The 57,671-nt window shown below is 36.8% G+C and carries 60 protein-coding genes (2 of these 60 only partly in view); 31 read left to right on the forward strand and 29 right to left on the reverse strand.

The annotated features are described in order from the left end of the window. Positions 1 to 197: the beginning of an alpha/beta fold hydrolase gene (locus I9192_RS10190; protein ID WP_174762504.1), read on the reverse strand. The gene continues 625 nt to the left of window position 1, outside the view; 197 of the gene's 822 nt are visible here — the first part of the coding sequence; it begins with the start codon at positions 195 to 197; the stop codon falls past the left edge of the window. Between the two features lie 4 nt (positions 198 to 201). Further along, complete coding sequence (locus I9192_RS10195) at positions 202 to 954, reverse strand: HD domain-containing protein (protein WP_200150372.1); 753 nt, start codon at positions 952 to 954, stop codon at positions 202 to 204. 450 nt (positions 955 to 1,404) lie between these two features. Here I9192_RS10195 and I9192_RS10200 point away from each other — a divergent pair, with 450 nt between their 5' ends. The 5 genes from I9192_RS10200 (at position 1,405) to clpA (ending at position 7,225) form a co-directional block, all read left to right on the forward strand. After that, complete coding sequence (locus I9192_RS10200) at positions 1,405 to 2,487, forward strand: GGDEF domain-containing protein (RefSeq protein ID WP_200150373.1); 1,083 nt, start codon at positions 1,405 to 1,407, stop codon at positions 2,485 to 2,487. A 140-nt stretch (positions 2,488 to 2,627) separates the two neighbouring features. Further along, complete coding sequence (gene argC, locus I9192_RS10205; protein ID WP_004830953.1) at positions 2,628 to 3,677, forward strand: N-acetyl-gamma-glutamyl-phosphate reductase; 1,050 nt, start codon at positions 2,628 to 2,630, stop codon at positions 3,675 to 3,677. Positions 3,678 to 3,757: 80 nt separating this feature from the next. Then, a complete protein-coding gene (locus tag I9192_RS10210; RefSeq protein ID WP_004830952.1) occupies positions 3,758 to 4,501 on the forward strand; it encodes a DUF6776 family protein in 744 nt (247 codons plus the stop codon). Positions 4,502 to 4,522: 21 nt separating this feature from the next. Beyond that, positions 4,523 to 4,939, forward strand: a complete 417-nt coding sequence (gene clpS, locus I9192_RS10215) for an ATP-dependent Clp protease adapter ClpS (RefSeq protein WP_004830950.1) — start codon at positions 4,523 to 4,525, stop codon at positions 4,937 to 4,939. Positions 4,940 to 4,948: 9 nt separating this feature from the next. Next, on the forward strand, positions 4,949 to 7,225 hold the full coding sequence (gene clpA, locus I9192_RS10220) for an ATP-dependent Clp protease ATP-binding subunit ClpA (RefSeq protein WP_004830949.1): 2,277 nt from the start codon (positions 4,949 to 4,951) through the stop codon (positions 7,223 to 7,225). Between the two features lie 55 nt (positions 7,226 to 7,280). On the opposite strand, the gene I9192_RS10225 is transcribed toward clpA, so the two are convergent. After that, positions 7,281 to 8,207, reverse strand: a complete 927-nt coding sequence (locus I9192_RS10225) for an alpha/beta hydrolase (protein ID WP_005029204.1) — start codon at positions 8,205 to 8,207, stop codon at positions 7,281 to 7,283. 217 nt (positions 8,208 to 8,424) lie between these two features. Between I9192_RS10225 and I9192_RS10230 the strand changes: the two genes are divergently transcribed. After that, on the forward strand, positions 8,425 to 8,778 hold the full coding sequence (locus tag I9192_RS10230; protein WP_005029202.1) for a YnfA family protein: 354 nt from the start codon (positions 8,425 to 8,427) through the stop codon (positions 8,776 to 8,778). 41 nt (positions 8,779 to 8,819) lie between these two features. Here the strand turns inward: I9192_RS10230 and I9192_RS10235 are convergent, their stop codons facing one another. The 5 genes from I9192_RS10235 to I9192_RS10255 all read right to left on the reverse strand — a co-directional run bounded on the left by I9192_RS10235 (position 8,820) and on the right by I9192_RS10255 (position 13,135). Next, on the reverse strand, positions 8,820 to 9,881 hold the full coding sequence (locus tag I9192_RS10235) for a tetratricopeptide repeat protein (RefSeq protein WP_005029199.1): 1,062 nt from the start codon (positions 9,879 to 9,881) through the stop codon (positions 8,820 to 8,822). A gap of 127 nt (positions 9,882 to 10,008) precedes the next feature. Then, positions 10,009 to 10,239: a hypothetical protein gene (locus I9192_RS10240; RefSeq protein WP_004830945.1), complete on the reverse strand. Its 231-nt coding sequence runs from the start codon at positions 10,237 to 10,239 to the stop codon at positions 10,009 to 10,011. A 243-nt stretch (positions 10,240 to 10,482) separates the two neighbouring features. After that, positions 10,483 to 11,565: a tRNA (uridine(54)-C5)-methyltransferase TrmA gene (gene trmA / locus I9192_RS10245; RefSeq protein ID WP_005029196.1), complete on the reverse strand. Its 1,083-nt coding sequence runs from the start codon at positions 11,563 to 11,565 to the stop codon at positions 10,483 to 10,485. A gap of 154 nt (positions 11,566 to 11,719) precedes the next feature. Next, on the reverse strand, positions 11,720 to 12,619 hold the full coding sequence (locus I9192_RS10250; RefSeq protein ID WP_004830943.1) for a LysR family transcriptional regulator: 900 nt from the start codon (positions 12,617 to 12,619) through the stop codon (positions 11,720 to 11,722). Between the two features lie 87 nt (positions 12,620 to 12,706). Then, complete coding sequence (locus I9192_RS10255; RefSeq protein ID WP_004830942.1) at positions 12,707 to 13,135, reverse strand: HD domain-containing protein; 429 nt, start codon at positions 13,133 to 13,135, stop codon at positions 12,707 to 12,709. Between the two features lie 135 nt (positions 13,136 to 13,270). Between I9192_RS10255 and I9192_RS10260 the strand changes: the two genes are divergently transcribed. After that, entirely contained in the window at positions 13,271 to 13,606 is a 336-nt protein-coding gene (locus tag I9192_RS10260; protein WP_005029192.1) for a hypothetical protein, read from the forward strand. A 41-nt stretch (positions 13,607 to 13,647) separates the two neighbouring features. Here I9192_RS10260 and I9192_RS10265 read toward each other — a convergent pair whose 3' ends face one another. Continuing rightward, positions 13,648 to 14,601 (reverse strand): LysR substrate-binding domain-containing protein, encoded by a 954-nt coding sequence (locus tag I9192_RS10265; protein ID WP_005029191.1) that lies wholly within the window; start codon positions 14,599 to 14,601, stop codon positions 13,648 to 13,650. A 308-nt stretch (positions 14,602 to 14,909) separates the two neighbouring features. On the opposite strand from I9192_RS10265, the gene I9192_RS10270 reads away from it, so the two are divergent. The 3 genes from I9192_RS10270 (at position 14,910) to I9192_RS10280 (ending at position 19,055) form a co-directional block, all read left to right on the forward strand. Further along, a complete protein-coding gene (locus tag I9192_RS10270) occupies positions 14,910 to 16,133 on the forward strand; it encodes an acyl-CoA dehydrogenase (protein WP_199935898.1) in 1,224 nt (407 codons plus the stop codon). 253 nt (positions 16,134 to 16,386) lie between these two features. After that, on the forward strand, positions 16,387 to 17,703 hold the full coding sequence (locus tag I9192_RS10275; RefSeq protein WP_200150374.1) for an MFS transporter: 1,317 nt from the start codon (positions 16,387 to 16,389) through the stop codon (positions 17,701 to 17,703). A gap of 122 nt (positions 17,704 to 17,825) precedes the next feature. Beyond that, on the forward strand, positions 17,826 to 19,055 hold the full coding sequence (locus tag I9192_RS10280; protein WP_200150375.1) for a CaiB/BaiF CoA transferase family protein: 1,230 nt from the start codon (positions 17,826 to 17,828) through the stop codon (positions 19,053 to 19,055). A 146-nt stretch (positions 19,056 to 19,201) separates the two neighbouring features. Here I9192_RS10280 and ppk1 read toward each other — a convergent pair whose 3' ends face one another. The 7 genes from ppk1 to I9192_RS10315 all read right to left on the reverse strand — a co-directional run bounded on the left by ppk1 (position 19,202) and on the right by I9192_RS10315 (position 26,384). After that, positions 19,202 to 21,307 carry a polyphosphate kinase 1 gene (gene ppk1, locus I9192_RS10285; protein ID WP_370469244.1) on the reverse strand — a complete coding sequence of 702 codons (2,106 nt, stop codon included), beginning with the start codon at positions 21,305 to 21,307 and terminating at the stop codon, positions 19,202 to 19,204. A 201-nt stretch (positions 21,308 to 21,508) separates the two neighbouring features. Further along, on the reverse strand, positions 21,509 to 21,979 hold the full coding sequence (locus I9192_RS10290; protein WP_200150377.1) for a hypothetical protein: 471 nt from the start codon (positions 21,977 to 21,979) through the stop codon (positions 21,509 to 21,511). A 105-nt stretch (positions 21,980 to 22,084) separates the two neighbouring features. Then, positions 22,085 to 22,303, reverse strand: a complete 219-nt coding sequence (locus I9192_RS10295; RefSeq protein WP_200150378.1) for a hypothetical protein — start codon at positions 22,301 to 22,303, stop codon at positions 22,085 to 22,087. A 474-nt stretch (positions 22,304 to 22,777) separates the two neighbouring features. Beyond that, positions 22,778 to 23,910 (reverse strand): IS3 family transposase gene (locus I9192_RS10300; protein ID WP_223672967.1). Its coding sequence is split into 2 segments (ribosomal slippage): positions 22,778 to 23,658 and positions 23,658 to 23,910, totalling 1,134 coding nucleotides; the frame shifts between segments, so codons are not numbered across the junction. 53 nt (positions 23,911 to 23,963) lie between these two features. Further along, on the reverse strand, positions 23,964 to 24,458 hold the full coding sequence (locus I9192_RS10305; RefSeq protein WP_200150379.1) for a hypothetical protein: 495 nt from the start codon (positions 24,456 to 24,458) through the stop codon (positions 23,964 to 23,966). 227 nt (positions 24,459 to 24,685) lie between these two features. Continuing rightward, on the reverse strand, positions 24,686 to 25,606 hold the full coding sequence (gene argF / locus I9192_RS10310; protein WP_005029175.1) for an ornithine carbamoyltransferase: 921 nt from the start codon (positions 25,604 to 25,606) through the stop codon (positions 24,686 to 24,688). 124 nt (positions 25,607 to 25,730) lie between these two features. Next, on the reverse strand, positions 25,731 to 26,384 hold the full coding sequence (locus I9192_RS10315; protein ID WP_005029173.1) for a TetR/AcrR family transcriptional regulator: 654 nt from the start codon (positions 26,382 to 26,384) through the stop codon (positions 25,731 to 25,733). A 236-nt stretch (positions 26,385 to 26,620) separates the two neighbouring features. On the opposite strand from I9192_RS10315, the gene prpB reads away from it, so the two are divergent. Together prpB and prpC are read left to right on the forward strand one after the other, a co-directional pair. Next, positions 26,621 to 27,505 (forward strand): methylisocitrate lyase, encoded by an 885-nt coding sequence (prpB, locus tag I9192_RS10320; protein WP_004830929.1) that lies wholly within the window; start codon positions 26,621 to 26,623, stop codon positions 27,503 to 27,505. Between the two features lie 4 nt (positions 27,506 to 27,509). Further along, entirely contained in the window at positions 27,510 to 28,646 is a 1,137-nt protein-coding gene (gene prpC, locus I9192_RS10325) for a bifunctional 2-methylcitrate synthase/citrate synthase (protein WP_004830928.1), read from the forward strand. Between the two features lie 60 nt (positions 28,647 to 28,706). On the opposite strand, the gene I9192_RS10330 is transcribed toward prpC, so the two are convergent. From I9192_RS10330 to I9192_RS10340, 3 genes are all read right to left on the reverse strand, one after another. After that, on the reverse strand, positions 28,707 to 29,342 hold the full coding sequence (locus tag I9192_RS10330) for an isochorismatase family protein (RefSeq protein WP_004830927.1): 636 nt from the start codon (positions 29,340 to 29,342) through the stop codon (positions 28,707 to 28,709). 377 nt (positions 29,343 to 29,719) lie between these two features. Beyond that, positions 29,720 to 30,307, reverse strand: a complete 588-nt coding sequence (locus tag I9192_RS10335) for a hypothetical protein (protein WP_004830925.1) — start codon at positions 30,305 to 30,307, stop codon at positions 29,720 to 29,722. 10 nt (positions 30,308 to 30,317) lie between these two features. Further along, a complete protein-coding gene (locus I9192_RS10340; protein WP_034708864.1) occupies positions 30,318 to 30,941 on the reverse strand; it encodes a hypothetical protein in 624 nt (207 codons plus the stop codon). A gap of 434 nt (positions 30,942 to 31,375) precedes the next feature. Between I9192_RS10340 and I9192_RS10345 the strand changes: the two genes are divergently transcribed. Next, a complete protein-coding gene (locus I9192_RS10345; RefSeq protein WP_200150380.1) occupies positions 31,376 to 32,680 on the forward strand; it encodes a hypothetical protein in 1,305 nt (434 codons plus the stop codon). Between the two features lie 34 nt (positions 32,681 to 32,714). Here I9192_RS10345 and I9192_RS10350 read toward each other — a convergent pair whose 3' ends face one another. After that, positions 32,715 to 34,385 carry an FMN-binding glutamate synthase family protein gene (locus tag I9192_RS10350; RefSeq protein WP_004830921.1) on the reverse strand — a complete coding sequence of 557 codons (1,671 nt, stop codon included), beginning with the start codon at positions 34,383 to 34,385 and terminating at the stop codon, positions 32,715 to 32,717. A gap of 187 nt (positions 34,386 to 34,572) precedes the next feature. Here I9192_RS10350 and I9192_RS10355 point away from each other — a divergent pair, with 187 nt between their 5' ends. Both I9192_RS10355 and I9192_RS10360 read left to right on the forward strand, forming a co-directional pair. Beyond that, complete coding sequence (locus I9192_RS10355) at positions 34,573 to 34,788, forward strand: hypothetical protein (RefSeq protein ID WP_004830920.1); 216 nt, start codon at positions 34,573 to 34,575, stop codon at positions 34,786 to 34,788. Between the two features lie 98 nt (positions 34,789 to 34,886). Then, positions 34,887 to 35,342: a DUF6896 domain-containing protein gene (locus I9192_RS10360; protein WP_200150381.1), complete on the forward strand. Its 456-nt coding sequence runs from the start codon at positions 34,887 to 34,889 to the stop codon at positions 35,340 to 35,342. A 292-nt stretch (positions 35,343 to 35,634) separates the two neighbouring features. Here the strand turns inward: I9192_RS10360 and I9192_RS10365 are convergent, their stop codons facing one another. The 3 genes from I9192_RS10365 to I9192_RS10375 all read right to left on the reverse strand — a co-directional run bounded on the left by I9192_RS10365 (position 35,635) and on the right by I9192_RS10375 (position 38,225). Continuing rightward, positions 35,635 to 36,798 carry a ribosomal protein uL16 3-hydroxylase gene (locus I9192_RS10365; protein WP_200150382.1) on the reverse strand — a complete coding sequence of 388 codons (1,164 nt, stop codon included), beginning with the start codon at positions 36,796 to 36,798 and terminating at the stop codon, positions 35,635 to 35,637. A gap of 429 nt (positions 36,799 to 37,227) precedes the next feature. Beyond that, positions 37,228 to 37,821 (reverse strand): Maf family protein, encoded by a 594-nt coding sequence (locus I9192_RS10370; protein WP_200150383.1) that lies wholly within the window; start codon positions 37,819 to 37,821, stop codon positions 37,228 to 37,230. A 20-nt stretch (positions 37,822 to 37,841) separates the two neighbouring features. After that, on the reverse strand, positions 37,842 to 38,225 hold the full coding sequence (locus I9192_RS10375) for a DUF2237 family protein (RefSeq protein WP_004720680.1): 384 nt from the start codon (positions 38,223 to 38,225) through the stop codon (positions 37,842 to 37,844). Between the two features lie 139 nt (positions 38,226 to 38,364). On the opposite strand from I9192_RS10375, the gene I9192_RS10380 reads away from it, so the two are divergent. From I9192_RS10380 to I9192_RS10400, 5 genes are all read left to right on the forward strand, one after another. Continuing rightward, entirely contained in the window at positions 38,365 to 39,552 is a 1,188-nt protein-coding gene (locus tag I9192_RS10380) for a phosphoglycerate kinase (protein WP_200150384.1), read from the forward strand. 147 nt (positions 39,553 to 39,699) lie between these two features. Further along, positions 39,700 to 39,978, forward strand: coding sequence for a hypothetical protein (locus tag I9192_RS10385; protein WP_004830912.1), 279 nt, complete (start codon positions 39,700 to 39,702; stop codon positions 39,976 to 39,978). Between the two features lie 128 nt (positions 39,979 to 40,106). Continuing rightward, a complete protein-coding gene (fba, locus tag I9192_RS10390; protein ID WP_004830911.1) occupies positions 40,107 to 41,144 on the forward strand; it encodes a class II fructose-bisphosphate aldolase in 1,038 nt (345 codons plus the stop codon). Between the two features lie 134 nt (positions 41,145 to 41,278). Further along, positions 41,279 to 42,130, forward strand: coding sequence for an EamA family transporter (locus tag I9192_RS10395; RefSeq protein ID WP_005029143.1), 852 nt, complete (start codon positions 41,279 to 41,281; stop codon positions 42,128 to 42,130). Between the two features lie 195 nt (positions 42,131 to 42,325). Continuing rightward, entirely contained in the window at positions 42,326 to 42,925 is a 600-nt protein-coding gene (locus I9192_RS10400) for a GNAT family N-acetyltransferase (protein ID WP_005029141.1), read from the forward strand. A gap of 56 nt (positions 42,926 to 42,981) precedes the next feature. On the opposite strand, the gene I9192_RS10405 is transcribed toward I9192_RS10400, so the two are convergent. The 5 genes from I9192_RS10405 to I9192_RS10425 all read right to left on the reverse strand — a co-directional run bounded on the left by I9192_RS10405 (position 42,982) and on the right by I9192_RS10425 (position 46,844). Continuing rightward, positions 42,982 to 43,524 (reverse strand): CbrC family protein, encoded by a 543-nt coding sequence (locus I9192_RS10405; RefSeq protein ID WP_005029139.1) that lies wholly within the window; start codon positions 43,522 to 43,524, stop codon positions 42,982 to 42,984. Positions 43,525 to 43,562: 38 nt separating this feature from the next. Beyond that, a complete protein-coding gene (locus tag I9192_RS10410) occupies positions 43,563 to 44,603 on the reverse strand; it encodes an AlbA family DNA-binding domain-containing protein (RefSeq protein ID WP_005029137.1) in 1,041 nt (346 codons plus the stop codon). A gap of 199 nt (positions 44,604 to 44,802) precedes the next feature. Then, a complete protein-coding gene (locus I9192_RS10415) occupies positions 44,803 to 45,441 on the reverse strand; it encodes a DUF4304 domain-containing protein (RefSeq protein ID WP_005029136.1) in 639 nt (212 codons plus the stop codon). Positions 45,442 to 45,482: 41 nt separating this feature from the next. Next, positions 45,483 to 46,166 carry a hypothetical protein gene (locus I9192_RS10420; protein ID WP_005029133.1) on the reverse strand — a complete coding sequence of 228 codons (684 nt, stop codon included), beginning with the start codon at positions 46,164 to 46,166 and terminating at the stop codon, positions 45,483 to 45,485. Between the two features lie 27 nt (positions 46,167 to 46,193). Then, on the reverse strand, positions 46,194 to 46,844 hold the full coding sequence (locus tag I9192_RS10425; RefSeq protein WP_005029131.1) for an A1S_1983 family putative colistin resistance protein: 651 nt from the start codon (positions 46,842 to 46,844) through the stop codon (positions 46,194 to 46,196). Between the two features lie 102 nt (positions 46,845 to 46,946). On the opposite strand from I9192_RS10425, the gene ispF reads away from it, so the two are divergent. Then, on the forward strand, positions 46,947 to 47,441 hold the full coding sequence (gene ispF / locus I9192_RS10430) for a 2-C-methyl-D-erythritol 2,4-cyclodiphosphate synthase (protein ID WP_005029128.1): 495 nt from the start codon (positions 46,947 to 46,949) through the stop codon (positions 47,439 to 47,441). Positions 47,442 to 47,767: 326 nt separating this feature from the next. Here the strand turns inward: ispF and rpsT are convergent, their stop codons facing one another. After that, positions 47,768 to 48,034 (reverse strand): 30S ribosomal protein S20, encoded by a 267-nt coding sequence (gene rpsT / locus I9192_RS10435; protein WP_004720657.1) that lies wholly within the window; start codon positions 48,032 to 48,034, stop codon positions 47,768 to 47,770. A 213-nt stretch (positions 48,035 to 48,247) separates the two neighbouring features. Here rpsT and I9192_RS10440 point away from each other — a divergent pair, with 213 nt between their 5' ends. The 10 genes from I9192_RS10440 to I9192_RS10485 all read left to right on the forward strand — a co-directional run. Next, positions 48,248 to 48,910 (forward strand): Rossmann-fold NAD(P)-binding domain-containing protein, encoded by a 663-nt coding sequence (locus I9192_RS10440; RefSeq protein WP_005029124.1) that lies wholly within the window; start codon positions 48,248 to 48,250, stop codon positions 48,908 to 48,910. Positions 48,911 to 48,925: 15 nt separating this feature from the next. After that, positions 48,926 to 49,438, forward strand: a complete 513-nt coding sequence (gene rraA / locus I9192_RS10445; protein ID WP_004830901.1) for a ribonuclease E activity regulator RraA — start codon at positions 48,926 to 48,928, stop codon at positions 49,436 to 49,438. 43 nt (positions 49,439 to 49,481) lie between these two features. Then, on the forward strand, positions 49,482 to 50,276 hold the full coding sequence (locus I9192_RS10450; RefSeq protein ID WP_005029122.1) for a glutathione S-transferase N-terminal domain-containing protein: 795 nt from the start codon (positions 49,482 to 49,484) through the stop codon (positions 50,274 to 50,276). A gap of 42 nt (positions 50,277 to 50,318) precedes the next feature. Then, on the forward strand, positions 50,319 to 50,801 hold the full coding sequence (locus I9192_RS10455; RefSeq protein WP_005029120.1) for a DUF6678 family protein: 483 nt from the start codon (positions 50,319 to 50,321) through the stop codon (positions 50,799 to 50,801). 201 nt (positions 50,802 to 51,002) lie between these two features. Continuing rightward, complete coding sequence (locus I9192_RS10460; protein ID WP_004830898.1) at positions 51,003 to 51,944, forward strand: Dyp-type peroxidase; 942 nt, start codon at positions 51,003 to 51,005, stop codon at positions 51,942 to 51,944. Between the two features lie 111 nt (positions 51,945 to 52,055). Beyond that, the gene (locus tag I9192_RS10465) at positions 52,056 to 52,412 is read left to right on the forward strand and encodes a hypothetical protein (protein WP_005029118.1); all 357 of its coding nucleotides are present in this window, start codon (positions 52,056 to 52,058) and stop codon (positions 52,410 to 52,412) included. Between the two features lie 133 nt (positions 52,413 to 52,545). Continuing rightward, on the forward strand, positions 52,546 to 53,073 hold the full coding sequence (locus I9192_RS10470; protein ID WP_004830896.1) for a hypothetical protein: 528 nt from the start codon (positions 52,546 to 52,548) through the stop codon (positions 53,071 to 53,073). Positions 53,074 to 53,139: 66 nt separating this feature from the next. Continuing rightward, on the forward strand, positions 53,140 to 56,601 hold the full coding sequence (gene mfd, locus I9192_RS10475) for a transcription-repair coupling factor (protein WP_200150420.1): 3,462 nt from the start codon (positions 53,140 to 53,142) through the stop codon (positions 56,599 to 56,601). Positions 56,602 to 56,830: 229 nt separating this feature from the next. Continuing rightward, positions 56,831 to 57,265: an HIT domain-containing protein gene (locus I9192_RS10480; protein WP_004830893.1), complete on the forward strand. Its 435-nt coding sequence runs from the start codon at positions 56,831 to 56,833 to the stop codon at positions 57,263 to 57,265. A gap of 57 nt (positions 57,266 to 57,322) precedes the next feature. Beyond that, positions 57,323 to 57,671: the start of an adenylate/guanylate cyclase domain-containing protein gene (locus I9192_RS10485; protein WP_004830892.1), read on the forward strand. Its footprint extends 1,088 nt past the window's final position; the window shows 349 of its 1,437 coding nt (coding positions 1–349); its start codon is at positions 57,323 to 57,325; its stop codon lies off the right edge, out of view.

The following is a 57,671-nucleotide window of genomic DNA, read 5'->3' on the forward strand; positions in this document are numbered from 1 at the left end:
TATGGATAATCTGCAACAACGAGATTAAAACCATGATTTGTGAGTAAAGAAATTAACTTTTCGTATTTATTTATAGCCACCCCTAAAGCAGCCAATATAATAATGGTGTGTTTATTTTGTGGGTGAAAATAAAGCTCAACAAGGATAGGATGTTGTTGAAAATATATCGTTTTTTTGGTTAAGGTGTTATTCAACATTGGATTATTCCTTAAAAATATTGAGCTGAATCATATAGGGCAATCCTAATCTAGAAACCAAAGCTGTGCGGGATTGAGGATGATTAAGCGATTCCTTATATAAAAGTTTTTTGAAATGTGAATTAAATTGAGTTCGAGGATGTTGTATCAACACATCTTCAGCATATGTTTTTGAGAATCGTGCATAATCAGTGCCAATCACATCGCATGAAGTCGCTTGTTGTAGCAAGAGAGCCTCTATCGGTAAATCTTGATTAGATTCATCTAAATACCCATTCATATGTAGACAAATAGCTTCAGAAATAATCTTTGTTCTTGATGCATCATACTGATGTTTTAGACATAAACTTTCCGAACGTAAGGCGCTTTCATAAGTAAAGCAGTTACAAGAATATTGATCCAAATGCTCAACTAAACCTAAATCGTGCATTAAGCAAGCAATGACAAAACTCTCTTGGTCAAAATGCCAGTCTTTGCTATGTGCTATACCGACTCCCCAAAAAAAGCTACGCCAGGAATGGTGGAAAATTATTCGATCTTGTGTGTTTTCTAGCTCAGCCATTGCCTCTTTAACCATAGGTGTATCAGGGATTTGAACATCGTGTAATGCAAAATGAGTATGATTAACATGAGATTGTACAAAGGTTTTGGCGTACTTATACGTGGTTGGAAGTAAAGTCTGTTTGAGCAGGTTGATTTTTTCTTTAAAGCTTAGACTTCCTTGGTTGATTTCCATCCATTTTCGGGATCCGATCATAACAAGTTATTCCTATTGTTAATAATTAGAGTAATTACTCTAATTATTCTCTCTGAATTTATTGAGGAATACAAGAAGCTTTAAATCAATAGTGAGTGAAGCTTAGCATTGTTCCTTGAGTAGATAAGCAACTTCTTATGGTTTTTAATAGAGTTGGTGATATAAAATAGATGAGTTGTCTGATTAGAATAGGCTAGAATTGAATCAAAGGTGTGATAAAAAAGAGTATAAAATTTAGATTTTCATCGCATGGAGGAAATGAAACTCTTAAAAACAAATCAAATTACAAAATAATATGACTATTTTTAAGCATTAATTGGGCGTGTATAAAAAAATACTCTAAACTTGTCGACTTTCCGATATTTCCTATTTCTTATCATAAAGATATCAGACGTGAATTTTGCAGATACTCATTACTTTATTTTAATTGTGCCCATCTGCCTGATATTAATGGGTAGTTTACTTCTGATTTGTCACTTCTTTTTTAAAGCGCCTACATATTTATTTTGGTTGGGGATTGGTTATATTGTGCCGTCATTTTCTTTGGCTTCACAAAGCTTTATGACCAACCAACAGTTGACATTAACAGCACCACTTTTAGGCTGTTTCTATTTACTCGGAGCTTGGGCAAGTGCTTATGCCATGGCATTACGCAAAGATGGAAACGCTCACAATCTATTGGCATTTGCTTTAATTGCTTTAACACTGCCGTTCATGATTTACTTTTCATATGTTGATGAACAGCTTTGGATTAGAATGCTGATTTTAAATCTAGCCATTGCGACAATTGAGTCTTTGGTTTTGCCCTCACTTTTTAAAGATTATCAACATCGTGACTGGCTTAATAAATTAGTAGATTATTCCTATCTTTTCATTGTTTTATATACTTTTTCCCGTAGCGTTATTGTTTACTTCTGTCTGCAAAATATTCAATCGAATATGCTTGTAGATTCTGCTTGGTGGCTCATGATGTTAGCTGCAAGTATTCTGTTGAGCTTATGGTTTGCGATTATTGTTGTTGGAACACTGGTTCGGGATATCATTTTAAAATTGAATGATGATCGTTCAAGAGATCCACTGACACATTTGCTTAACCGCCGTGGGTTCTATGATGCTGCAAAAACAAGCTTAATTGACTTATCTCAAACACAATATTTTGTATTGATGTGTGATGTTGACCATTTTAAAAAAATTAATGACACTCATGGGCATTTGATTGGTGATCAAATTTTACAGAGAGTTAGTGATTTGGTCAGTCAAAATGTCGGAGAAGAAGACTTGGTCGGGCGTTTTGGAGGAGAAGAATTCATTGTTTTATTACAGGCTGCCGATGCTGAACTTGCTTATAAAATTGCTGAGAAAATACGTATAAGTATTGAAAACGAGGTTTTTTCTTCTAAAAGTATCTTATTAACAGCCAGTTTCGGGCTGGTTCAGTTACAGTATCGAAATTTAGCACTCGGTATAGAATCTGCAGATAAATGCTTATATGCCGCCAAACGTGCTGGTCGTAATTGTATTATCCAGGGCTAATGAATGCACGGATAGTTAGAAATTAAGATTTGCAATAATATTAAAAATGATAAAAACCAAGTAAAACAGTTTAGAAAGCATAAACTTCCTGTCATACTACTGTCCAACAGAATGGATACTTTTAAATCGAGGTAAAAAACGTGATTTCAGTGGGTATTGTCGGTGGAACGGGTTATACAGGCGTTGAATTGTTGCGTCTTTTACTGCGACATCCAAATGTTCAAGTGAATGTACTGACATCGCGTACTGAAGATGGTCGTCGAGTAGATGATATGTTTCCTAGTTTACGTGGACATACGACACTTCACTATTCAGATTTAAAAATTGATGAACTAAAAAAATGTGATGTAGTATTTTTCGCGACGCCGCATGGTGTTGCAATGCAACATGCCAAAGAGCTATTAGCATCAAACACCAAAGTTATTGATTTAGCAGCTGATTTTCGTTTGCAGAATTTAGCTCAATTTGAAAAATGGTACGGTATGCAGCATGCTTGCCCCGACATTTTAAAAGATTCAGTATACGGTTTGTCTGAGCTTAATCGTGAACAAATTAAACAAGCCAAAGTGGTTGGGAATCCGGGTTGTTATCCTACAACTGTACAACTGGGTTTAGCGCCTTTGTTCAAACAAGCTGCAACATTGGTTAAACCTGAAAGTATTATTATTGATGCAAAATCAGGTGTTTCTGGTGCGGGACGTAAAGCCAGTCTAGGCATGATCTATTCTGAAAATGCCGATAACTTCAAGGCTTATGGGGTTGCAGGGCATCGACATCATCCGGAGATTGTCGAAGCACTTGAAAATATTTCAGGTCAACAAGGTGTATTTGATCACATCCTCTTTGTACCTCATCTGGTGCCGATGATTCGTGGTATGCTCAGTACAATTTATATTGATCTGACTGATGAAGGTGAGCAGGCTGATTTACAAACACTTTATGAGCAGTTTTATGCTGATGAAGCCTTTGTCGATGTAATGCCAGCCAACAGTTCACCAGAAACACGTTCAGTACGTGGTGCAAACCAATTAAGAATTGCGTTGTACAAACCTCAACCGAAAAAGTTGATTGTATTATCGGTGCAAGATAATTTAGTTAAAGGGGCTGCAGGTCAGGCAGTACAGAATATGAACTTAATGTTTGGTTTTGCTGAAGATGCTGGTTTACAAGGTATCGGATTATTACCATAAAAAACGCTTTATAACTTCACACACATTTAACTTTGCGGTTAAATGTGTGTTTTGATGCGATCAATACTTTAGAGATGACGATGCAGAACACAGAAACAAATACCGCGTCACAACCAGCTCAAACACCAAAAAAACCTTTTCTAAAAGGCAATATGCCGTTGGTGATCGGGGGTGTCGTATTATGTGCGGGTAGTGTACTTTTAGGCTATACAGTTGGACACCGCCAAGGACTGACGGTTGTTGGTTTTGATGCAGACGCAGAACAATTGGTAGAAGTGGTTAAACAACAAAAAACGACACTGGCTACGTTAAATAAAAACTTAAATGCAACTGTACAAGAACGTGATGTGGCTGTTTCTAATGCCAATGATTTATTAGAAGCATTGAATAAAGCCAATGCAGAAAAATCACAAGTCGATGTGATGAGTGCAATTTACCGTGAAGTGTTAAAACAACGCGGTGGTTTAAGTTTAACGATTCAAAATCTCGCGGTTAAACCTTTGCCTGAAAATGCTTATGAATATCAACTTGATCTGATTCAAGTGAGTCCAAGACGTGCAACAGGTACAGTGGAAATTCGCTTAATTAGTGGTACAGAAGTGTTGACTGTGCCAATGAGTGATGCGAACTACAATTTTACGGATTATGAGCGTTTAACAGGTCGCTGGACGATGCCGAAAGGTTTCAACCCACAATTTATCGAAGTGCGTTTAAATGGTGCTACGCCAGTCATTAAGCGATTCAGTTGGTCACGCGGAAAGGCTGTGGACAGTGCAGCCGCATTTGCTGCTGAGGTACCTCAAGCAGAAGCTAATTCTCAATAAATCATAAGTATTTTGGAAAATATGCGAACTAATAAGCGTCAAATGAGTTTAAATGAAGTGAAATCATCGTTCCGTGATTCAGGATATGTAGATTGGCATTTGAATATTCGTGCAAGCCAATCTGAAGATCCTCATCACGAACAGGGGGATGTTGCTGTCCAAACAGCTCCCCCTGAAGTAAAAAGACCACCGATGTATTCAGTCATTTTACTAAACGATGACTATACGCCAATGGACTTTGTTATTGAAATTTTACAACAATACTTTGCTTTGAATCTTGACCAAGCCACTCAAGTAATGTTAACAGTACATTATGAAGGCAAAGGTGAAGCTGGCGTATATCCGAGAGATATTGCGGAAACAAAAGCCAACCAAGTAAATAACTACGCTCGATCTCAAGGTCATCCATTACTTTGTCAGATTGAGCCAAAAGAATAAGGGGGTTTCATGCTCAGTCGTCAATTAGAAGTTTCACTCCGTTTGGCTGTTAGCATGGCTCGTCAAAAGAGACATGAGTTTCTTACGGTTGAACATTTATTATTAGCTTTACTCGATAACGACTCAGCGGTAAATGCTTTAAAAGCATGTGGTGCTGAAATTATCAGTTTGCGTAAAGAATTAGAGGAGTATGTTGAGCAACATACGCCTAAACTCGGAGAAAACAACGACCAAGCCCCTCATCCAACTGAAAGTTTTGATCGTATATTGCAACGTGCAATTTTCCATGTTCAATCGAGTGGTGGTGATCGTACTGTAGAAGGTGCGGATGTTTTGGTTGCAATGTACTCTGAACGTGACTCTTTTGCTGTGTATTTGCTCAAACGTCATCAAATCAATCGTTTAACGCTGACTCAATATTTATCGCATGGTGCGCGTAAAGAAGAGATTCAGGTTGAAGAAGAATCTGATGATCTTGAAGGTGAATCAAGCGCTTCAGCAAATGCAGGTCCACTTGAGCTATATACCTTAAATTTGAATATTGAAGCGCAAAAAGGCAAAACTGATCCTTTGATTGGTCGTGAGAAAGAAATTGAGCGCGCTGCTCAAATTCTCTGCCGTCGTCGAAAAAATAACCCTTTATTGGTGGGTGACCCTGGTGTGGGTAAAACTTCAATTGCTGAAGGTCTTGCTTGGTTAATCGTGAATGGTAAAGCGCCTAAACCACTTGCCAATGCTGAAGTGTTTAGTCTAGACATAGGGGCTTTAGTTGCAGGTACTAAATATCGTGGTGACTTTGAGAAACGTTTAAAACAACTACTGAACGCTTTGAAAAAGAAACCAGATGCGATTTTGTTTATTGACGAAATACATATGATTATTGGCGCTGGCTCAAGTATGGGCAGCACGATGGATGCATCCAATTTGATCAAACCTGCATTGGCAAATGGGACTTTACGTTGCATTGGTTCAACGACTTTCCAAGAATATCGTCAAGTTTTTGAAAAAGATCATGCTTTATCACGTCGTTTCCAAAAAATTGATGTAAATGAGCCATCTATCTCAGAGACAATCGATATTTTACGTGGGTTGAAAAGCAAATTTGAAGATTTTCATCATGTCAAATATGAAGATTCAGCTTTAGTGTCAGCGGTTGAGCTTTCTGCTAAATTTATCAATGATCGTTTCTTACCTGACAAAGCAATTGATGTGATTGATGAAGCAGGTGCGCAACGCCGTTTGAAAGCAGAACAAGATGATACATTGATCACGGTTGAAAATATCGAAGATATTATTTCTAAGATTGCACGTATCCCGCCTAAAACTGTTTCTAAAGATGATAAATCTGTATTGGAATATTTGGAGCGTGATCTTAAGCGTGTTGTATTTGGTCAAGATGAAGCGATTAGTGCATTAGCATCTGCGATTAAATTGTCACGTGCTGGTTTAAAAGCACCAGATAAACCAGTCGGTAGTTTTGTGTTTGCTGGTCCTACAGGTGTGGGTAAAACCGAAGTCACCAAACAATTGGCAAAATTACTGGGTGTTGAACTTGTGCGTTTCGACATGTCTGAATATATGGAACGTCATGCGGTATCTCGATTGATCGGTGCGCCTCCTGGTTATGTGGGTTATGATCAAGGTGGTTTGCTGACGGATGCCATCCATAAAAATCCGCATTGCGTATTGTTATTGGATGAAATTGAAAAAGCGCATCCAGATGTATTCAATTTGTTATTACAAGTCATGGATCATGGGGCGTTAACTGATAATAATGGGCGTAAGTCTGATTTCCGCAATGTGATTATTGTGCTTACCACCAATATTGGAGCTGAAAGTATTTCTCGTACCAGTATTGGATTTACAGAGCAAGACAACAGTAATGACAATCAGGAAGCAATGAAGCGTGCATTTGCTCCAGAATTCCGTAATCGTTTAGATGGCGTGATTCAGTTTAAAGCTTTACCTACAACCGTGATTGAATCTGTGGTAGATAAGTTCTTAACTGAGCTTCAAGCACAGCTTGATGACAAGAAAGTTGTACTTGAAGTTGATCAGTCTGCACGTGATTGGATGGCTGAAAATGGTTATGATCGCTTGATGGGCGCACGTCCAATGCAACGTTTAATCCAAGAGCATCTGAAGAAACCGCTTGCTGAAATGATCCTCTTCGGTGAGCTAGCAGATCATGGCGGTAATGTTGCAGTGTCTGTGAAAAAAGAGAATGGCAAAGCTGTTGGCTTAACACTTGAGGTTTTTGAGGACCAAACTGCTGAACCAGCATAATGATGGACGATGCTTAGCCTTAGTGATTTAGAAAATAACCCGCATTGATTGCGGGTTATTTTTTATTTGAATAATCTGTTTCTACAATCTTCATATTTTGCAGCCATGTTAAGAATAATGTTGGCCATTGCGTTGTTTCTGTATTTGCCTTTCCTAAACCCCAGCCATGTCCACCATTTTTAAATAAATGTAATTCATAAGGGATTTTGTTTTTATCTAAAGCGATTTGCATATCTAAACTATGTTGAACAGGTGCAATGCGATCATCAAGCGCATGTGCTAAAAATATTGGAGGAGTATGTTGATTCACCTGTAAATTGACTGAAAAAAATGCTTGTTTCACTGAATCATGATTTTTCCCCATTAAACTTTTATAAGCATGCGTATGATCTAAGGGGGCTTGCATACTAATCACAGGATAAAGTAAAGCGACAAAGTTTGGTTGAGCTGAGACTTGATCGATTGAATCATGAAGTGTTGAAAATTGATGTGACCATTGGGTAGCAAGCATACCTGCTAAATGTCCGCCAGCAGAAAATCCCAATACACCAATTTTTTCTGGATCAATATTAAATCGTTCTGCTTGAGCCCGAATGATGCGTATGGCTCTTTGTCCATCTTGAAAGGGCGCAAGAGTATCATTAGCATCCTGATTGGGCAATCGATAAACCAATTCAAAAACAGTAAAACCGTGTTGTTGTAGAAACTCTGATGTAGGTGTACTTTCTTTGGCAAGTTCTTCTCGGGCATATCCACCACCGCTGATCGTCATAACTGCAACATGGTTATTATATTTTGGTGTATATACGTTGAGATAGGGGGAGTTAATGTGGCTGACTGCACCATGTTTAATAACTGTATTTGGATTTTGTGTTGTGATGGATGTGTTTGTCCAAAGCGGAAGCGTAAATGTTGCTGCTTTTGTTTGTTGGCTGAAAAACAAGATCAGTAAGAAACCACATAAGGTATAGTGGATGTTCATTTAAGACGCCAAGATTTTAGAGATTATTATTTTATCGTATTTGTTTGCGTATAAAATAATCGATGGATGCTTTAATGTAGGATTTTCTTTTTTTAGTTCAACATAGGCAATAGTTGAATACTAAAAATTGAATCAGTCATCAAGGAAATTAAATTTATTGCTGATATTCTATGAAAATCACCTATACTTTTACAATATCAATTACGCTTGAGTAGAAATGGATATTGCATTTAATAAACTGTTCACCACGATTTTATTATTTTTAGTCACGGCAGTTACTGAAATTCTAGGTTGTTATTTTCCTTATCTCATTTTAAATCAAAACAAAAGCCATTGGTTATGGATACCTACTGCCTTAAGCTTAGCCGTATTTGTTTGGCTTTTAACTTTACACCCAGCAGCATCTGGGCGGATTTATGCAGCATATGGCGGAATCTATATTTTTTCGGCCTTAATGTGGCTGAGATTTGTTGATCAAGTTAGTCTCAGCCGTTGGGATTTACTTGGAGGATGTATCGTCATCATCGGAGCTTTGGTGATTATTTTACAGCCACAAGGGTTGATTCGCTAAAGACGTCCCGAATAGTTTGAATTTAAGATTTAGATTTTAGGTTAATGCGATCCCAATATTTCTAACTGAGTTATTTTACAAACTTCAGGTATTGCTTTCCGGTATTCTTGATAATCTTGAGTATATTTTTTAAACCATTTTTGATATTCAGGGTTCAATCTTAAATTTGCTAGATTGGGCTCATCTTCAAAAGAAGAAGGTTCAGTGCTGTTCTCATCTGAAAATTCTAATTGCTTTAAATACGAGAGTGCTTTTGCGGGTTGATTCAATAAGGCATAAAATTCAGCTAAAAATTCATTTTCACGCTGAGTATGCTTACGATTTTTATTGACCACTGTTTCAATTTTTTGTTGATTATCCCTTAACCATTTTTCAGCTGCTTTGGGGTTCTCTCTATTCAAGCCTTGGTAGTATTGCTGCGCAAGAATGATAAAGTTTCCAGAGTCAAAGGCTTGTTCAGGATTGGATAGATACTCAAATAAAGGCTTTTTGAGGATGTCCATTAAACGTTTCTGTTCTTCTATATCTCGATGATACTTGTATAGCAACATTAATTTATCACTTAATACAGCATAATAGTTCCTTTGATATTCTTCATCGTCAGGTTCAATTTGAATCAAGGTTTCAAACAATTGCTCCGCTTTAAGTAAATAAGTTAAACGAGGAGTTGGATCACTATTTTTTCGGTAATAAACAGACATTTGTGCATAGAAAAGTCCAAAATTATTCAATGCAATGGTATCTTTCGGGTCACGTTTCTTTAATGCAAGATAGGCTTGTTCTGTGAGTTCTTGAATAGGATGAGACTGCTCTGTGCAATGTTGATCAAGTAAATATTCAGCATAGCCAGAAGTAATGATCGCATAATTGTGTAAATAAACTGAATCGTTATAATCAATCTCTTCAGCTTTGAATAATTGTTGCACAGTGGGCTGTGATTTTTTGATTTGAGCTTTGATCTGAGGTTCTAGTTTGGCTAGTTTTTTATTTCCCAAAACCTGATCACTTAAATTTTCAATGGTTTCAATATCATTGTCACTGATCTCAGCGTAGGCGATTGTGCAACTCAATGATAATAATAATAAGAGATTTTTTATTTTCAAGATGAATTCTTCACATTTATATTATTACAAATAATTGTATAGAAGCTCAGTTAAAACAGCAAAATTTGTTGTATTTGAATTAAAAAAGCATCCAGTAAACTGAATGCTTTTTATCGGTCATCCATGACTATTGAATAGGTGGATGCTGTAATTGGTTTAACTCTTTTTTACTGAAACCTCTTGAGATCAGTACTTTCTTAATTCCAGTAATCACATCTTGATCTGTAGTGTTCATCAACGCGGATAAGAGTTGATCATTGGATTTACAAGAGCAATCATTTTCAACACATGCAATCTGATTTTTATGTTCATTTTGCACAGTATCTTTAGCCATAAACAGCTTTTGCCAAAAACTCATAGAGCCTTCATACGCAACCTAACATAGTTCGAAATATAGACGTTTTTTTATAAAATTCAAGATGGCTGCTAAGGTAAATGGTCGAGTTATAGACTAAATTTGCCAACCATTGAAAATTTTCTAAGTTGCTTTTTTGACTTTAAATATAAGAAAATACGATATGTTGTTGATATAAGTAAATATTATTAAGAAATAAAAATGCCATGAAATCTGTCATGGCATGTCATGGTTGTAATAAATTGTTTAAATCTTTTTAAGCAAAACCCCAGATTCAACATGATGGGTGTAGGGGAATTGATCAAACATTGCAAATTTAACAATTTTATGAGTCTTTGTGAGGGTTTCCAGATTGCTGTAAAGTGTATCTGGATTACATGAGATATAAAGAATCGTCTCGAAACCTTGCAATAATTTTAGCGTATCGTCATCAATCCCTGCACGAGGCGGATCGACAAAAACCGTATCAAATTGATAGCTTTGCACATCAATTTCTGCTTCTTGCAAACGACGGAATTCACGTTCACCATTATAAGCTTGGGTAAATTCTTCAGCAGATAGTCGTGCTACTTGAATATTATCAATCTTGTTTTGCTCAATATTCCATTGCGCTGCATAAACAGAAGACTTTGCTAACTCAGTTGCCAAAACACGATTAAAATTTAATGACAATGGAAGGGTGAAGTTACCATTACCACAATAGAGTTCAAGCAAGTCTTGATTGTCGCCATTCACTGCTTGGCAAGCCCACTGCAACATTTTCTGGCAAACTTGCGCATTAGGTTGAGTAAAACTACTTTCGATTTGTTTATACTGAAATTTTCTTTCAAATACCTGTAATTCTTCAACAACAAACTCATCGCTCAATACTAATTTTTGACCGCGGCTACGTCCAATAATTTTAATATTGAGTTTCTCAGCCAATTGTTTTGCTAAAATTTCCCATTCTTCACTCAAAGGTGCACGATAAATTAATGAGACCAGCATTTCGCCTTTCAGTGTTGCAAGAAAGTGCACTTCAAAAAGACGTTTGGATAAGATCGGATTGGCTTTTAGTTCAGCCAATAAAATTGGCATAAGTTGATTGATACTAAGATCTGCTATAGGAAATTCATCAATACGTGCAACTGTTTTTTGTTGATTTTCATCCCGTTCAAACATGGCATAGAACATATCGTCTTCTGTATGCCAAATACGGAATTCTGCACGCATACGAAAGTTTTGTTCTGGTGAAGCAAAAACTTCAAGTGATGGTGGATTAAATTCAGCAAACTGCGTTTGAATACGTTCAATTTTGGCATCAAGTTGTTGTTGATAAGATGAAGTCATATAAATCAGAAAAACGTTGGAATTAAGCAGTGATGATGGTATCAAAAATAGCTATAGATGGACACCAAATAACAGCCCATCTTACTTAATTTATTCTGCCTATTAGATCAGACCCCGTGGATCATTTATTTTCAACACAGGAGTGAAATGCGAACTAACGATTGCTAAGATGTTCAACCAAATAGTCAATAAACACCCTTACAGCAGGGAGTAAACCACGGCGTGAAGGATAAACTGCGTGAAAAATACCATGAGGTGCTTTCCAATCTGGCAATACACGGACCAATTCACCTGATGCAACAAAATCATTGGCAATCGTATCTGGAAGAAGTGCAATCCCACAGTTTTGACTGGCTAATTTTGCCAGCATCATCAAATCTGAGCCCATAAGAACAGGATTGACTTTAATTTTTTTCTGTTGGTTCTGACCATCATGCAAAATCATTTGCTGATCCAAATGTTCATCGACCATACTTAAAATACGATGTTCAGTTAAATCTTCTGGTTTTTTTAGCATCCCAAATTCATTTAAGTAGGCTTGGCTTGCAAGAAGATGTTGCTCAATATTACCAAATTTTCTTAATACTAAACTTGGGTCATCATCTAAATTTGCACGTACGCGCAAAGCAAGATCAAAGCCTTCATTGATAATATCGACGCGGCGGTTACTGACCAACAGTTGAACTTTAATTTCAGGGTAGGCTTTTAAGAAAGCAGGTAAAATTTTGGATAATTCACTTTGGGCAACAGTAACGGGTACACTGACTTTAATCAGTCCTCGTGGTTGTTCGCTGAGATGATCGACCAAATCATGTGCAGATTGAGCTGCATTCATCATGACTTGAGCGTGTCGATATATGTTCATACCAATATCAGTCACAGCAAAATGACGAGAACTACGCTGAATCAGACGAACGCCTAATTTTTCTTCAAGATTATAGACTCGACGACTCAGCTTAGACTTTGGAATATCGGTCGCACGTTCAGCAGCACTAAATCCGCCATGTTCAACCACCAAACCAAAACAGTAAAAATCATCCAAATCAGTCAGCATGAGCCATTCCATTAATGCAACAATCTGGCATTTTTAACCTTAATTGTTGCATTGAGTCAATTGTGAAATTGTGAAAAAACAAAGAGTTTAAGCCGTACCCGCCATCAGAATAAATTGAACCTGTTTATATTCTTCCAATCTTAAAAGATCTTTGGTCGTTGGATGCGGAATACGAGAAAGATCCATATTGTCTGCCACATCAGCTAATTTGACAATTCTTGCAATTGGATTTTTTACAGCACGATAAGCCGCTTCGATACGTGATTCATTTTCTTTTTTGGTCAAGGCAAGGATGGCATCAACAATTTCTTGACTAAAACCAAGGGAAATTAAATCGACTACAGTTGTATCAGTGTCTTCTAAAATATCATGCAATACAGCCACAATCTGCTGTTCAGAAGTTTTAACTTTAAACATTAATCTCAATGGATGGAAAATGTAGGGTTGTTGTCCTTTATCTTTTTGACCTGCGTGTTTACGAGCTGCTAAAGCAATCGCTTTTTCAATCGTTGACATAGTATCCTTATCTATCTTTTCTGTATTTATAAAAGGTTTTAACCCGTAATTTTGAACCTGCGATAGCATCGTCTAAATTCAGTGTTTAATTTTGCTAACTGGTTTAAAATACAATTTTATTTTGTTCTAAAGCGTATGCCATTTCAACTGATCACTCTAGAAAATTCTCAAGAAAATGTTACATGCCCCCATTGCAGACATCCAGTTATTGATTGGAATGAAGAGCAATATCTTCAACCTTGTGAACATACTTTGTTTATTGCGATGGATTTAGGTTTTGAATATATCTCAGATGCGTTTGAACAGACAATGCAACGCAGTGTGGATGAAATTCATCAACATGATGATCAAGGGCTTAACATCTTCAATGAATTGAGTCAAAGTACCTATGCAGATTATATCATTTTCAAAACCAGCCTAGGTGCCGTCGGTGCTCAAGAAATTTATCGCTATATCGGCTTTAGTGCTTAAATCTAATTTAAAAATACTCGATATAGATCCATATGAGCTGATTATTTCATAAATGTATGTTGGGAGATTTCTACTTCATCAAGCAGCCACTCAACAAATTTCGCAATCAATGGCGATTGTTGTTGTTCTGCATAGACAAAGTAATAGGCACGTGAGCCTTTGAGTTTAATATCAGAGGCAATCACTAAATCACCTGAGCGTAGTTCTTTTTCCAGCAATTTCTGTGGAATAAGTGCAACACCCATATGATGTGTAGCTGCTACAGCAAGCATTGAAAACAATTCATGCCTTTGTCCCTCTAAGGCAAAGGGATGTTCATAGCCATTCACTTCAAACCATTCTTTCCAAATATAGGGGCGTGTGGTTTGTTGTAGTAAAGGTAAAGTTGCTATTTCTTCCGCAGTCAAGCTACGACTTAAATGTCCTGAAGGTGCTTTTAATTCGGGGAAATACTTAAAAATTAAATCAGCTGAACAGACAGGTACCACATCTTCATTCATTAAAAAATGAATTTTTGCACCAGGCCAATTTTCGATTTGTTCGGGTGTTCCCGTATAAATGGCGGCATCAAAAATATGTTCACTGAATAAAAAGGGTTTGGTGCTGGTTTCAAGGTGAATGGTGATTTCTGGATAGACTGCATTGAACTTATAAAGTCTGGGCAATAACCAACGTGTAGCAAATGTCGGAACCACACCAAGCTTTAATGTACCGCCTAAACCTTTATGACTGATTAAATCAAGCGTACTTTGTTCAATACCCAATAAATGAGATTTTATATTTTTATAATAGTGTTCACCTGCTTGGGTTAGTTCAACGCCATGTCGAGTTCGATTGAATAAATGTAGCCCCAAAAAATCTTCTAATTGCTGGACCTGACGAGAGATTGCGCTTTGTGTGAGATGCAATTCTTGTGCAGCAAAGGTATAACTCAAATGTTTCGCAGCAGCTTCAAAACAAATTAAAGATTGTAATGAGGGAATCATTCTACGCATATTCTTTCCTTGAATATCTTGGTTTATTTCGAAGTCACACTGAACATCTGCAGATGTCGTTTTAGCAAAAATAAATCATCAACAATAGTTCCATAATTTTTAATATTTCTAAAAAGCCTATAAAAATACAGCAAGATGAGCAGTTGTATGGATTATTTCAACAATAAAATATGATTTATCCTTAGATTTATAAGAACATAAGATATGCATAAATGGAATATCTGAATGAGAATTTATCGTTTGAAAGAATGATTTTTCACACATAACATCAAGGGCAAGAACACAAAATACATCAAGCAGAGGATGCGATGAATCAAATGGTCAATTCAGCAAAAAAACCACGTGTACAGTTTAATTGGCAAGATCCCTTTTTATTGGAACAGCAACTCACTGAAGAAGAACGTATGATCCGTGATGCTGCCTATGCCTATTCACAAGATAAATTGATGCCTAGAGTGCTTGAGCAGTTTCGCCATGAACAGACAGATATTTCAATTTTTCGTGAAATGGGGGAATTGGGTTTATTAGGACCTACAATTCCTGAGCAATATGGCGGTGCAGGGCTTAATTATGTGAGTTATGGTCTGATTGCCCGTGAAATCGAGCGTGTGGATTCGGGCTATCGTTCAATGGCGAGTGTACAAAGTTCATTGGTGATGGTGCCTATTAATGAATTTGGCTCAGAACAACAGAAGCAGAAATATTTACCAAAACTGGCATCTGGTGAGTTCATTGGCTGTTTTGGTTTAACCGAACCTGATCATGGATCTGACCCAGGAAGTATGATTACACGGGCAAAAAAAGTTGCAGGTGGTTATCGTCTGACGGGTGCGAAAATGTGGATTACCAATAGTCCAATTGCAGATGTATTTGTGGTTTGGGCAAAGGAAGTTTCAGCGGAAGGTCATGTCGGTGAGATTCGGGGCTTTATTTTAGAAAAAGGTTGGGAAGGACTTTCAGCACCTACAATTCATGGCAAGGTGGGTTTGCGTGCCTCGATTACTGGCGAAATTGTCATGGACAATGTTTTTGTTCCTGAAGAAAATGCATTTCCTGAAATTCGTGGTTTAAGAGGTCCTTTTACTTGCTTAAACAGCGCTCGTTATGGAATAGCATGGGGTGCAATGGGCGCTGCTGAGTTCTGTTGGCATACTGCTCATCAATATACAATGGATCGCAAACAGTTTGGTCGTCCTTTAGCAGCAAACCAATTGGTGCAAAAGAAGTTGGCAGATATGCAAACCGAAATTGCACTAGGTTTACAAATTGCTTTGCGCTTTGGACGTATGAAAGATGAGGGAATTGCTTCGGTGGAAGGAACTTCCTTAATTAAACGTAATAACTGCGGTAAAGCCTTAGATATTGCTCGTGTCGCTCGAGACATGATGGGCGGAAATGGCATCAGTGATGAATTTGGGGTTGCTCGCCATCTGGTCAATCTTGAAGTGGTTAATACCTATGAAGGTACACATGATGTCCACGCCTTGATTCTTGGACGCGCCCAAACGGGTATCGCTGCTTTTTCTAATTAATTTATAAGTTTTGAAACAGGGATGTTGAATCAGCATTCCTTGAGGCTTTTTTTACCTTAAATTTCACAAAAATAAGGTAAACATATAAACGATAGAAGGATTCATCGTGAAAATATCTCATTATCTTTAACTATTCTACTTAAATACCCTAACTTCACTCCTAGATGGTACTCAATAAAAATAATAAAGAAAGCAATAGAGTAAAGATGAAAGATAAGCGATGACTCATTTGGGAAAATGAGGTAAAGGAAAAATGAACAATGAGGTTCAATCTGTTGCAATTACAGCAAAAGGCACAATGCCTTCGAATATTGGGACTTATGAAAAAATAGGACCCAACACATGGAAATGGGCATTGTTATTTGCATATTTTGCCATGGTGGTTGATGGCGTAGATATTATGTTGTTGTCCTATAGTTTAACCAGTTTAAAGGGTGAGTTTGCATTATCTACTTTTCAAGCGGGTGCTCTAGGGAGTGCATCATTAGCAGGAATGGGGATTGGTGGAATCTTGGGAGGGTGGTCTTGTGATAAGTTTGGTCGGGTGCGCACCATTGCAAATTCGGTGACCTTCTTTTCTGTAGCAACATGTCTATTGGGTTTTACGCAAAGCTTTGAGCAATTTATGGCATTGCGTTTTATTGGTGCATTAGGAATCGGTGCGCTATATATGGCATGTAATACCTTAATGGCTGAGTATGTGCCTACCACTTATCGCACAACTGTATTGGGTACATTACAGACTGGGCAAACAGTAGGCTACATTGTAGCAACACTTTTGGCGGGTGCGATTATTCCAGAACATGGTTGGCGGGTATTATTTTTCATTACAGTCATTCCTGCGTTTATCAATATTTTCTTACAACGATTTGTTCCAGAACCAAAATCTTGGCAGTTGACCAAAATTGATCAAATGCAAACGAAAAAGACGCCTGAAGTTGTAATTCGAGAAAAACCAAAAAGTGGCAGCATCTACAAGCAGATTTTTGCCAACTTTAAACATCGTAAAATGTTTTTACTGTGGATGACGACGGCATTCTTTTTACAATTTGGTTATTACGGTATCAATAACTGGATGCCAAGCTATCTTGAAACTGAAGTGCATATGAATTTTAAAAATCTAACCAGCTATATGGTAGGTTCATATACAGCGATGATTCTAGGCAAAATATTGGCAGGTTATCTCGCAGATAAATTTAATCGTCGAGCAGTATTTATATTTGGTACGCTTGCCAGTGCGATTTTCCTTCCGGTCATTATTTTCTTTAATACACCAGACAACATTTTGTATTTATTGGTCACGTTTGGCTTCCTGTATGGAATTCCTTACGGTGTGAATGCAACCTATATGGCAGAATCATTCTCGACTGACGTTCGTGGTACAGCAATTGGTGGTGCATATAACATTGGACGTGTTGGTGCTGCAATTGCGCCAGCAACCATCGGATTTTTAGCCTCAGGAGGGACTTTTATGACTGCCTTTATTGTTATGGGGGCTGCATATTTTGTCGCAGGCGTACTTCCTGGATTATTTATTAAAGACCGTCAATATGATCCACAACAACAATAGTTATTGATCTAAACATATTAAGCGGCTTATGGCATATCGTAAATATAACGAATTGTTTGTAAGTCCGATTCAATCATGAGTTTGAGGGAGTGTTCATCACTCCTCGAATAGAGGCAAAATAAATGAGTGCATTAAAAGGAATTCGAGTTTTAGATCTCAGTAGAGTACTTGCAGGTCCGTGGTGTGGGCAAGTGTTGGCAGACTTAGGTGCAGAAGTCATTAAAATCGAACACCCTAAAGTGGGAGATGATACCCGGATGTGGGGACCACCTTGGATGCTTAATCAACATGGTCAAACTACTCGGGAGTCAGGTTATTACCAATCTGCAAATCGTAATAAATCTTCTGTTGCCATTGATATCGCAACTGTAGAAGGTCAAAAACTGGTACAACATATTGCTCAAACCGCGGATGTGGTCATCGAAAATTTTAAAGCCGGATCATTAAAAAAATATGGTTTGGATTACGCAACCTTGAGCCAGATTAATCCAAAGCTAATTTACTGCTCAATTACAGGCTTTGGTCAAGATGGACCACGTGCTGAAGAGCCAGGCTATGATTTTATCATCCAAGGCATGTCAGGATTGATGAGTATCACGGGAGAACAAGAAGGTGAGTTGGGCGCAAGTTCACAAAAAGTCGGTGTAGCGGTTGTGGATATTCAAACAGGTTTATATGCAACCATTGCGATTCAAGCTGCGATTATTGCTCGCCAGCAAACAGGAGTAGGTCAGTACATTGATTTATCACTACTCGATGTACAGGTTGCTGGTTTGGCGAATCAAGGAATGAATTATTTAAGTTCAGGTTGTACACCTAAACGGATGGGCAATAGTCATCCTAATATCGTGCCATATCAAACTTTTAAAGCGCGAGACAAAGAATTTATTATTGCCTGTGGAAATGACAAGCAATTTAAAGATTTGTGTATTGCGATAGGCAAACCTGAATTATTGGATAATTCAAATTACCTTCGTAATCAAGATCGGGTGAAATATCGGCATGAATTAATAGCGATTTTGTCTGAATATTTCTTGACGCATGATGCTAGACATTGGGTGGATGCCATTCATGCTGTCAAAGTGCCTGTAGGTGTGATTAATTCTGTTGCGGATGCTTTACAAGAGCCGCAAATCCAATCTCGTAACATGGTTGTCAATATTCCACATGTGGATAATACTGACTTTAAAATGATTGGTTCACCGATCAAAATGTCAGGAACACCGATTCAATATCGCAATGCTCCTCCACGTTTGGGAGAGCATACAAAAGAGATTCTAGGGCAACTCTATACTGATAATGAATTACAAGCATTTAAACAACAGGGCATTATTGATGGAATCGGTCTTTAAACACAGTTAAAAATACACAAATATTGAATGCACTTTGTGGTACATGATCAGCACTTCATCTGAGTTAATCAAAATAGCCTTTCTTCTAAAAGATAAAAGAAAGGCTGGAGAGTACATATGATTTTGCTAAGTGATGTAATTGTTGTTTAAGCTGTGGTTGGAAGCGTACGTTGTTGCATTAACACTTGTTGTGCAATATGTACTTCTTCTGTAGCTTTTGGGTTTATTGCATGCCATTGATCATTTGCATCTAATTCCCAAGCGCGAACATTGTCTTTTAGATAGCTGAGTAAACCATAGTCAATGATTTGCTTTTTAAGCTTTTTATCTTCGATTGGGAAACAGGTTTCAACACGTGAAAACAGATTTCTGCCCATCCAGTCAGCACTGGCACAATATAACTCATCCTGACCATCATTATAGAAATAATAAACTCGGGTGTGTTCCAGGTAGCGTCCTACAATCGAACGCACGCGAATATTTTCGGAAAGCCCTTGTATTTGCGGTCTTAAACAGCAGATTGAACGTATGATCAAATCAATTTTTACACCAGCTTGAGAGGCTGTATACAATGCTGAGATGAGTTTTGGTTCAGTTAAAGCATTTACTTTAATGATAATTCTGGCTTTTTTACCTGCTTTGGCATGTGCAGTTTCTTGTTCAATCAAATGTAAAAGCTGTGCATGTAAGGTGAAGGGTGCATGAAATAATTTTTTCAGCTTTAACAGTTTCCCCATACCAGTTAGTTCTTGGAAGATTTTATGAACGTCCTCACAGATTTCTTCATGTGTCGTGAGTAAACCGTAATCGGTGTACATACGCGCATTTCCAGCATGATAGTTTCCCGTGCCAAGATGAACATAACGTTTTAGTTTTCCAGCTTCTCGCCGTACAATTAAAATCATTTTGGCATGGGTTTTGTAGCCAACAATTCCATAAACCACAACTGCACCAGCTTCTTGCAAAATATTAGCCACTGTAATATTGGATTCTTCATCAAAGCGTGCACGCAATTCAATGATTGCCGTAACTTCTTTGCCATTGCGAGCAGCTTCTGCCAACACTTGTACAATTTCTGAATCAGGTCCACTACGATACAAGGTTTGCTTGATGGCAAGTACGTTTGGATCTTGTGCCGATTCACGCAATAAGTTAATGACGGGTTTAAATGAATCAAACGGATGGTGTAAAAGTACATCTTGCTTAGTCAGTACTTCAAAGATTTTATTCGAATTTCGAAGTGCTTTAGGAATAACAGCTTGATAAGGTTTAAAACGTAATTCAGGAATATCAAAGTTGGTGATTAATCGGGTCAAATTAACAGGACCATTCACTTGATATAGGTGTTGTGGATCAAGATCAAACTGTTCTAAAAGATAATGATTGATTGAACGAGGACAATTGTCAGCAATTTCTAATCGAACCGCACGACCAAAACGACGTGAGGATAACTCGTCTTTTAAAGCAACAGCGAGGTCATCAACATCTTCTGCGAGTGTCAAATCAGCATTTCGTGTCACGCGAAATTGGTAACAGCCCGTTGCAGTCATTCCTGGGAATAAATCGCTAATATGTTGTTGGATGATTGCAGACAACAAAATATAATGTTCTTCACCACCCGTCAGTTCATCAGGTAGACGCACCACACGTGGTAATGAACGTGGAGCAGGAACAATTGCCAATTCAATTTGTCGACCAAATGCGTCTTTTCCTTCTAAGGTGACAATAAAATTTAAGCTTTTATTGACCAGTCGAGGAAATGGATGTGCTGGATCCAAGCTGATAGGGGTAACGACAGGCTGAACTTGTTTAAAGAAGTAGTGCTTAATCCAATCCAGATGTTTTTCTAAGATATTGTGATATTGGATGAATTTAACGCCATAGTTTTCAAGTTCTGGTAACAGTATGTGGTTTAGAGTGTCATATTGCTCTTGAATCGCAAGGTGAGCACTTGCTGAGATTTGTTCAATGATCACTTCATTGGGAATACCATCAGGTGCACTAGTAATGGTGTTGAAGTCAATTTGCTTCATGAGTCCAGCTACACGAATTTCAAAAAATTCATCCAAATTACGTGAAAAAATAATTAAGAAATTTAAACGTTCAAGTAAGGGATGATTTTTATCTTTGGCTTGTGCCAATACGCGTTTATGAAATTCTAGCAATGAAATTTCACGATTGATGTAGCTACTTGAACTGTGTTGAAATTCAGTTGTGGATAAACTTTTTGAAGCGGGCATGATCTGCGTCATTTGAAACTGTCTTAACGACCTTGATGGGCATAGTAAGTATTCTACATGACAAAATTGTTACAGTTAGGTAAAATATTGAAAATTATTTCAATTTTAACATATTTGTAAATTATTTTTTAAAACATACATAAACAGGGTTTCTTGGGGATATCGCTTCAACATCTTGTTCTATCAAACTGTTGAAGCGTGGAAATGTCAATTTTAAAATTGACATTGATCATTTTTAAGTTTTAGCTCATATATTTTTTCTGCTGAACTTAGTTTCATTTTCACATAATAGGGATTTCGTCTTTGGAATTCATTTTCAAAAATTAAACCACAGTTTTCAAGCATACCTTGCATGAGAAATTGCTGAGTTTTTTCTTTACCCATGCTGTCAGAAAATTGTTTGAAATTTTCCGATGTAATGAGTCCTTCTAAATCAATATGATCATGATACAGACGTATTTTTTCGATCACAGTATTTTGGTCAATTTGAACGGGTAGTACACGTGAATCCTCATCACTTAAGGCATTTAAAACATCATCTAAATTTTTTGAATCCTTGATTTTGTAATTTTGTTCAATGAGTTGATTTTGAATTAAATAATCATCTAATTCAGTTGCATAACTCTGGATGGATAAGCTCAGTAAAAGGGTCGTTATTGATGAAGATATTATTTTGAAATTCATTTGAATAATACACTTATAAAGAATATGGATTTATTATACTCAATCAAACAATATGTACCAGTGTTGTGACTTACTTTTATCAAAAGCTTACATCATTCACCTATGTTAAGGTGTTGGGAAAAAAAGCAGAACTCGATTTGCTTCTTTTTCAAAATGCTTTAAAGCGTCTTGATCAGGTGGTTGTATATTGCACATACCTAAATTTGAGTTTTTTTCGACATCACAAGTGTATCTCCAATCACCACGATGAAATAAACTATAATTTGCCGTTTTATTTACCCTATAGTCATACACTTGGTTATGATCATCCCAAATCACAGTCATAGCATTGGTTTCACATTGATCCATATCAGCAAGTGTAGAATTATAATAAGTTAGTTTTTGATTGATAAAAAATAAATTGTATTGATAATCTCCAAAAAAATTTTCACATTTCGAATTATTTTTTTTCTTTGCTCTTATATTGATTGCGGTAAATTTATATCCATCTAGCTCAGCATCATATCGATTTGCACTATAAATTTTTTCTAAATTTTCTAATTCATCTGGGTAAGGGGATTTTAGTGTGTATGATTTGTAATTAGGAATTGATCTAATTTTTTGATTGTCAAAATAACCTCTATATTTGTGAGGTTTAAAAAAATGATAAGGTGGAGGTTGATCAGGATTTAAAGCACCTAGAACCTGATCTCCTATTGTAAAGCCTAATTGATTTAAGGTTAATGTACCATATACACAGAGGTGGTCCCACTTGTTTGAACAACTAAAAGCTTATTTATAAGTGATACTCTGCTCTAGTTAAGCTACCTTATTTTGTTGTGGTAGCTGGTCATAGTAAAACTCATCTGGAGTCATTTTGTCCAGACTCGAATGAGGTCGTTTCAAATTATAAAATTCAAAATATGCGTTTAATTGCTTCTTCGCATCCAAAACATTGCTGTAGGCTTTGAGATACACCTCTTCATATTTAACGCTCCGCCATAATCGTTCAACCATCACATTATCAACCCATCGACCTTTACCATCCATACTGATTTGAATGCCATTTGATTTCAATACATCAATAAATGCATCACTGGTAAACTGACTGCCTTGGTCTGTATTAAAGACTTCAGGTCGGCCATATTTTTCAATAGCTTCATTTAATGTTTCTATGCAAAATGTAACCTCCATACTAATCGATACTCTATGCGCAAGTACCTTGCGGCTATGCCAATCAATCACAGCACATAAATAAACAAAGCCTTTTGCCATAGGGATATACGTTATATCCGTAGACCACACTTGATTACTGCGCTGAATAGCCAATCCTTTGAGCAGATATGGATATTTACGGTGAGCTTGATTGGCCTGACTTAGATTTGGTTTACGATATAACGCATTAATGCCCATTTTCTTCATTAAAGTACGTGTATGACGTCGTCCTATATGATGTCCTTGACGATTCAATAAATCACGCATCATACGGCTACCTGCAAAAGGGTATTGCATATGTAACTCATCCATACAGCGCATCAGCTTCAGATCTGATTCACTCACAGGTTTTGGGCGATAGTAATAACAACCACGGGAGACTTTCAGCAGCTTAGCTTGCTTAGATACTGAAATCTGAAGTGAGTCATCGATTAACTTTTGTGGTTGAAGCGACCCAGTTTCTTCAACACACCTTCTAAAAAATCAATTTCTAATGCCTGCTCACCGATTTTTGCATGTAGTTTTTTTAGATCGATGGGTGGTTCTGTTGGAGCTTTTGATTGATCGAAAGCTTGCGAGGAAGCTGAAATCAGTTGATTTTTCCAGTCAATAATTTGGTTTTGATGAACATCAAATTCAGCACTCAATTCAGCAAGTGTTTTTTCTGCTTTAATCGCAGCAAGTGCTACCTTAGCTTTAAAGTCATTTGAATGATTTCTTCTTGGTCTACGTGTCATAAAATACTCCATATATTGATGTTTATAACATCATTTGGGGAGCAAAATATCACTTATAAGTGTTGTTCAAATTTCCTGATCCACCTCTCACCTTGATAACCATTGTTTATAGACACAGGCTGTACTAAACGGCTGTGTTCAGAGGCTGCTGTTCGAATTTGTAAACTACCTAAAGACCTTGTTTGGAATGGAAAACCAACATTAAAGTTTTTAAGTTTGTATATAGCAGCAATAGATAAAGGAACATCAAATGTTAAAGTGTTTGAGTTGTTCGTTTTGATTGCCGTAATTTTGAGTTGTTTATATTTTTTTTCGATACAGGGTAATCCTAGAAAACCACATTTTTTTACTGTTCCAGTTAGACCTAATACACTGTAATTAGGATGATAGACGGCATAACCTTCAATCGGTATGTTTAGCATTTCATTTTTTTGTTGCTGACTCAATGTGCCAGATGTGTCATATAGATCAAGTGTTATGATTAAGTTTTTTGCATGTTGAATTGATGTAACTGTGATTAAAAAGCAACTGAATATAAATTTTTTCATTGTTAATACCATATTTACACGAACTCGAATATTCAATGATTTTAATATGATTTAATTTTAATAAATAGTTATTGTAGATAAATGTAATAATTGATAAGCCCTAAATATTGAAACTACCCAAAAAAATATGATCAAGTCATGGAAGTATAAAAACAACCTTCAAATCAAAATAAGCACCATAATTGGTGCTTATTTTATGGATATGACTTGATCTTAACTTTAGAAAACTAATCTTTTTTTAAGTTTTCATTGATCAAGAATTCAACCAATGCTTTTTGTGCATGTAAGCGATTTTCTGCTTCATCCCACACCACTGCATTTTTATGATCCAACATATTTTCAGAAACTTCCTCACCACGATGTGCAGGAAGACAATGCATAAATAAACAATCAGGATGTGCTAAATCCATCAATTTTTCATTGACCTGATAAGCAGCGAAAGCTTTTTCACGAATTTTTTGTTCTTCCTCTTGTCCCATACTTGCCCAAACATCGGTGACTATGAGGTCTGCATTTACAGCAGCATCTTCAGCAGATTCAAACAGTTCAACACAATGGGCAAACTCAGAAAGAAATTCTGGTTTTGGTTCATAACCTTTTGGCGAAGCAATTTTTAATTTAAAACCCCACATATGTGCTGCTTCAATATAGGAGTTACACATATTATTGCCATCCCCAATCCAAGCCACTGTCTTTCCTTCAATTGAACCACGATGTTCAACATAGGTCTGTACATCAGCCAATAACTGGCATGGGTGATGGTCATCGGTCAATGCATTGATCACGGGCACAGAAGAATATTCAGCAAAACGTTCGACAATATCATGACCAAAAGTACGAATCATGACGATATCAAGCATACTAGAAATGACTCGAGCTGAATCTTCAATCGGCTCACCACGTCCAAGTTGTGTATCACGAGATGATAGAAAAATTGCACTGCCACCAAACTGGCTCATACCAGCTTCAAAGGAGACACGAGTACGGGTGCTCGACTTTTCAAAAATCATCCCCATGACTTTTCCAACAAAAGGTTGGAATACTTCGTTATTGTGCTGTTTTCGCTTTAACTCTATAGCGCGTTCGATGATGCGATTCAGTTCAGCAGTGGATAAGTCACGTAAAGTAAGAAAATGTCGTAGAGCCATGGTTACTCCACAATAATTGTCTAGTCAAAGCCAATAGCGAATTGACCAACAATTCATTGTTGGTTGATGAAAATAAAAAGGAGAATCATCTAATATACTATATGAATATGAAAACGCAAAAAAATTAGACCTTTTGATGCCCTTGTAGGAAGCGATCTACGCAATAACTGATGCAATCGAGTATTTCTTGATCAGAATCTTTAATTTCAATCCCCATCAAGATTCGCCATTCTAAATTTCTAAGGATGCCAAAATAGAATTGTGCTGAATAAAGTGGATTTTCACAGACCAGTTTTTGGTTTTCTGCATAACGTTCTAAAGCACTAGCAATCGAAAGTTGGACTTGTTTGGGACCCTTTTCATGAATATAGAGTGCCAATTGTGGATCTTTTTGTGAGCGTTCAAAGATCAGACGTATAAATGCAATGTTATCGGGCATGATCATATGCTTATAGAAGGTGATTAAGGTGGTAATTAGATAAGCACGAAGATCATTACATGATGGGTTGAACGGTCGGCAGATATCTTTAAAAAAAAGATCACGGCGATAATCGCAAATTGCGGTAAATAGACCTTCTTTATTGCCGAAATACTTATAAATCGACGCCTTTGAACCACCCGCATGATTGACAATGTCATCGAGTGATACCGCATCATAACCATGTTCCAAAAAAAGTTGATTTGCACTAATCAATAATGCCAAACGACGTTCATGACCACGTTTTGTTTGTGGAAAATCACATCCAGAGGCTTCAATATGTGCTAAATCTTGGTTCATAAATTGCGAATAAAAAGTACGTTGTAATTATTATAGCAAAAATGTCAATAAATTTCTTTGTCAGTATTGATTTGTCTTGTTTGGTTAGAAATTGTGCATTAAATTGAAAAAATGAATCAAAATTCATTTTTCTTTGACTAAAGTTTTAGAGTAATATGCCTAAATGGTCATATGCGATTTACAAATTATGGCTATACTCAAAACTCAATAAACAAGTGACCACTGTGGAAGGGAATATGACACAACAAACGTCTGCAGGCTTAAGATTTAGACAAGCGCTAGAAGTGGAAAAACCATTACAAATCATTGGTACAGTCAATGCCTATGCCGCAATGATGGCGAAACAAGTGGGTTATAAAGCAATCTATGTTTCAGGTGCTGGGGTAGCCAATTATTCATATGGTTTACCAGATTTAGGGATGACGAGCTTAGACAATGTATTGGAAGATGTTCGCCGTATTACAGAACGTGTAGACACACCATTATTGGTCGATATTGATACAGGTTGGGGCGGTGCCTTTAATATTGCACGTACAATAAAACAAATGATCAGTGCAGGTGCTGCTGCTGTTCATATCGAAGATCAAGTGGCGCAAAAGCGTTGCGGGCACCGTCCAAATAAAGAAATCGTTTCTCAGCAAGAAATGGTCGATCGTATTAAAGCAGCAGTCGATGCTAAAACCGATTCAAACTTTGTCGTAATGGCACGTACAGATGCCTTACAAAAAGAAGGATTGCAAGCGGTTATTGACCGTGCATGTGCCTGTGTTGAAGCGGGTGCTGACGCAATATTTGCTGAAGCCATGACGGACATCACTATGTATAAAACCGTATGTGATGCAGTAGGTGTACCTGTACTTGCCAACATTACCGAATTTGGTGATACCCCGTATTACACCACTGAAGAGTTAGGTGAGCAGGGTATTAGCATGGTGCTATATCCATTATCTGCAACACGTGCAATGCAAAAAGCTGCACTCGAAGTTTTTCGATCTATTCGTGAAAATGGTACTCAAGTCAATGTATTGGATACCATGCAACAACGTAAAGAGCTTTACGAATTCCTTGATTATCACACTTTTGAAAATACTCTAGACAAGCTGTTCACGCAGGAGAAATAATAAAATGGCTGAAGGAAAAGTACTCACAGGCGCAGGACTGCGCGGTCAAGTTGCTGGTAAAACAGCACTTTCTACTGTAGGTAAAAGTGGCGCAGGTTTAACCTATCGTGGTTACGATGTGCAAGACCTTGCAGAAAATTGCCAATTTGAAGAAGTTGCTTATCTGATTTTCTTTGGTGAATTACCGACTGCAGAACAATTGGCTACATATAAGGCAAAATTAAAATCTTTGCGTCAATTACCACAAGCGTTAAAAGAAGTCTTGGAACGTATTCCTGCTGATTCACACCCAATGGATGTGATGCGCACAGGCGTTTCAATGTTAGGTAATCTTGAAACAGAAAAGTCATTTGAACAACAGCAAGATGTTGCAGATCGTATTCTAGCGACTTTGCCTGCAATCATTTGTTATTGGTATCGTTTTAGCCATGATGGCGTGCGTATTGAAGAAAATACCGATGATGATTCAATTGGCGCTCAATTCCTGCATTTACTTCGTGGTGAGAAACCAAATGAATTGCATGAACAAGTGATGAATGTTTCGTTAATTCTTTATGCTGAACATGAGTTTAATGCATCTACATTCACTGCGCGTGTTTGTGCATCAACCTTGTCTGATATGCATTCATGTATTACAGGTGCAATTGGTTCACTCCGTGGTCCATTGCATGGTGGTGCAAATGAAGCGGCTATGGAAATGATTGAAAACTGGACCTCTCCTGAAGAAGCTGAGCGTGAAATGCTGGGTAAGCTTGAGCGTAAAGAAAAAATCATGGGCTTTGGTCATGCGATCTATAAAGACAATGATCCTCGTAACGGCATTATCAAAATTTGGTCTGAGCGTTTAGCAAAAGATGTAGGTGATACAGTACTTTATCCAGTATCTGTTCGTTGTGAAGAAGTCATGTGGCGTGAGAAGAAATTGTTCTGTAATGCAGACTTCTTCCATGCATCTGCTTATCACTTTATGGATATTGCGACTAAATTGTTTACTCCAATTTTTGTGATGTCTCGTGTTACTGGTTGGGCTGCACATGTCATGGAACAACGTGCAGACAATCGTATTATTCGTCCAAGTGCGGATTATACAGGACCAGAACTTCGTAAAGTTGTTCCAATCGCTGAACGTTCAGCTGCCTAATTTTCAATTATTCGCATGTTTATAGATAAAGCCTGAATTCAGGCTTTATCTATGTATTGTTCAACGAAAAAACGATAATCTTTTTATCACCTCATGTGTTGATGAAATTTCTGCAACACAGAGTGAAAGGCTTGTTAAAGTCGCTTTTTGAACCGCTTGTGCACTCATTGCTCCAGCACCCAGATCGGGATGATCCATAGTGGCTGTACCATCAGATACAAAAATCACTTTATAATTTCTAAAATGTGCATCACGTGCAGTCGATTCACAGCACATATTTGTTACCGTTCCTGTAATAATAAGCGTCTCAATTCCTAATTTTTTTAGATATTGATCTAAATCGGTGTTGTAGAAAGCACTGTAACGATTTTTTTTAATAACAATCTCATCTTTTTGCGGTGCAAGATCAGGGTAAATTTCAACACCTTCAGTGTCATCTACCAAAGCTGATTGTTGATCTATCGGAGACCAAAAATCTGACATCAGCCCCATATCGCTTCGGTCTTTTTGATGTACATGAGTTGTATAGATTATTGTTAACCCTTTTTCTCTGCTTATCGTAACTAAACTTTTTATATTGGGAACAATTTCTGTTGCCATTGGTACCCACATAGATGCATCAGGTTTAACAAAATCGTTTTCCATGTCTATGATCAACAGTGCAGTTTTTTTAGGATTGTCGATTTCAAATTTCATTACTTTTCCTTAATTTATAAAGTGATTACGTTTTTACATCATTGGATTGATAACAGATAAAAAGCATATAAAACGTTTATTTTTTATTTAAACTTAATTATTAGATCATGATTTTTAGAGGTAAATGATACTTTGTTAGTATAATTTTATACTTGATAACGTTCATCTGGGGGGAGATGTAATGAGTTTTAAATATGAATTTTAGAAAATTAAAAGCATATTCCTTGAGTAATCATGAGGATTTAATCCTTAACAACTTACAGGAAAGTAAGATGGATATTGATTTATTGTATGTTAAGAATGTTTTAATGACGCCAAATAAAATTGATGGATGATGATATGTTTATTTTATAGTAGTGCCTCCTAGGAGGCTTTACTTATTGAGGAAGCTGACCATTAGGGAAAAGAATGACCGCTTCTTCACGTGTATATCCGTCATCAAAAGGTAGACTAAGGGATTCGAATGTAATCAGAGTACCTTTGTTTTTTGGCAGTTCAAAAGCTTGTTTCAGTTTAATGTCAGGGTTGTAACTGGTTAAGTTCATTGCTTTACTTTGATTTTCGGCATTCAGAACTATGAATATTGAGCTGTATACTTTACTCAATGATTCTGTACCTTGTGCTGATGAGACATTTTGTTCAAGTAAATTAAGCTTAAAATCACGCACATCTAATGCTTTAAGTGGCTTAAGTTGGGTATGAATCTTGACTAATGCTTGATTAAATGTGGCTTGGTCTTTAATTGCAGAGAATCTTTCATCATATTTTGGCAAATCATACTTTTTCTCGTTTAGGGGATAATAGTAAACTTTAGGAACGGAATAACTTTTTGAATTTTCAACAACAAATACATGTTTAGTCTTTGAATCATAACCGAGAACTTGCAGCGTAATATTGCTGTAATCATTTGCGAAAGCTGCACAACTGAACATCAGTAAAATGCTTGATGCGATTATTTTTGACATTTTTGCCTCATCATTTTTTAGGTAATAATAAAACAGGATCTTCAATATCATAACCTGTTTCTTCAGGAATACCGTAATATTTGACAATAACTAACATCTTATTCTGATTAGGTATGACATAATTTTGTGTGATTTTTATTGTTTGTGCATACTGTAGTGCTTGTTGATTGCTGCTTTTTAACGTAGCAGTGCTAACCCTATATAATGTTTTATACTGAGGAATCTTTTCTGATTGATCATGCCAAGCAGGAACGTATTGTGTTTGAATTTTCACGATCTGAATTTTTGCCGTATTGGCATTGCCAGTGAGCAGAGGTATCAATCGCTTTTTTATTTTCGCTAGGTCTTTTTCAAATCGAGTACCATCTTGATCATAATCAATTTGGTGAGTTTTAGGATGAACATAGAGGGATTTAACTTCAATCAAACGATCTGGTGATTTGCTATTTAATTGGTAATAATATAATTGTGCTAGGCGTCCACGTTCATCTTCAAAATGTCTGAGTAAATAAAGTTTTTGTTCTTTTGTTTCATAGCCGAGTACTTCAATATGTTGACCCCCTCCCACAGTAGCATAACAATGTAATGACATTGTAAGAGTCATGCCGATGGATAAGTATTTTAAAAAGTGCATGTGTTGATATTCTTTTGATACGTGATTGTTATTTTGCATAATTTTTATCCAATTAAACGTAGTCTTTAAGTAATTCATGTGTTGTATAACTACAGACTTTATTTATTCACTTTTTTCAACACCTGATTAAATATAAAATTCGTTCTTTCTCTGCTTTTTTATAGAGTGAGGAATCTGTGAAAATGTCGATATTTTTTAACCATTTATCCTCCTGTTTGAATGATGAAATGTGATAGGTGAGCATTTACTTGTAGATGTAAAATGACCAGGTACTGATGTTTTAAACTTAAATGTAATGTGTAGAAAAATGATGATTTAAAACTTTATTTTGTTATCAGTATCCATCAATATTCGGGTAATAATCAATTGCTGTTTTTAATATGAAAAAGATATGGTTAAACAATATCTTTAGATAGAATTTAAGCTTATAAGAAATGATGCATATAGATAATCTTGCTGAAGAAAGTGGAAATATTAGTTTTGTAGAATATACAGCAACAGGGATATTCATCTTAAAAATTGAAAAAAGAAAATATCGTGGGACGAAAATACAATCACAAGTTTTTGAATTACACGATGATGTCCAAGTAATTTTTAATTCTTTGGATAAGGATATATATGCGGTATTCAATAAAACCAAGCAAATACTTTATTTGAATGATCAGATTCAATCAGTTGATCACTTTGATGCAGTATTGAATTTGCATAAATTATTTAGTTTTAGCATGGCTGTTTTGTTGTTTGCTGTCGTTGTATATCCTTTTTATCAATATTTTATGGATGGAACTATTTATTATTTTGATACGTTTATGCATTTGACAATACTGACTTTGGTCAGTTGCTTTGTTTACTTTATTTTTGAATGTCTAAAATTAAATCGACAAAAAACCAGCAATATTGAAGCTTTGTTTCATATGTTAAAGCTACCTGTCTTGAGTAAAAGAACTTTAGACAGTTTAAAACTCACGAATTCATATTTCTATGAGTTTGATCAATTGTATGATTTAAGCTTAATCAATCAGTTGAGGCATGGTCGAAATGATAGAGAATTAAAAACTCAATTAGCGCAGCACACTCAAAAATTGGTCCAGTTTGGTTTAACTCAACATGAACTTGCCAAATTTAAAGTGGAATCCATTTCTGGAAGATTGGATCAATATATAATAGAAAAGAGGGAATCAACCACTGCATATCCTGATGCTTTAACTGAAGTGAGATTTAATCTGCAAGGAACAAATTTCTATAGCTATTTGGATGACTTTCACTTTGTTCAAGATACTGATGTAAAGATGATCATTTCACAACAAGGTGATTCAATAGGTCAATATGCTTGGTTGATTTATGATTATCATCAGTATTTAACCATAGATGAGGAGTTGCTACAGGTATTACAAAGACCGCGATTCCCACAAAGTGACCACGAAAAATATATGGAAACTTTAAGATTAATATTAGGTTTTATTGTTTTAGTTAGCTTTATCTTATTTGATATTTTTGCAGCCTGTGTTGCATTTATTATCAGTATAGCAGGCTATTATTATTTTCAATTTTGTTATGCTGTTTTCTTAAAATTTTCATTCAGCAAAGATATTTATGCTTATTTGGGATATCAATCCGTTGAATTATTTCAAATGGTAAATCTTAAAGAATTGAAGCAAGGCAATTTTAAACCCGTACATCTAGCTGCAATTGCACGACCAAGTCGTACAGGATTTAACATCGAAAAAAGGAGATCATGATGATCTCCTTAATCAGATGGTTAGTTCTGGTTGTTTAAAAGCGTTCAGCGCTTGCTAAATTCCACATTCTAAAATAGAAATTTTCTTCATCTTTATCTTCACAACACAATAACTCACCATCTTTCATCCAAAAGTGCAATTGAGCATAATTCTTGATTTCACGGTCATTAATACGTTGCGCAAGATGATGTGCTTTAATTTCAGCTGGGTGTTGTAAGCCTGCTGCAGCAATCATTTCAGCCAGTGCTTTTAAGGTATTTTTTTGAAAGTTGAATACACGATCTGCTTTTGATGGAACATCAAGTGCTTTTTGACGTTCTTTATTTTGTGTTGCGACACCTACTGGGCATTGGTTGGTATGGCAGCTTTGAGCTTGGATACAGCCAACCGCAAACATAAAGCCTCGAGCGGAATTAACCCAATCTGCCCCCATTGCCATCGTACTTGCAATATCAAAAGCGCTGATAATCTTACCACTTGCCCCGATTTTAACTTGGGAGCGTAAACCTGCGCCGACGAGGGTATTGTGAACAAACAGTAGACCTTCACGCAAAGGTGTTCCCATATGATCAATTAACTCAATTGGAGCTGCACCTGTACCACCTTCTGAACCATCCACAACGATAAAGTCAGGTACAATTTTGGTTTGTAACATTGCTTTGACAATACTCATAAACTGCCAAGGCTGACCAATACATAGTTTAAATCCGACAGGCTTACCATTCGATAATTCACGTAATTGCTGAATAAAGTACATCATTTCAATCGGTGTACTAAATGCTGAATGCGACGCTGGTGAAACACAGTCAACATCCATTGAAACACCACGTATTTCAGCAATTTCCTTGGTAATTTTATCTTTTGGCAGGATTCCGCCATGACCCGGTTTTGCGCCTTGTGAAAGTTTAATTTCAATCATTTTGATTTGGGGCAAAGCAGCTTGTTGTTTAAATTTTTCAGGATCAAATTTACCATCAAGAGTACGGCAGCCAAAGTAACCACTGGCAATTTCCCAAACAATATCACCACCTGGTTTGAGGTGATAAGGGCTTAGACTTCCTTCACCAGTATCATGATAAAAGTTGCCTTTTTTTGCGCCTGTATTCAAAGCCAAAATAGCGTTAGCACTTAAACTCCCAAAGCTCATTGCAGAGATATTCATGATCGATGCGCTATAGGGTTGAGTGCATTGATCATTGCCGATACTGATTCTGAATGTATTAAAGTCAGCTGGAGTTTTAGGTGTCATCGAGTGAGTTAAGAAACGATAATCTTCTTGATATACATCAATAATTGAGCCAAAGGGTTTATCTGCATTTTCATTTTTGGCACGTTGATAAACAAGACTTCGTTGTGCTCTTGAAAAAGGCAGGGCATCATTATCAGACTCGATAAAGTATTGGCGGATTTCTGGGCGTATGTCTTCAAAGAAAAAGCGAAAATGTCCCATCAAAGGGTAATTTCTTAGAATAGAATGTTGTGTTTGAATAATATCTGCAAAACCTATTGCAGCAAGGATCGAGAAAACAACCCATGCTAAATTCAGAACGGTGTCTGAAAAGAAATAATAGATATAATGACCTTCATTAAAAAAAATAATCCAAGTTAAAAATAACGAGAGAAAAATACAAATAAACCAAACGGAATAACGGGAGAAAAATGTATTTAAAAGTTGATGTCGAATTGCTTGCGCAGGGCTTGCCATGTTGGAAATATCTCTTTCATTATCTGGTGTTAAGTTGCCTAAATTTACAAAAGAGCTCAAGTAACGATTTGTTAGACTTGAGAATGGTTCTAGATTAATACAGGAATGATTTCTTTTTTTGAAGATTTGAGGTACTTTGCCTATATTGTGTGTCGAATAATGTATCGAAAATAAAAAGGAATCGAAAATGTTTGAAGAGTTTCTGACAAAATTGTTAAACCCTAGTATCAGTTTTTTAGCCATTTATGTTTCTGTGATTGTTGTTATTGCTTATATCGGGCTATTGTTCCAGTTTTTTAAAATAAAGAACCTAAAGCAGGAAAACGAGACATTAAAGCATCAGTTAAGTTTTCAAGCTCACTCAAAAATCAGCTTAAGCAAAGATGAGGGAATTATTTCTTAAAATTATGTTGAAAGTAAATTGATTGAAATAAAGCCTGAATTTTCAAGCCTTATTTATAAGTTTTAATTATTTAGCTTTGAAATTTTGACAGTAATTATATGATCGATCTTACATCTGATGTAGAACAGGAATTATTAAAAGCAATGGACAACTATAAAGCCATTGCTGAAGTGCTTATTGATAAATTGATTACAGAAACTGACCAACCAGAAAAAGAAAAAATTAATGCAGGACACTATTACGAAATACAAGATGCTGATTTTTTAAATGGACAAAAAATGCTATCGGAAGATTGGTCTTTTTTTGTGCATGGTGAACACTGTATGTTTGAGAACTTAATAACAGGGCAAATTCTTGAAGTTTCGCTTGGAAACAAAGAAAGCATTGGTAATCTTGACCCATATTTCTTTTATAATTTTCTAAAGACAACAGTTGAATTCAACCACTTAACAAAATACTTCGTTCATCCCTTTAGGAGTACTTTAGATTTTTTTGAAAAACTTGAACGACAAAAAATATTGACAATGGGTTCCGGAGTTTATCGAAAACTATAAGTAAAAAAATAGGATGATAAAAGGACTTAAAGTCACAGTAAAGTGTTTATCTCTAGTGAGATGAAATGTTGAATTTTACTTTTGTAATAGCTATGAAAATTTATACTCTAATAGAACTGAAGTCACATACACTCAATGCTTCAATTAAGTTCTTAAACTTACTCAAATATCAGCTTAAGCAAGGATGAGGGAATTATTTCTTAAAATTATGCTGAAAGTAAATTGATAGAAATAAAGCCTGAATTTTCAGGCTTTATCTAAGCGTTGCATTGTTAGAGCTAGATTGCGAATTTTATTCATCAGTGGGAACAAGCATCAAGATAGATTCATTCAATAAACCTGCAATATCTTCTAAAATTTCTTGTTCAGATAATTGAGGATTTAATGCTACAGCGTGACCATCTGCAATCTGTTTTAAATATGGTGCAAATTCAATAGAGATACAGATGGATTCACCATTAGCCCAAAACAATAGTTGATTGTTTTGTTCAAGATAGATCAATCGTGAAGCAGGTTCGATTTGGAGTAAGTAACCTTGCTCAAGTACTTCTTCCAAATCGCCTGTACCAATCGCTTCCGCGTCTGGAATATTTTCAGGATATTTAGGTTCAGCCATTAAACTCATAATCGCGTCTTCTAATACATCAGATTGATTTAATTGAGCCAATAATTCTGCTTTTAAATAATCCAGTTCAGCTTGAGTCACTTGCCCAATTGGATTTGACTTATGCCTTAACACATCTAATAGTGGATTACGTAAACGTAGGTCTTCTACAAATTTATCACTTACACGATCCATCATGTCGGCAATATTTGGCATACGGAAACCAAAAGAGTAGGTGAGGCATTCGTCCTCTGCAACACCATAATGTGCTAAGCCTGGAGGTACGTAAAGCAAATCTCCGGGTGCTAAAACTTCATCAAAATTGATCTCTATATTTGGTAGCAACTTTAAAGGTTGTCCTTCGACAAACTCAGACTCAGCATCACACATTTGCCCCAACTGCCAACGTCGATGTCCAAAGCCTTGTACGAGAAAAACATCATAAAAGTCAAAATGCTGACCGACTGAACCACCTTTAGGTGCGTAAGAGACCATGATGTCATCACGGCGCCATTGAGGAATAAAAGAAAATTTCTTCCAAAGTTCTGCCAAGTCGAAAGAGTAGTGATCAACTGCTTGAACCAATAAGGTCCAAAGTTTAGGCATTTTTTGAAAATCACCTTTGATGAGAGGGGAGGTTTTTACTGACCATTGATTTGGGTCTTTGTCTTTTTGTTTGATTAGACGTGCAGTGATGTTTTCATCAAGTGCAAGCTCCATCACGTCATCAGGTACTAAAATATCAGCAATTTCAGGAAGTGCGTTGCGGACCAATAATGGTTTTTTTTGCCAATATTCTGTGAGAAATTGTTCAACAGTAATTCCACCAAGAACATCTAAAGGAAGTGACATGAAAATAGCCTAAGCAAATTTGAATCTATAATGTGCTATTGTCTTATGAGATGAAAGTCGGTGCAAGTATTTGTAATTTTATTCAAAATATATGGATATAAAATGAGAGTTATCCCTACTTTCCTAAAGTAAAAAGTCTGTTATCAGCTATGATTATAAAAAAACTACAATATCTTTGAAAAGCCTTTCGATTTAAAAGAAAGTTTTCAATTGGATTGATGGATATGGATTTGTTCTGATTTCTTATTATTTTGATCCAAAAAAGTAATAGCGCACAAAACGCTTCCAGTATTATGCGCATATCGGCAACTTATTATCAAAGGCAAGCAGGTGTCTTTGCCAGCTTGAGTAGTCGATGAAACACAAGCGAATGACCTATGCGAAGCTGAATTAAATCAAAAGATAGTAATAATTTCATCACAGCATTAATTAAGGTAATGCTAGTCCCAACTTTCTTAAAATTCTACATAGCTGAATCATGGGCATACCCATCAAGGTTGTTTGGTCTTGCCCAATCATTTGTTCAAACAAACTGATGCCTAGACTTTCACATTTAAAACTACCAGCACAATGTAAAGGTTGGTCGATTTCAATATACCGCTCAATTTCTGCAAGTATTAAATCACGAAATTTCACATGATAATGTTCGACCAAAGTATGTTCAAAGCCTGTAGCTAAGTGCTGAACACTTAAAGCAGTACTAAAAAAGACATTTTTACCAGAATTTGCTTGAAGTTGTTGAATTGCCTTATCTACGGCTAAGGGTTTTCCAATAAATTCTTGAGGGGCATTTTCACGCCATGCGACTTGATCTGACCCGATCACAATTGCATTGGGATGTGCCTTTGCAATGATTCTAGCTTTTTCAAAAGCCAAGCGTTTCGCCAGATCATCTGCATGAGATTCATTTTTTGGAGACTCGTCAATATCAGGTGAAATACAACGATACTCCAAGCCTAAACGATTCATTAAATCTTTACGGGTTTGACTGGAAGATGCCAAAATAATTTCAGAATGAGTCATGTTTCGTCTTATCAGCCCAGTTATACTGCGTATTCCATTAAAAGATCTAAAGGCACATACGCCAGAACAGCTTGATGGCATGCTTGTAGTTTCACTCGAGGCGCCATGTCATTTTGGTAAGCTTCAACCCAACGAGTCACACATAAGCACCAGAAATCTCCAGGTTGAAGTCCAGGAAAGCCGTGTTCAGGAAGAGGTGTAATTAAATCATTACCCACTTTTTGAGAAAAATTGAGAAATTCAGAGGTCATTTCAGCACATACGGTATGTTGACCTAAATCCGTTGTGGCTGTGTGACAAAAACCATTACGAAAATAACCTGTGATGGGTGAAAAGCAACAACTTGCTAAAGGCTCACCTAAAACATTTAAACCATTGATTTTAGGATCTGGATGAAAAGACATAAGCGTATAAAATTAAAAAGTTTGTCCTATAATAATCAAATCTCAACATTTCTACAGCTTTTCTACAAAAGTATCTAACCTTTTTTTGTGTAATCATTTAGAATCTACGCGATTTTTAATATCTATAAGAGAGCTATACATGAATTTTCAGCGTATGACTGACCTCGATTTAACAGGCAAGCGTGTACTTATTCGTGAAGACTTAAACGTACCTGTTAAAAATGGTGTGATTACCAGTGATGCACGTTTACGCGCTGCATTACCAACTATTAAATTAGCTCTTGAGAAAGGGGCTGCGGTAATGGTTTATTCTCACCTTGGTCGTCCAGTTGAAGGTGAACCAAAAGAAGAACAATCATTGGCTCCTGTAGCAGCTTATTTGACTGAGGCATTGAGTCAGGAAGTTAAATTATTTACAGAATATTTAGATGGTGTTGAGGTTGCAGCAGGTCAAGTTGTTTTACTTGAAAACTGTCGTTTCAATGTCGGTGAAAAGAAAAATAATGCTGATCTTGCAGCAAAATATGCGGCACTTTGCGATGTATTTGTCATGGATGCATTTGGTACTGCGCACCGTGCGGAAGCTTCAACTGAAGGTGTTGCTCGTTTAGCAAAAGTTGCAGCAGCAGGTCCATTACTTGCAGCAGAATTAGATGCTTTAGGTCGTGCACTTCAAACACCAGAAAAGCCAATGGTTGCAATTGTTGCAGGTTCAAAAGTTTCAACCAAGCTTGATGTTTTAACATCACTTTCAGACATTTGCGATCAATTGATTGTGGGTGGCGGAATTGCCAATACTTTCTTAGCCGCAGCGGGTTTCAATGTCGGCAAATCATTATGCGAAAATGATTTAATTGATACCGCTAAAGCAATCGCTGCTAAAGTATCCGTTCCACTTCCTACAGATGTTGTGGTTGCGGATGCTGCAGAAATCGATTTTGCAGACTTCTTAGGTTCATTGGCAAAAGCGAAAGCAGTGGTTAAAAAGGTTGAAGATGTTGCTGACAATGACATGATTTTAGATGTTGGTCCAGAAACAGCGCAAATGTTTGCAGAGATTTTAAAGACGTCGAAAACAATTCTTTGGAATGGTCCAGTTGGCGTTTTTGAAGTTGATCAATTTGGTGAAGGTACAAAGACACTTTCATTGGCAATTGCTGAATCGGCAGGATTCTCGATTGCAGGTGGTGGTGATACTTTAGCTGCAATTGATAAATATGAAGTTGCTGACAAAATTGGTTATATTTCAACAGGTGGTGGTGCATTCCTTGAGTTTGTTGAAGGAAAAACCCTTCCAGCAGTTGCAGTTTTGCTTGAGCGTGCATAATTGATATTTAAGCAATGATGACGTTTTTATGAAGGGCTGACCATGTGTCAGCCTTTTTTCATAAAGTTGATTCACTTTAAAGTAATAAAAATGAAATATAACTGCAATAAACTAAGATAAATCCAATCACCAACACTGGGAAATGTGATGAAATTAAAATTTGCACTTGTCGCTCTTATTCTTGCTCCTTTGGCACTTACAGCATGTTCTAAAAAAGAACAAGCGCCAGCTTCGGAACAAACTTCTACTTCTGAAGCTGTTGCAACTGAATCAGCAAATACGACTCCAGAACAACAAGCTGCGATTGATGCAATTGATCAACCTGTTTTGGATGAAAAAAATACTGATGTTCCTGCTGAGAAAGCCAATGCACCTGCTGATGCAGCAACTCCAGCGACAGAAGAAGAAGCGCCTAAAGCTCAATAATTTTTTTAAATGTTGTTATTTGTTAAAAGTCCTCGCAAACGCGGGGATTTTTTATGAAATAGTCAATATTGTTGCTGAATTGAAATAAATCAGCATGTAGAATATGGGGCATTACTTGGGAGGATATTATGGCTCTTATTTCATTGCGCCAACTCTTGGATCATGCCGGTGAGCATAGCTACGGTGTTCCAGCGTTTAATGTAAACAACTTAGAACAAATGCGCGCAATTATGTTAGCCGCTGACGAAACAAATTCGCCTGTAATCGTGCAAGCTTCTGCTGGTGCGCGTAAGTATGCAGGTGCACCGTTTTTACGTCATCTAATTCTAGCTGCGATCGAAGAGTGGCCGCATATTCCAGTGGTGATGCACCAAGATCATGGTACAAGCCCAGACGTTTGCCAACGCTCAATCCAACTAGGCTTTTCATCAGTGATGATGGATGGTTCATTGGGTGCTGATGGTAAAACACCAACCTCTTATGAATATAATGTCGATGTAACTCGCCGTACTGTTGAAATGGCACATGCTTGTGGTGTTTCGGTAGAAGGTGAAATTGGTTGTTTAGGCAGCCTTGAAACAGGTATGGCAGGCGAAGAAGATGGTGTGGGCGCTGAAGGCGTTCTTGATCATTCTCAATTGCTAACTTCTGTTGAAGAAGCTCGCCAATTTGTATCTGATACCAATGTTGATGCTTTAGCTATTGCTGTTGGTACTTCGCATGGTGCTTACAAATTTACACGTCCACCTACAGGCGACATCTTAGCGATTGATCGTATTAAAGAAATTCATGCAGCACTTCCAAATACTCACCTTGTTATGCATGGCTCAAGCTCTGTACCACAAGAGTGGTTGGCTGTGATTAACCAATATGGCGGCGACATCAAAGAAACTTATGGTGTTCCTGTTGAGCAATTAGTTGAAGCCATCAAACATGGTGTACGTAAAATCAATATTGATACAGATTTACGTTTAGCTTCTACAGGTGCAATGCGTCGTATGATGGCTGAAAAACCAAGTGAATTTGATCCACGTAAATTCTTTGGTGAAACTGTCGAAGCAATGAAACAAATTTGTGTAGATCGTTACACAGCATTTGGTACTGCGGGTAATGCAGACAAAATTCGCCCAATTTCTTTAGAAAAAATGGTTGATCGTTATAAATAATTTTTAAAAATGATTGAACATAGAAAGCCCACTCTAGTGTAGTGGGCTTTTTGCTGGCTAAATGTTAGACAACGTTATTCTGGGATAAATTTTTCGAAAATTTCTCCAACAAACTGATCGGATGAAACTCAATTATGGAAATCATATTTTCAGCAGCTTTATGTAGTGTGTTGGTCTCAATGCTTTTAAAATTTACCAAACAAAAAGGCTTTGATGCATTACAGATGATTGCTTGGAATTATGCGATTGCAAGTTTATTGAGTTATCTTTGGTTTAAGCCAGATTTGGTGCATATTTCAATTTCAAATACACCTTGGTGGTTGATTGTTGGGCTTGGGGTTGTATTACCGAGTATTTTCTTTTGTTTGTCTAAATCATTACAAAGTGCAGGAATACTGAGAACTGAAATCGCTCAGCGTTTATCGGTTGTTTTATCACTTTTGGCTGCATATTTTTTATTTCAAGAACAGTTCAACCAATTAAAAATAATCGGTATTGGTTTAGGGATTTTTGCAGTTTTATGTATTGTACTTTCACATTCGGATGCATCAAATCAATCTATTAATAAAAAGGGCATGCTTTACTTACTCAGTGTATGGGGAGGCTATGCCTTAGTTGATATTTTATTGAAATATACAACCAGTTTGGGGCTTCAATTTCCAGTCACACTCACCCTGATGTTTATCTGTTCTTTTGTCTTATCAATAGGCTATTTAGTACTTCAAAAGACACAATGGAAAATCCAAAATTTATGTGCAGGACTGGCGTTAGGCGTTTTAAATTTTGCCAATATTGCATTGTATGTCAAAGCTCATCTTTTACTCAAAGATTCTCCTGCAGTTGTTTTTGCTGGAATGAATATTTTGGTGGTCTTAATGGGGGTGATGGCAGGTTTGGTAATTTTTAAAGAAAAACTCAAAGTTGTTACAGCTTTAGGTTTAGTTTTGGGTTTACTCGGTGTGATTTGCCTAGCGTTGGCGATTTAGATTCTAAAATTAACCTGTGGCTTTAGCGTTTTAAATTTTCAAATTTTTAACGAATTGCGTTGTGGAATCATGGTCTAAAAAATAATCTCTTGCCTTCGTTTGAAAAGTTGTCATGAGAACTTCATATTTTGATCATAAAAGATTCAAAAATATAGCGGACAATCGGGGAGCTTCCTCTACATCGGTGTAACTGCTATGAATCAAGATATTTTTTCACCGCTTTATGCAGCCTTGCAAACACCGCATGTACAGCTGTTGCCCTTGCAGGTTGAGCACGAAAAGGCGCTAATCGAGGTATGTAAAGATGGAAAACTATGGCAGCTAGAATATACTTCGGTGCCACATTACACGCAGATTCAGACTTATATCGCTAAAGCGCTTGAGCAAAAGTCACAAGGTTTACGTGTTCCATTTGTAGTTTTAGATCAACATACACATCGTATCGTCGGTACAACCAGTTTTAGAGATTTTGTTTGGGATGTACGTCGGGTTGAGATTGGTTATACCTGGTATGCCCAATCTGCTCAACGTAGCCACATCAATACCAGTTGTAAATTTTTACTTCTTCAATATGCTTTTGAGACTTTGCACGCCAATTCAGTTGCCTTACGTACGGATATACGCAATGTAAAGAGTCAAAAAGCAATTGAACGATTGGGTGCTCAACGTGATGGTATTCTACGTCAAGATGCCCTAAGAAAAGATGGCTCTGTTCGAGATACGGTGATGTATAGTATTTTGAAAGAAGAGTGGCTTGAGATTAAACAGCATTTGACTCAATTATTATCTCGCTAGGCGATTGATAAAGTTACTATTTATTGAGCCACAAGTATGCTGTTTTATTTCTCTTTTTAACTACAATCGATATGTAAGCGATGTTGTTGGCAATGAAGGCATTGAAACAGATAACCTGTTAAATCACCATCGATCCTGAGGTGATCCTGGATAAGCTCTACTGGATAACCATTTTCTTCGATATCGGCTTGGACTTCTTCCCAAATCGGTTTAAGCATTTCACTATCTGCATAAGCGATAAACTGGCATGGCTCATTGCAGTGTACCAACCAAACTTCTTGTTGCCAACTATGATAACTTGGTGTTCGGGTACAGATTTCATTTAAAAATTCAGGATCGATTTTCGGGGATGCATCATCTGGGTTTGAAGAAACGCCTTCAATGCTACAGTAATCATTGTATTCACCATCATATTTTTGTGCTGCTGCACCATTGGCAATACACCACGGACAGATATAATCGGGTTCATCTACGCTATAGAAAGAACATACGTACTTTAAATCACGTTGTTCATTGCAAATCGAACAAATACCATTTTCTTTTTCAAACAGATTCAGTTTGTATGCATTGGAATGATATTTAAACTGGGGATAATTCATATTTTAATTCTTCTCGATCAATGTTTTAAGTAACGAGGCTAACAATAAAATTCTACACGAAAACTTTCGATAAGTTCAGGTGGGACTCGTGTTGTTTGTCCATTGGTTCGCATAAATAATTCACCTTTATAGTATAAAGGGCGATCGGACTTATTACATTTGAACACCAATATAGTTTTTCCTTGAATCTGTATTTCTTCCAAAGTCGTGTAAATATTTGAGATTTTATTGCTTTCATGGGCAAGTTTATCAATCAAACTTCTTTTCATTAAATCAAGTGAATCATTAAAATGTTCAGCAAGTTCCTGTTCAACCCCCACGATTTTTAGATCATCAGCTACCCCAATAAACACATAACCATTTCTTGTATTCATAAAGGCAAAACAGGCTTTCACCCATTTGTCAGATTTACGATTGGTGAGTAAATCTGTAGTGCGCTCTTTAAATTCGACCCTTTGATTTTCACCCAGTTGTATCAGATTCAAATAGAAGTCAGAGTGAGCAATCTGTTGATAATTTTTTAAAGTATTTTTAATTTTTTCTAATGATTTATAAGCCGTTACGGTTTCTAAATTATGAATATCTTGCCATTGATAAATCAGTTTGGTTTTTAGATCATTTGCAACTTTGGGGTTTGCAATATATTCAAAGCTCGCGCTAAGTTGCTGCAAAATGTCTCTATAAATGTCATGGCTTGAAACAGGTATAGAAATTTTATTGAAGGTATCTCTGATTTTTTCTAATTTTTTATGAACCTCAAAAGGATCCTGATAGAAACTCAAGTATTTTAATTCATTTAAAATGTGTTCATAAGGGCGATGAAATGAGCTTGGAAAAAGTTGTTTCGGCGGGGTATTAATATATTTTTCAATTAGTTGGAAATAATGTCTAAGTGTTGGATATTTTAAAGCTTGGTAAATGTTGATTTCAAATTTATCAGAAAATGGGGTAGTGGTGTAAGCCTGAAAAAACAACAAGGTTTGGATTTCTTTGTATTTATTGGGGTAGTCATGCCAATGAGTTTCTAGAAACTCATTGAAATTCTTAAACTTATTGGTGATATACATGTTCAAATCCATAGCAACACCTTTTATCCTCTATCATTTGGTGTTCGGTATTTACAACAAATATGTCATCAGACTATTTATATATACTTATATATAAGTGAAATGGGGCGGGAAATAAAGTGTAATGATTTAAATCGTATATTTAAAGTTGTTAGAAAATATAACAAATATTTCAATTTGATGAATAAACACTGAGTTTGAATTTAGAGATTCATTGGGTGATTTGCGGAATAGCCAAACTTGGGTCTTGAAGGAAAGCTTCTAAACGGGCTTTCAAGGATGTTGCACGCTCAGGGACAGAGGGAAGTGCAACTTCTGCTAAATCTTTTACCAGTTCCAAATCACCTGCAGCAGCAGAGACATAGCATAAAGTACACATTTCACTTGGATGTATAGGTTCTTTGATTGCCTGTGTTGCCTTTTTGATGAAATCTTCTGGCCATTGCGCCATTTTTCCAAAAAAAAGCTGACTTTGGCGATCCCATTCAGAAACTAAAAATTCAACCATTTGAATCGCATCTTGCTCTGATTGGGTATATGACCAATCACTATCATAGTCATTCACTAAACCAGAAATAATTGAACCACGCCATGCGCAGTCATAATCACGCATTTTTTCAAACTCTAAGCGTCTCCCCGTACAACCCATTACATATTCACCTAATGGAATAAGATGTATGCCTAGATTAATTTGAAAACAGTGTCTTTTTTTGAAATGCTGAATATCAACAATTCGAATCACTTCACCATCCACTTGCCAGAATACATCAGCTTTTTTAGTAAAGCCTTGTGCTTTTAAAAGTGGATAGAATTGATTACGTAATAGTAGCGAAATAAATTTTTTATCCATGTTAAATATCGCCCAAGTTTGGTTGAATATGTTAGAAAAAACTAAGTTTGGACAACATAACCAAACAACCCTATTAAGCTCCCATTGGCTGTTAAACCTAAGGCAAGCCTTGGTAATACACAACCCGTAATCACTGTTCCTTTGGGATAGTTTTTATCATCAATTTGCTCTAATAATGTTGCATCACCGATACGGATAAAGGCGGAGTCAATAAAATCTTGTTGTTGAGTAAACCAAGCTCGCATATTTTGCCAAGGTTCAAAATAACTTTCAGGTGATCCTTCACCATCTTGCTCAACTTCATTCCACCATATTGTATTCGTAGAGAATGGTTCTACCGTAATTGTTGCAAGCGGAAAAATCGTATTGGCAAATGCGTGTTGAATGAGCTCAGCGCTAATTGTCTTATTGCTTAAACCATTTGCATAGGCGATATAAAATGCTTGAAAATAATCACCAGAATTTGATCCCATGCCAACTTCTACATTTGCCATAATCTTGGTAATTTGAGTACTGAGCTTTTGGCACAACGCTAATTCGTTCTCATCAATTATGTGATTTAGACGTGTTGGATGTTTTGTAATCGTTCCATCATTATAGACTTGGGTAAAACGTGAAAGAATATTATTCGGCCATTCATCTTGGTCTGAACCCACATCATAGTTTTGTATGCATTCTGATAATATCGCTAATTTTTCTGGATCAAGCTCAAGTTTTATATTCATTATTTTCTCCTGATCGTGTTTTAATTGCTAATCATAAAGGCGATAGATACCACTAAAACGTTCACAACCTTTTTGTTGTGTGGAAACAGATAAAATCGCTTTTTGGAAGTTTAATGTGTATTTACAGTCGTGTTCGTTGTCTAAGATTTCATTCTTTTTTTCAGGGGTCGTATATGCCAGCAATGAAACGGTTTGAGCTTCTTTGCGATTATTAGGATTACGGTATGCAATCCCTTCAACTTTAATGCGATCCTTACTTAATTGGTGTATTTGCAAATGAATCGGTTGTTTTGCAATTTTTCCATGTTCATATTTAATAAAGTGCTGTGTAAGGCTTTGATTCATCGATGTGTAAAAGTTTAAATCTTCAAGGCGAATATCAAACTGTTGTTTGAGGCAATCTGAAGTTTTACATTGGCTTAAACGGTTAAGCCATAATTGATGGGTATCATTGACTAAGCGTACAGGCGCATCAGTAACCAGATAGGTAGTGAGGTAACTTTCATTAAGCTGACCACGAAGTTCTTTGTAGGGTGTACTACACAGTTTCTTTAATAAAGCAGAGTCTTCATGTTTGCAGTCAATCGGGAGTGCATAAACAGCAGACGTGCTGATACAGCTCAAAATGAGACCAGATAAAAGTGTTTTAATTTGATTAAATTCTGTATTCAACAGCATGATCGCTTATACTTTCACAATGTTTGCATACGTACTATAGCGAAAGAGAAAGTACGAATACAAGATTTTTACAACTTAAAAACTGCATAAAGGGAGTTGAAAATGAGCATACCGATTCGTATAGGGCAAGGAATGGATGTACACGCCTTTGAAGAGGGTGATTTTGTCACTTTGGCAGGTATTCAAATTCCTCATACTCATGGCTTAAAAGCCCACTCAGATGGTGATGTAGTACTTCATGCATTGTGTGATGCCTTGTTAGGCGCATTGGCACTTGGTGATATTGGGCAGCATTTTCCTGATACGGATGCAGAATTTAAAGGAGCAGATAGCCGAAAATTATTAAAACACGTTTATCAATTGGTTTTAGATCGTGGCTATGTGTTGAATAATGCCGATATTACGGTTGCTTGTGAGCGTCCAAAATTAGCCAAGCACAATTTGGAAATGCGTCAAAGTATCGCTGATGTGTTAGATGTTGAAGTAACTCAAATTAGTGTGAAAGCAACAACCACAGAAAAATTAGGTTTTACAGGGCGTCAGGAAGGAATATTGTCAACAGCAACAGTTTTGATTTCACATCATGTTAAGGCGTGAGTAGAAATAATAATTGCCTTTTTTTAAAGAGAATGTGATAGCTCTCAGAGATAGAAAAGCTAATAAGCTTTAATTTAGATAAATGGCTTAAAGGTGGGGGCTTGAGTTTTGCAGGAGGAAATATGTCAAAGTTCACTGCAAAGCAACAAGCATTTATTGAAGAACATTTAATTGACCTAAATGCTATATAAGCAGATAGTCAATACATGATCTCTAAAAAATAAAGTCCATTTGATTTATTCGAAAATATTGTAGATACCTTGTGTAAGTTATTGAGTTTTAGGTACAAAAAAAGCCCTGTAAAGGGCTTTTTTTACATGCATAAATTAGTTAGCTAAAGCTTTAACTTGTGCATTTAAACGGCTCTTATGACGAGCAGCTTTGTTTTTATGGATGATACCTTTATCAGCCATACGGTCAATTACTGGAACCGCAGCTTTATAAGCTTCAGTTGCAGCAGCATATTCACCAGTAGCGATTGCAGCGATTGTGCGTTTGATATAAGTACGTACCATAGAACGCAAGCTTGCGTTGTGTTTACGTGCTTTAACGTTTTGACGAGCACGTTTTTTTGCTTGAGCAGAGTTTGCCACTCGTGCACTCCTTGATTAGATTGGTCTGGGCGGGCTGAAATCACATCTGAAAACCAACATCAGAGGATTATCACCAGCCCGTAAACAAGTGCCATATTGTGATTAAAGAGGTCGGCAAAGTCAAGTCTTGACATGCTTTGACAACATTTTTGTTGAAGAAAAATTTGAAATAAAACGTTAGATTAGTAGTAAATCTAGGAGATTGTTTAAAAAATGACTAATTCGATAAAAAATGCGATTGTGATTGGAGCAACAGGTTTAGTCGGTCAATGTTTAATTGAGCAACTTAATTCGCTTGCAGAATGTGAAAAAATTACCGTAATTGTTCGTCGTCAAATTGCTGAATTTAACCCATACAAAAAAGTTGAGCAATTCGTCTTAGAGGATTTTCTGTTATTAAATGATCAAGATGTGAATGGCTATAGTCATGCCTTTAGTTGCTTAGGGTCTACCATCAAAAAAGCAGGCTCTAAAGAAGCTTTTTACAATATTGATTTTGAAATTAATGCGCACTTTGCAGATTTATTTGAAACAACAGAAACACATTTAATTTTAGTCAGTGCTATGGGCGCAAATGCGGGTTCACCAATTTTTTATAACAGGGTTAAGGGTGAACTTGAGACCTATATTCAGAAACTAGATTTATATCGCTTTTCAATTATTCGACCATCTTTATTGTTGGGTGAAAGAAATGAAAAAAGATTTTTTGAGGATGTGTCACAAAAGCTTTATAGACGATTTTCACACTGGGTACCTAATTCTTTTAAATATAAGCCAGTGACAGCACAGCAAGTGGCTCATACTATGGTCGAGGCTGCACAAATGCAAACTCAGAAAATTGAAATTTATGATAATTTACACATACAAAATGCCTAATTAGGGAGAACTAACGTGACAACAGTACCTTTTGTAACTTGTGATTTACTTGATGACAATCCAGATAAAGAAATTCAAACGCTGATCCCTTCATTAGATGGCAAGTTCTTTAAAAGTTATGGGGCACGCAAAACGTTTGGCGGTCAAATCGTAACAGTGAAATGCTTTGAAGATAATTCTCGTGTAAAAGAGTTATTGGCGACAGAGGGCGCTGGTAAAGTCTTGGTTGTGGATGGCGGTGCATCCATGCGTTGTGCATTAATGGGCGATATGATTGCTGAATCTGCGGTAAAACATCACTGGAATGGCGTCATTATTTATGGCTGTGTTCGTGATGTAGATGCCCTTGCTGAGCTTGATTTGGGGGTGCATGCATTGGCTTCAATTCCGCAAAAAAGTCATCGTAAGGGCATAGGCGAAGTTGATCTTCCACTATATTTTGGCAGTGTAAGCTTTAATTCTGGTGATTATGTTTATGCAGACAACAACGGAATTGTGGTTTCAAAAGAAAAACTATTGGATTTATAGGCGCTCTATAAAAAATATAGAGTGACTGCTCGAGGGTAGCAAAATGGTGCATCATCAAATTAAAGTTGTACAAGCATTAGCTTCAACGCTGACTGCTGGAGGACGCGGAGTGACTGGAACAGCATTTCCGAATCAACCTCAAAAAGCCTTAAAGCTCTATGAGTTTGAAGGTTCTCCATTTTGCCGCCGTGTGCGAGAAGTTCTAACTTTGCTGAACTTGGACTATGAAGTTTATCCATGTCCTAAAGGTGGTACTAAATATCGTCAATTTGTCAAAGAAAATGGTGGCAAGTTGCGCTTTCCTTATTTTGTGGATGAAAATACAGGAACAGCCATGTATGAATCTGTGGCTATTATTGATTATCTGTTCAAGCATTATGGCAAAAGTGGCAAAACACCGAAGAAATATGCACATTATCCGAAATACCCAGTGGTTGCTTTGGTGGGAACTGTCATCAATGGTGCACGTGGTGTATGGGTAAATCCAAAAATTGTTGATCGAGATGCGCCTGAAAAGCTACTCAACTTGTGGGGCTTTGAAGCAAGTCCATATACACGAATCGTGCGTGGTGTTTTGACGGAATTAGAAATTCCATTTGTATTTCACAATGTAGCGAAAGAGTGTTGGCAAGATCAGGGACCAGCCGCTTTACGCTTAAAACCAGGTAAATATGTACCACTAAAGGGTGGAAAGCGTGAAAAAATTGTTCCTGTCATGGGCAGAGTTAAGCAGGACATTCAAGTACCATATTTGGAAGATCCAAATACAGGCGCAAAACTGTTTGAATCTGAGTCAATTGTGAATTATTTGCAAAAGCAATATGGCGAGTTAACATAACTAAAGCACCTGATTTAAGCTGCTTTGTGTAAAGAGTGTAATGTGGGTATCCCTGAAAATTATATCGAATATCAGTATCATATAGATGCATTGAAAAATGATTCTAATTATAAAAAGCAGGTTTTGAAGATCCGAAAAATTGTACAGCAGCGACAGTTGGCATCCTATATGAGTGATTCAAAATGGATCAGACTTCTAGTTGCCATCAATCGCTTGGATTTTGCACCTGCTTTTATGACGAAACTGCTCAAAGATCCAATTGATCAAAATACGGAAACACAATTCTTAAATACAGTCCCGTGGTACTTTGGGGATTGGCAACCATTTTATCAAGAAGGCATGCCTATTTTTAATACTATTGAATATCTGATTGTAAAACCGATGTTAAGTGAACATCAAGGGCGTTTAATTGCTGACAAAATTTTAGATCAGACTGATCAATTTCGAAATATTTTGAAAAGTTTGAATGTGATGTATCAGGAATACGAACACAACGGTAGTTTTAAGATTTATGCATACCGATAGCAAAAGGATTGAAAACACCATTCATCAGCATCTTATATGATTAGCGAGTTGATTTTGTTTTTTAAATATGTGAACTATGCTTTTTTGTTGTTGTCTAAACCATCAATTCCATAGAAAAATATCATGATTACACGGATAAAACTTAAGCTTAAAATCAGTCTATGATAGATTGTCACTAATAAAATATACTTGAGAACTGGAATGACTTTAACTCGAATTCAACCTGTGATAAATCGCCCAGGAGAAAATGCCTTATTTATTGTATTGGGTTTAAAACAAGGGGCTGAGGTTGTCGATACGGTGATTGATTTCGCAGCTAACTTTTCTGCATTAACACGTAGTTTAAGCAACCGTTATCCTGATGAACAATTTAGTGCTGTATTAGGATTTGGTGCACGTGCTTGGGATTGTTTATTTCCAAATCACCCTAAGCCACAAGAATTAGAGACGTTTAAAGAAATACAAGGACCTAAATACACTGCGGTATCTACTGATGGAGACTTATTCTTTCATATCCGAGCAAATCGCCAAGCATTATGTTTTGAACTGGCGGATATCATCAATACGCAATTAAAAGAGGTGAGTTATCCGATTGATGAGGTGAATGGTTTTCGATATTTTGATGGTCGTGCGATTATTGGCTTTGTGGATGGTACTGAGAATCCTGAAACGGAAATTGCCGCTGAATACGCTTTAGTGGGTAATGAAGATCCATTATTTAAAGGTGGCAGTTATGCCTTCATTCAAAAATATATGCACGATATGGATAAGTGGCGAGAGCTAAGTGATGAAGAACAAGAAAAAGTGATTGGACGGAAAAAGTTTAACGATGTTGAGTTGGGGGATGATGTCAAACCCAAAACAGCACACAATGTGGTCAGTAAGGCGCATGATGAGCAAGGCAATGAATTAAAAATCATGCGTGCAAATATGCCTTTTTCCAATCCATCTAAGAACGAATATGGTACTTTCTTTATTGGTTATGCCCGAAAATTTAGCGTCACTCGACAAATGTTGGAGCATATGTTTCAAGGGGATGATGAAGGAAATTTAGATCGTCTGCTTGATTTTAGTACGGCTGTAACAGGAACACTTTTCTTTGTACCTACCGTAGATTTCTTAGATGACTTGGGCGATGAATAAATCATTAATTGGTATGAGCAAAGAAGGGCGTGAAAACGTCCTTCTTACAGCGATTTCTAGCTGAATTTGTTAAGATACCGGTTTGTATTGTTTATGGGTTGAGTTTTAAACATGTTAACGAAGATAGCAGCTTTATTTAAAAACAATAGAAACTCAGCGGAACAAGCTTTTTTACAACAACATCATATTCAAATTGATGCTGAAAATGGTTTTGTTGTTGATGGTATAGTTTTAAATACAGAATTGGCGGAACGACTTGAATACTTTTCTAATCGTAAACTGAATAATTTTGATGATTTGCAGGCACTGTTTTATAAAGCAATCTTGATCAATGAAAAACTTGATTTAGAAATAGCCTCTGGTCGTTATGTCGCTAGATTAGGAAATACTGAAGAAAATCTAAAGCAGTTTAAAGAAATTGTTCGGAAACTAAATGATTACTATAAAGAATTTAAAAGAGAAAAATAAATCATTATATAAATGTTAGGCTCCATGACGATTATTAACTTTTCGCAAAATGTATATTCATAGATATAGATAAATGATTTGAAGTATGTGCGGAAAGTTTTTTAATGATGACAAGAACCGGAAAAGGTAGATAATGTTAATTGCAAATAATTGGGTTGAAGTTGTTGAGCTAGCTGGAGAATTTATTCAATTTCTAGAGGGTGATAATTTTTTTAGTCAACCTTATACATCGAATAAAGATTATTTTATTACTTCAGACATCAGCTTAGCCATGGATTTTGCAACGGACAATAGTTGGGAGAAATTTACAGATTGGGAAACAGTCATTGACTCACAGTTTCCAGAAGATTTTGATTGGAAACTGAATTCAAGAATTGATTATCAATTACAGCAAAATAACTATTACGATTTGTTCACAAAAAATTTGAATGGATTACTTGAAAAGTGGACAACATTTGATGGAATAGGAATAGCTCACGAATTAATCATGCATGATATCGGTTATATTTTTAATTGTTATGCAAATGGCTATTTTCCACCGATTTGGCAAGAGATTTTACAGGTTTATTATGCAGGCGGTCTACCTTGTGGTTGGCATGGGTTTTATCCTGATGGGAAATTAGTCGTATTTAGTCATCAGCCAAATAAATTGAACAAATAAAATCACTGAACTCAACAAAGTCATCATGTTAAACTATGGCTTATGTCTTTTAGACCCGATACAAATATGTTTAAACAAGAAATCTCTGACCTTAATTTAAAACAATTGAAAGCAGGCGAAAAGCGCTGGATTGGTACAATGCTTGGTTCTTCTGCTGCCTTACTTTTTAAGGAAATAACGGAGAAGTCTGAGCAACTGTTTGTGCTGGTCGCGCGTAATAATCAGCACTTAACACAACTTGAAAGTGAACTTGAATTTTATGGTGTTAAACCGACAATTTTTCCGGATTGGGAAATATTGCCATATGATCGTTTATCACCTCATCAAGATATTGTGTCTGAACGGCTGTCTATTCTTGCCAATATGCCCCAAAAAGGTATTTTGTTGGTATCGGCTACAACATTGGCACAGCGTGTTGCACCCACATCATGGATTTTAGGGGAACATTTTGATATTAAGGTTGGTCAGAAGTTTGATTTAGAACAACAAAAATTAAAACTAGTTCAAGCAGGTTACCATTTAGTCGATACGGTTTATGATCACGGTGGGTTTGCGGTACGCGGTAGCATCATGGATATCTATGCATCTGGGCAAAGTGCACCGATTCGTATAGATCTGTTTGATGATGAAATCGACAGTTTAAAATTTTTTGATCCTGAGACCCAAAGAACCACAACAAAACTTGAGCATTTCACTGTATTACCCGCAAAAGAATTTCCTTTAAAAGAAGCACGCTCTATATTTAGAGATCGCTATGCGGAAAGCTTTCCAACAGCAAATCCTAAGAAAAATCCAATTTATCAAGATGTATTAGAGGGAATTGCATCGCCAGGATTAGACTTTTATTTTCCATTATTTTTTACCCAAACTGCAATGCAGACACAAAGTTGTTTGACATCGTACTTACCAGGCAATGCAATTGTCATTACAGATAAGTATATTGAAGACGGTTTAATTCAGTTTTGGGCAGATGTCATGCGTCGTTATGAAGATAGACGGCACAATATTGATCAGCCATTGCTGCCACCTGAAGAAATTTTTATACAACCCAATCAGCTGTTTGAACAGTTGAATCAATTTGCAAGAATTATTGCGTCTACAGAGCAGATTGAATTAAAAGCAGGCTGTATTAATTTATCTGTTGAAATACCGCCAAAATTACCTGTTGATCCGAAGCAAGAGCAACCTTTTAAGGTCGTCAAGCAATATGTCGATGATGCCAATCATCCTGTGTTATTGGTGGCCGAAAGTGCTGGACGTCGTGAAACCTTAAAAGATGCGTTAAGAGCAAGTTTAGGGGAAATTCCTGTTGTAGAGAATTTCCAAATTTTTCAGCAATCAAATTTTTCCGTTGCGATCACTAACGCGCCTTTAGACCGTGGTCTAGTGATTAGTGATGAGTTGTCGGTAATTTCTGAAAATCAGCTTTATGAACATCGCGTTGTACAGCGCCGTCGTAAGCGTCAACAAGAAGTTTCAGAAGAGTTTTTGATTCGAAGTTTGACTGAACTGAATATTGGGGCACCTGTGGTTCATATCGATCATGGTGTTGGTCGTTATGCGGGTTTGGTTACACTGAATATCGATGATCAGGATTATGAGTTTTTGCAACTCAACTATGCAGATGATGCAAAAGTTTATGTGCCTGTGACAAATCTACATCTTATTAGTCGTTTTAGTGGTGGTGATCCAGACTTAGCACCTTTGCATAAGCTTGGAACTGATGCATGGAACAAAGCGAAACGAAAAGCCCTCGAACAAATTCACGATGTCGCTGCTGAATTATTACATATTCAAGCGCGACGCCAGTCAAAACCGGGTATCAGTTTTGAATTGGATCAAAGTGCATATATGCAGTTTTCCAGTGGCTTTGCCTATGAAGAAACGCTAGATCAAGCCAATGCAATTGAAGCAACATTGTATGATATGCAACAAGCCAAACCGATGGATCGCTTGGTCTGTGGTGATGTGGGATTTGGTAAAACAGAAGTTGCGATGCGAGCAGCCTTTGTTGCCGTTCAGAACAATCGACAAGTGGCGGTTCTTGTTCCAACCACATTGTTGGCACAACAACATTATGAATCTTTTAAAGACCGATTTGCTGATTGGCCCATCCGTGTTGAAGTACTTTCACGTTTTGGTACCAGTAAAAGTCATGTCAAAACAATTGAGGATTTGGTCGAGGGAAAAGTTGATATTGTCATTGGAACCCACAAAATTCTTCAGGAAAATGTACAATTTAAAAACTTAGGTTTAATGATTGTGGATGAAGAGCATCGTTTTGGTGTGCGAGATAAAGAGCGCATTAAAGCCATGCGTGCTGATGTCGATATGCTGACATTGACAGCTACACCGATTCCGCGGACGCTGAATATGGCATTTGGGGGAATGCGTGATCTTTCGATCATTGCAACGCCACCGGCACGCCGTTTAGCTGTGAAAACTTTTGTCAATGAGCAAACCAATGAAACCATGAAGGAAGCAATTTTGCGTGAATTGCTTCGTGGCGGTCAGGTCTACATCTTACATAATGAAGTAGATACCATTGAACGTGCTGCAGAGAATATTCGTCAATTGGTTCCTGAGGCACGTGTCGCTGTTGCACATGGTCAAATGCGTGAGCGTGAATTAGAACAAGTCATGCAGCAGTTTTATCATAAAGAATATAATGTCTTGGTGTGTTCGACCATTATTGAAACCGGAATTGATGTCCCGAATGCCAATACGATTATCATTGAACGTGCTGACAAGCTAGGGCTTGCGCAATTACATCAGCTACGTGGTCGTGTAGGGCGCTCACATCATCAAGCGTATGCATATTTGATGGTACCTTCGCTTAAAGGTCTAAAAGGTGATGCAGAAAAACGTTTAGACGCAATTTCAAGAGCATCAAATCTTGGTGCTGGTTTTATGTTAGCGACAGAGGATTTAGAAATACGTGGCGCTGGTGAGTTACTGGGTGAACAACAAAGTGGTTCAATGAATGCTATCGGTTATAGTTTATACATGGAAATGTTGGCCAAAGCGACGAAAGCCATTCAACAAGGTAAAACGCCCAATTTTGATACACCACTTTCGCTCACCTCTGAAATTACTTTACACATGCCAGCATTAATACCTGATGAATACTTAGGTGATGTACATCAACGACTGATGTTCTACAAACGGATCAGTAATACAGATACAGCCGACAAATTAGACAATATTCGGATGGAGCTGATAGACCGTTTCGGTGTGCCACCACAGCCCGTCAAGCAGTTATTTAGTGTGCATCAAATTCGTATCAAGGCAGAACAGTTAGAAATCACCAAAATTGATATTGGGGCACATGGTGGGGTGATTGAATTTTCACCTGATACACCCGTGCAAGCAATCAGTATCATTCAAATGATGCAAAAACATCCGACCTGGTTCCGTATGGAAGGTGGTCAACGTCTGAAAGTGATGGTGATGTTGGAAGAATATGAGAAGCGCATTCAGTTTGTGCAAGATTTATTGAATAACTTGCTTGCTGAATTAAAGCGTTAATTTATCAATATGTTGAAGATGAATAATCTTTATTCAGAACTGAGAAAAAATCATGAAATTTTTTCAGAGATGATCTTGAAAAAAAACAATGATTCTATAAAGTGTAATTGTGATCAGGTTCAAAGCAAACTGTGTTTATTTGTACCGAAACACGAGATAACCAATATTCACACGAAAACCGATGTGTTAGTATTAGCCATCCTTTTAATTTTGCGTCATTTATAAAGATATGTTTAGTTTGCATCCACAACTTGCTCAAGATACTTTTTTTGTAGGCGACTTTCCGCTTTCAACATGTCGTTTAATGAATGATATGCAATTTCCGTGGTTAATTCTTATTCCACGTGTACCTGGTATCACTGAATTATATGAATTGAGTCAAGCTGATCAAGAACAGTTTTTGCGTGAGTCGAGCTGGTTATCTAGTCAACTGTCACGTGTTTTCCGCGCTGACAAGATGAATGTGGCTGCATTGGGTAATATGGTCCCACAATTGCATTTTCATCATGTCGTGCGTTATCAAAATGATGTAGCTTGGCCTAAGCCTGTATTTGGTTTACAAGCTGTTCCATATACCAATGAAGTGTTGGCACATATGCGTCAGACATTAATGTTAGCATTGCGTGGTCAAGGTGATATGCCGTTTGATTGGCGTATGGACTAAGTTTTTAAAACAGCACAAGGGAAGTGTTTAATAAAATGACATTCGAGGTAAAATATTTTGCCATTTGAACGTATGTTAGATAAAGAGCCTAAGCAATTTGAAATATTCCAGCGCTTTATGGGATATTTGATTATTGCACTGCTTGTTATCATTTATTATTTTACTTCTCCTGTTGCTAACTATCAGTTCTATGTTCCCTTTTTTATTGGTTTTATTTTCTTAGCCAGCCCCAAATTTTCTCGATGGCTGGAATATTCATACGGCTCAAAAATCCGTAAAAATATCTATTTTTTGGTAGATGTTATTGTTGTTTCGACAGCACTAGCAGCAGTACATTTAAGTCTAGTTGTTTCTTTTGTACTTTTATTTGCGCTGATCTATACCGCCATCAACAGTAAAATTTCTT

Source organism: Acinetobacter bereziniae (assembly GCF_016576965.1).
GTDB lineage: Bacteria > Pseudomonadota > Gammaproteobacteria > Pseudomonadales > Moraxellaceae > Acinetobacter > Acinetobacter bereziniae.

Coding starts and splice junctions, on each gene's coding strand:
- I9192_RS10195 (WP_200150372.1), bottom strand. CDS start 954: ATGATCGGATCCCGAAAATGGATGGAAATCAACCAAGGAAGTCTAAGC.
- I9192_RS10200 (WP_200150373.1), top strand. CDS start 1,405: ATGGGTAGTTTACTTCTGATTTGTCACTTCTTTTTTAAAGCGCCTACA.
- I9192_RS10210 (WP_004830952.1), top strand. CDS start 3,758: ATGCAGAACACAGAAACAAATACCGCGTCACAACCAGCTCAAACACCA.
- clpS (WP_004830950.1), top strand. CDS start 4,523: ATGCGAACTAATAAGCGTCAAATGAGTTTAAATGAAGTGAAATCATCG.
- clpA (WP_004830949.1), top strand. CDS start 4,949: ATGCTCAGTCGTCAATTAGAAGTTTCACTCCGTTTGGCTGTTAGCATG.
- I9192_RS10225 (WP_005029204.1), bottom strand. CDS start 8,207: ATGAACATCCACTATACCTTATGTGGTTTCTTACTGATCTTGTTTTTC.
- I9192_RS10230 (WP_005029202.1), top strand. CDS start 8,425: ATGGATATTGCATTTAATAAACTGTTCACCACGATTTTATTATTTTTA.
- I9192_RS10240 (WP_004830945.1), bottom strand. CDS start 10,239: ATGAGTTTTTGGCAAAAGCTGTTTATGGCTAAAGATACTGTGCAAAAT.
- trmA (WP_005029196.1), bottom strand. CDS start 11,565: ATGACTTCATCTTATCAACAACAACTTGATGCCAAAATTGAACGTATT.
- I9192_RS10250 (WP_004830943.1), bottom strand. CDS start 12,619: ATGCTGACTGATTTGGATGATTTTTACTGTTTTGGTTTGGTGGTTGAA.
- I9192_RS10255 (WP_004830942.1), bottom strand. CDS start 13,135: ATGTCAACGATTGAAAAAGCGATTGCTTTAGCAGCTCGTAAACACGCA.
- I9192_RS10260 (WP_005029192.1), top strand. CDS start 13,271: ATGCCATTTCAACTGATCACTCTAGAAAATTCTCAAGAAAATGTTACA.
- I9192_RS10265 (WP_005029191.1), bottom strand. CDS start 14,601: ATGCGTAGAATGATTCCCTCATTACAATCTTTAATTTGTTTTGAAGCT.
- I9192_RS10270 (WP_199935898.1), top strand. CDS start 14,910: ATGAATCAAATGGTCAATTCAGCAAAAAAACCACGTGTACAGTTTAAT.
- I9192_RS10275 (WP_200150374.1), top strand. CDS start 16,387: ATGAACAATGAGGTTCAATCTGTTGCAATTACAGCAAAAGGCACAATG.
- I9192_RS10280 (WP_200150375.1), top strand. CDS start 17,826: ATGAGTGCATTAAAAGGAATTCGAGTTTTAGATCTCAGTAGAGTACTT.
- ppk1 (WP_370469244.1), bottom strand. CDS start 21,307: ATGACGCAGATCATGCCCGCTTCAAAAAGTTTATCCACAACTGAATTT.
- I9192_RS10290 (WP_200150377.1), bottom strand. CDS start 21,979: ATGAATTTCAAAATAATATCTTCATCAATAACGACCCTTTTACTGAGC.
- I9192_RS10295 (WP_200150378.1), bottom strand. CDS start 22,303: ATGACTGTGATTTGGGATGATCATAACCAAGTGTATGACTATAGGGTA.
- I9192_RS10305 (WP_200150379.1), bottom strand. CDS start 24,458: ATGAAAAAATTTATATTCAGTTGCTTTTTAATCACAGTTACATCAATT.
- argF (WP_005029175.1), bottom strand. CDS start 25,606: ATGGCTCTACGACATTTTCTTACTTTACGTGACTTATCCACTGCTGAA.
- I9192_RS10315 (WP_005029173.1), bottom strand. CDS start 26,384: ATGAACCAAGATTTAGCACATATTGAAGCCTCTGGATGTGATTTTCCA.
- prpB (WP_004830929.1), top strand. CDS start 26,621: ATGACACAACAAACGTCTGCAGGCTTAAGATTTAGACAAGCGCTAGAA.
- prpC (WP_004830928.1), top strand. CDS start 27,510: ATGGCTGAAGGAAAAGTACTCACAGGCGCAGGACTGCGCGGTCAAGTT.
- I9192_RS10330 (WP_004830927.1), bottom strand. CDS start 29,342: ATGAAATTTGAAATCGACAATCCTAAAAAAACTGCACTGTTGATCATA.
- I9192_RS10335 (WP_004830925.1), bottom strand. CDS start 30,307: ATGTCAAAAATAATCGCATCAAGCATTTTACTGATGTTCAGTTGTGCA.
- I9192_RS10340 (WP_034708864.1), bottom strand. CDS start 30,941: ATGCACTTTTTAAAATACTTATCCATCGGCATGACTCTTACAATGTCA.
- I9192_RS10345 (WP_200150380.1), top strand. CDS start 31,376: ATGATGCATATAGATAATCTTGCTGAAGAAAGTGGAAATATTAGTTTT.
- I9192_RS10350 (WP_004830921.1), bottom strand. CDS start 34,385: ATGGCAAGCCCTGCGCAAGCAATTCGACATCAACTTTTAAATACATTT.
- I9192_RS10355 (WP_004830920.1), top strand. CDS start 34,573: ATGTTTGAAGAGTTTCTGACAAAATTGTTAAACCCTAGTATCAGTTTT.
- I9192_RS10360 (WP_200150381.1), top strand. CDS start 34,887: ATGATCGATCTTACATCTGATGTAGAACAGGAATTATTAAAAGCAATG.
- I9192_RS10365 (WP_200150382.1), bottom strand. CDS start 36,798: ATGTCACTTCCTTTAGATGTTCTTGGTGGAATTACTGTTGAACAATTT.
- I9192_RS10370 (WP_200150383.1), bottom strand. CDS start 37,821: ATGACTCATTCTGAAATTATTTTGGCATCTTCCAGTCAAACCCGTAAA.
- I9192_RS10375 (WP_004720680.1), bottom strand. CDS start 38,225: ATGTCTTTTCATCCAGATCCTAAAATCAATGGTTTAAATGTTTTAGGT.
- I9192_RS10380 (WP_200150384.1), top strand. CDS start 38,365: ATGAATTTTCAGCGTATGACTGACCTCGATTTAACAGGCAAGCGTGTA.
- I9192_RS10385 (WP_004830912.1), top strand. CDS start 39,700: ATGAAATTAAAATTTGCACTTGTCGCTCTTATTCTTGCTCCTTTGGCA.
- fba (WP_004830911.1), top strand. CDS start 40,107: ATGGCTCTTATTTCATTGCGCCAACTCTTGGATCATGCCGGTGAGCAT.
- I9192_RS10395 (WP_005029143.1), top strand. CDS start 41,279: ATGGAAATCATATTTTCAGCAGCTTTATGTAGTGTGTTGGTCTCAATG.
- I9192_RS10400 (WP_005029141.1), top strand. CDS start 42,326: ATGAATCAAGATATTTTTTCACCGCTTTATGCAGCCTTGCAAACACCG.
- I9192_RS10405 (WP_005029139.1), bottom strand. CDS start 43,524: ATGAATTATCCCCAGTTTAAATATCATTCCAATGCATACAAACTGAAT.
- I9192_RS10410 (WP_005029137.1), bottom strand. CDS start 44,603: ATGGATTTGAACATGTATATCACCAATAAGTTTAAGAATTTCAATGAG.
- I9192_RS10415 (WP_005029136.1), bottom strand. CDS start 45,441: ATGGATAAAAAATTTATTTCGCTACTATTACGTAATCAATTCTATCCA.
- I9192_RS10420 (WP_005029133.1), bottom strand. CDS start 46,166: ATGAATATAAAACTTGAGCTTGATCCAGAAAAATTAGCGATATTATCA.
- I9192_RS10425 (WP_005029131.1), bottom strand. CDS start 46,844: ATGCTGTTGAATACAGAATTTAATCAAATTAAAACACTTTTATCTGGT.
- ispF (WP_005029128.1), top strand. CDS start 46,947: ATGAGCATACCGATTCGTATAGGGCAAGGAATGGATGTACACGCCTTT.
- I9192_RS10440 (WP_005029124.1), top strand. CDS start 48,248: ATGACTAATTCGATAAAAAATGCGATTGTGATTGGAGCAACAGGTTTA.
- I9192_RS10450 (WP_005029122.1), top strand. CDS start 49,482: ATGGTGCATCATCAAATTAAAGTTGTACAAGCATTAGCTTCAACGCTG.
- I9192_RS10460 (WP_004830898.1), top strand. CDS start 51,003: ATGACTTTAACTCGAATTCAACCTGTGATAAATCGCCCAGGAGAAAAT.
- I9192_RS10465 (WP_005029118.1), top strand. CDS start 52,056: ATGTTAACGAAGATAGCAGCTTTATTTAAAAACAATAGAAACTCAGCG.
- I9192_RS10470 (WP_004830896.1), top strand. CDS start 52,546: ATGTTAATTGCAAATAATTGGGTTGAAGTTGTTGAGCTAGCTGGAGAA.
- mfd (WP_200150420.1), top strand. CDS start 53,140: ATGTTTAAACAAGAAATCTCTGACCTTAATTTAAAACAATTGAAAGCA.
- I9192_RS10480 (WP_004830893.1), top strand. CDS start 56,831: ATGTTTAGTTTGCATCCACAACTTGCTCAAGATACTTTTTTTGTAGGC.